Raw genomic sequence first — 57,671 nt, forward strand, 5'->3', positions numbered from 1 at the left:
ATCAGCAACTCAGTTTCAGCTAAGTTGCGGTTAGCGACATCAGTGCCAATCACAATGTCATCTTGATTTGTGTAGCGTTGTAGTAACACCTGAAATCCTGCTAGCAAGGTCATAAATAAGGTGACACCCTGCTGGCGTGAGAGGGTTTGCAGTGCTAAGGAATTTTGAGGAGGAATTACAAAAGTTTGAGAAGCACCCCGGCGGGTTTTAATGTCTGTGCGGGGACGATCTGATAATTGCATTACAGGGAGGTTATTCCCCAATTGTTGCTTCCAGTAGGCGAGTTGAGTTTCTAGTACTTCTCCTTGTAACCACTGTCTTTGCCACACAGCAAAGTCTGCATATTGGATGGGTAATTCTGGAAGTAGAGAAGGTTTGTTACAAGAAAAGGCTTCGTACAGTAATGCTAACTCCCGAATGAATATACCCATTGACCAGCCATCTGAAACAATATGGTGGATTGTGAACAATACTATATGGTCTTGTTCACCGACGCATAGGACAGTGCATCGCATTAATGGAGCTTGGGCTAGATCAAAAGTGTGTTGGGCTGACTCGATAATGAGTTGTTGAATTTTAACTTCCCGTTCTACCTCTGGTAAGTCGCGCAGGTCTAACACTGGCAATGTCACAGTTTGGGTTGAGATGTTAGCGCCGCTTTCGGTGGGAATCGCCTGAAATGGTTGTCCATCTACCATATAAAAAGTAGTATTTAGGACTTCGTGACGACGGACAATTTCATTCAAACTCTGTTCTAGCAAAGGCACATTCAAAGAACCTATGAACCGCACAGCGACAGGTATGTTGTACATAAAGCTGTCTGGTTGGAGTTGCTCTAATAACCATAATCTTTGTTGGGCAAACGACAGGGGTAAATGACCATCTCTGGCAACGCGCTGAATGGGCGGAATTTCTCTGACTATTTCTGCTTTCATTGCCTTGTGAATTTCTGCGGCTAATCGAGCTATCGTTGGTGACTCAAATAAACCACGTAGAGGTAAATCGACCTCAAAAGCTTTCTTCACACGAGAAATAACTCTGGTTGCTAATAGTGAATGCCCGCCTAACTCAAAGAAATTGTCATAGATACTAAGGATTTCCACACCCAGAACTTCTTGCCAAATCCCGGCTAATACCTCTTCAACTGGATTGCGAGGTGCGATCGCACTTCCTTCGAGATGGGGTCTGGCTGGATCAAACGCAGGCAAGGCACGGCGGTCTATTTTGCCATTAGGTGTTAAGGGCAGTGCTTCCAAAATCACAAAGGCTCTTGGTATCATATAACTTGGTAGTTTCTTCTCTAAAAAGCGGCTTAGTTCACTAATTGCCACTACCCGATCGCACTGAAGAACTACATAAGCTACCAAACGGCGATCGCTGGGTTCATCGCCCTGAATCACAACTACACTTGTCTGCACCTCTGGATGTTGGTTCAGTAAGGCTTCAATTTCTCCGAGTTCGATACGGAAGCCCCGAACTTTCACCTGATGATCGATCCGTCCCAAAAACTCTATGGTTCCGTCGGCTCGGTAGCGAACCAAGTCCCCAGTTTTGTAAAGGCGATACTTCTTTGAGAATTGGTCTTCTTTCACTCTGCTTTGAAAGGGGTGCGAGATGAACTTCTCAGCTGTGAGTTCTGGTCTGTGAAGATAACCACGAGCTAATCCAGCACCACCAATATGCAATTCACCCGAAATTCCCACAGGAACTAGTTTCTGCCCTGGATCTAAAATATAGAATTGTGTGTTGGCAATGGGGCGACCGATAGAGACGATGCCATCTTGTCGCTCCATTTGCTCGTCTACCTTGTGAATCGCTGACCAAATGGTGGTTTCTGTTGGCCCGTATAAGTTCCACACTTGGCAACCTCCTTTGAGCAACTGATCGGCAAGACTGCGATCGAGGGCTTCACCGCCACAAAGAATTTTTAGCCTACTACTACCTTGCCACCCAGCAGCTAGCAGCAGCCTCCAGGTAGCTGGCGTAGCTTGCATGACTGTAGCACCAGAAGAAACTAGCTGTTCTGATAACTGCGTAGCATCAGTTGCCACTTGACGGCTGACTATTACCAAACGAGCGCCAGTAATTAATGGCAGATATAGTTCTAGTGCGGCAATATCAAAGGATAATGTGGTGACAGAGAGCAGGATATCTTGCTGAGTCAGCCCAGGATTCAGGCGCATCGTACTTAAGAAGTTAACGACAGCACTGTGGGTAATCTGCACTCCTTTTGGTTGACCAGTAGAACCGGAGGTGTAAATCACATAAGCCAAGTTGTCAGCAGTGGCGTTGTGAATGGGATTGTCAGCAATAACTTTGGGAATTTTCTCCAGACATACTACCTGAGCTTGATGTTGTGGCAACGCCGCTAGTAAATTTTGTTGAGTTAGCAGTACTGAGACTTGGGCATCTTCTAGCATGAATGCGAGGCGTTCCGCAGGATAGGCTGGATCGATTGGTAAATATGCACCACCCGCTTTTAGGATGCCCAATAGTCCAATAATCATTTCTAGCGATCGCTCCACACAAATTCCCACTAGGGTTTCTTTTCCTACACCCAATGTTTGTAAATGGTGTGCTAGCTGATTTGCGCGGGTATTTAGCTCTTGATAGGTAAGTTGTTGATCTGCAAAAACTACTGCAATCGCATTCGGTGTTCGCTCTACCTGCGCCTCAAACAACTGATGAATACAAACTTTCGGATAATCAGCTTGCAAGTCATTCCAATCTACTAGTAGTTGCTGTTGTTCTGCCTGGGTCAAAATTGGTAAATCTGATAGCTGCTGGTCTGGATTGGCGACAATTCCTTCTAGCAAGGTTTGAAAATGTCCTTGCATCCTAGCGATCGCAGCTGAGTCAAATAAATCGGTGTTGTACTCGAACACCCCGATTAATCCTTGTGCAGTGTCAGTCAGCGACAAAGTTAAATCAAATTTGGCTATTTCAGTGTCTACTTCCACCGGAGTCAGACTCAATCCTGAAAGCTTCAGTGTTTCCATTGGAGCATTCTGCAACACGAACATCACTTGAAATAGCGGCGTATGTCCCAGGTTGCGGTCTGGTTGTAACTCTGCAACTAGCTGCTCAAAGGGTAAATCTTGGTGAGTATAAGCATCCAGTGTTACTTCTCGAATTCGCCGCAGCAATTCTCTAAAACTCGGATTCCCTGATAAGTCGGTACGCAAAACCAGGGTATTGACAAAAAAGCCGATTAGTCGTTCTATCTCACTGCGGTTGCGATTAGCGATCGGAGAACCGACGAGGATATCAGTTTGACTTGTATAACGATACAGCAAGGTTTTGAATGCTGCAAGCATTGTCATGAATAGAGTGACTGCTTCCCGTTGCGAAATTGACTTGAGCGCCTGGGAGAGAGTTTGAGGAATAAACCACGACTGCTTTTTGCCTCTAAAGGTTTGAATAGCTGGGCGCTGGCGATCGCTTGGGAGTTGCAGCACTGGTAAATTTCCACCTAACTGCTGTTTCCAATAAGCCATCTGGGAGGAACGTACCTCTGTTTGCAACCACTGTCGCTGCCATAAGGTAAAGTCTGCGTATTGGATAGGCAGATTGGGCAATAGTAAAAGCGTGCTAGTAGAGAATGATTCATAAAGTGCAGCCACTTCCCGAATCAGCACCCCTGCTGACCAAGCATCAGCAACAATGTGGTGGATGGTGAACAGCAAAATATGCTCATCCTCTGCCAATTGCAACAAGGTGGTTTGTAGCAATGGACTTTGAGTTAAGTCAAAAGAATGCCGTGCGTGCAAATTAGTCAGCCGTCGTGTCTCCGCCTCTCGTTCCTCTAGAGATAACTTCTGAAGATCCACCACTGGTAAGGTGATGTTGAGTGCTGGCGCAATAACTTGCACTGGTTCGCCATTGACGTTGACAAAACTAGTTCGCAAAGCTTCATGGCGTTGCACAATTTCTTGAAAACTCTGCTCTAAAATTGGGACATTGAGTGAGCCTTTAAGTAAAATCGCACTGGAGATGTTGTAAAAAGGATTGCTCGGATCTAATTGGTCAAGGAACCACAATCTTTGCTGGGCAAAAGATAAAGGCAATGCTTCATTCCGAGGAACGCGCTCAATTGGTGGAATTTCTAATTTCTCACCGCTCCTCATTGTCGTTTCAATCAGTTCCGCAAGTCCGGCGATCGTAGGTTTCTCAAACAAACTACGTAACCGCATCTCTACTTGGAAGGCTTCGCGCACTTGGGAAACAACTTGTGTAGCTAATAACGAGTGCCCTCCCAATTCAAAAAAGTTATTGTGGATGCCCACACGCTCAATACCAAGCAGCCCAATCCAAATTCCCGCTAGTACTTCTTCAACTGGCGTGCGAGGAGTTACCAAACTGGTTTCTAATTCAGGGCGCACGGGGTTAAGTTCTAGCAACGCCTGACGGTCTACCTTGCCGTTGGGAGTTAGTGGTAATGCTTTGAGGATAATAAAGGTTGAAGGTAGCATATACTCAGGCAACCTGTCCCGAATATAGCCGCGCAGTTCATTGGTCGAGCAAGGGGATTCTTCGGAAGGTACAACAAAAGCTGCCAGATATTTTTGCCCAGATTCTGATTCTCTTACTAAAACTACAACCTCTCGCACATGAGGATACTGATTTAATACAGCTTCAATTTCACCCAGTTCGATACGGAAACCCCGAATTTTAACTTGGTTGTCGATACGGCCAAGAAATTCAATCGTGCCGTTTGGCAGATAACGACCTAAGTCACCAGTTTTGTAAAGTCGCGCTCCCGGTATGTCGCTGTAAGGATGGGGAATAAATTTCAAAGCTGTTTGATCGGGCTGATTGAGATAGCATCGAGCAAGACCCGCACCACCAATGTAGATTTCGCCCTTGACTCCTAGGGGAGCTAGTTTGTAGTTTTCTTCTAAAATATATACTTGGGTGTTAGCAATTGAGCGACCAAGGGGGACTGTTGCTGCTAAATGACGCTCGACTTGCTCAGGCACAATCTCTAGGGTACATACACCGACACAAGCTTCTGTCGGCCCGTAGTGATTGAAGATTAGGCAATCTGGGGTATAGTGCTGAATCTGCTCGATTAAATGCCAATTAGCAACTTCACCACCCAGGATCAATCGCTGACGGGGCAAGATTGACTTAGCCGAGGAAGATGCCAAAAGCGAGGCTAGGTGAGAGGGGACAATCTTAAGACAATCGATTGGATGTTTGCCACAGTATTCTGCTAAGGCAGCTGAATCTGTAGCACGCTGATATGATATCAAATGCAGACATCCTCCTGTACAAAGAGCAGGAAAGATAACGGTGTTACCCAAGTCGGCAGCCAAGGTGGAAACAGTGGCGAAGTTGATACCGGCTGGCAGGTTTAACCTATCTATAATGGCATTGACGTAATTAAGAAGTTGTTGATGTGCGATCGCAACTCCCTTCGGTTTACCTGTAGAACCAGAGGTGAACAGTACATAGACTAAATTCTCAGGTGTCACTTCACTGCTGGGATTCTCATCTTTGTTTTGAGCAATAACTTCCCAGTCTGTATCTAAACAGATTACCTTGGCTGCATCTGTTGGCAAAATATCTAGCCAACGCTGTTGTGTCAAAATGATATCTACTTGAACGCCTTGCAAGCGTAAGTTCAGACTTCCCTGTGGCAAAGTTGGATCTAGCGGTAAGTATGCGCCACCAGCTTTGAGGATTCCTAATAATCCAATCATCATTTCTAGCGTTCGCTCTGTGCAAAGTCCCACCACAACTTCCGCCTTAACTCCTTGTTGTTGCAAGTAGTGAGCTAGTTGATTGACTTTGCTGTTCAACTGTGCATAAGTCAGTTGTTGGTCTTCAAAGACAATGGCAATGTTATCAGGTGTTTTTTGCGCTTGTTCTTCAAACAGTTGGTGAATACATTTAGTTTGTGGATAATCGCGCTGATTATTATTCACCTCGTATAGCAGTTGGTGTCTCTCAATTTGGCTGAGAACCTCTAACTCGCTGATTGTCGCATCTGGATTAGCGATCGCACTAGCCAATAAAGTCTGAAATTGCTCTATCAAACGTTTAATGTCTTCTGCCTGGAATACGCTAGAGTCGTAGTGCAATTCTGCTGTTAATGTGTCATCTTGGCGCAGGCAAGAAAGTTTTAATGTGAACCGTTCAATACAGGTATACTGTTGATAAATTGTAAACGATACATCAGCAGCTAGATACTTATCTGGCTGTTCTGCAAATTCAAAACAAAGTGGAAAGAAACGTAAGTTATTTTGTATTAATCCTGCTATTTGTTCCCAGTTAAAATAATCTTGGATTTTATCTAACTGCTGAATTGATTTTTTATTGCTGTATACAATATCTTTAATTTTAGATGTTGCTTCTATATTAATAGTTAACGGTAAATATTTAGAAAATAGTCCAACAACTGTCTCTATCTCTTGATATTTTCTTCCGGCAAAAGCCATGCCTATTGTCAGATTTTCTTGTTTAGTTAAGCGCCAATTTAAAATCTGCCAGCAAGCCAATAAAAACTCAAATATTGAAGTATTATTATATTGATTTAGAATATCGATTTGTTTTATTAATTCAGGAGCGATCGCAAAACTTTGCGTTTGTGGTTTAAATACTAATTCGTCAGCAGATTGTTTTTCAAAAGGAAGTTTTAACCCTTGTAAATCCAAGGCGATATTTTGTTTTTCCCAATAGTCTCTACCAGCTTCTGTCTCTGCTCCTTCCAACAATTCATTTTGCCATTCCGCTAGGTCTGCATATTGTAATGCTTCATTCTCTATTTCTTCACCTTTTAACCAAGCTGCATAAGACTGACTAATTTCTTGCACCAAAATTTCTAGTGTAGTAATATCTGCACAAAGCCCTGGTAAGCTTACAATTAATACATATTTGGATGCCGATAAAGTCACTAAAGATAGCTGCAAAGGAGAAGCTTGTACAATATCAAAAGGCTGTTGACTGATTTTATGAAATAATTCTGTCAGCGAGTTTTCTTGCTCTTGAGGTGTCAAACTGCTCAAATCATAAGTGTTATCCCAATTTATCTTCTGCTTACCAATTACCTGCAATGGGATAGTCATTCCAGGTAGAGAGCGAAAGTTTGTACGGAGAATTTCGTGGCGATTGACAACTATTTCTAAGACTAATTTTAAAATATTGACATCTAAATCTCCCTCAATCAAAACAGCACACTGAGAACGATAAGGGAGGTTATCAATTTCTTGCAATTGCCACAGATGTTTTTGCTGGGGTGAGAGTCGAAAACCTTGCATTTCCTCTAGCATTATGATTCTCCGTACTTGCCACTAAATATATTAATTACTGTATTGTTCTGCCATTCCCACTGCAATCTTTCGCGCACCCACAAATGGCATCCGTCCATGCGCTGTAAGCATATTATCGAGCATTAAAATATCTCCAGCTTGCCAGGGAAAAATAACCATTTCTTGTTGGTAAGCAGAGCGAATTTCATCTAGTACAGCAGGTTCAATTGCTGAACCATCACCGTAATAAGTATTGTGGGGCAAATCTGATTCTGGGAACTCTGCTAATAATGGTTCGCGTATACTTGGTTCCAAAGTTGAGATATGAAAGAAGGCAGCGTGATTAAACCACACTAGTTCATTTGTGTGCGGGTGTGTAGCAACCGCTTGACGAACTTGACGGGTTCTCAAACGATTACCCTCTTTCCACTCGAACTCAATGCCATTGCTGCGACAAAATGCTTCTACCTCAGATGGATTGGTTGTTTGAAAAACTGTTTGCCAAGGTAAGCCAAAGCCGTCGCCAAAGTTACGCACATACATAACTCCTTTTTGACTGAAGCGATCGCAAATCTTACCATCAATCCGTTGCAACAATTTGCGAGTGTCGGCAATTGGTGTTTCTCCTCCTTGTTGTGCAGGCTGAATACAAAAAAAGAAAATCTTTAGAGGCCAGGTTTTGGCGTAAGAAAGTTCACTGTGCAGAAAAATACTTGAGTTAGCAGGATAGTCAGTTGAAGTATAAATATTACCTTGGATTGGGCTGCGTGGTGAAGAGCGATCGCGATATTCCAGTAACTCTCCAGTCACGTTTTTGATAAACTGCTCAAACTCCAAATAGTTCTTCACCTGAAAATTCCGAAACAGAATTCCGCCATGCTTAAACAGATGATTTGTAATCAACTCCCGATTACTCATCGCCCAAGCAACTAAATTCACTGCATCTACAGTGGGTTGGATAAGCAAAGGAAGCGAATTTCCTGCCACTAAAGGTACTGCTTTAATCAATTCGGCTGGCGAAACATTGATACCTTGCCGTTTTGTTATTCGTAACTCATTGAGACTAAGTTTTGGGGACTCTGGAATTTTCATAATTTTGCTCCACGAATTCCCTTCAGCTTTTAATAGTGGTAAAAGTCAAACTCATTTCATCTGCTTTCTGGTCGATTTCTGGAAATTCTAGCCCCAGATCATCCAATGAATTGACACCCAGAGTTTCCAAAACGAATGGTTGCAATGTGTTGTTTTCAATAAAATTGCTACCTTCACTATTGTCGCCTTTATACACAATTACTAAATTATGGTAAAAGTGCAAAGAAACAATATTTTTATCAAAATAAGATGGAGTATAGCCGGGATTTAAAAATTCTTCATAATTCAATCCATCAACTAATTTTTTGAACATATTCATCACAGTTTTTGGGTCGTTCAAGTCAAGACTTCCACCCACGTTTACCCAATTTTGCATCATCACACTTTCTTGAGCAAAGTCTGACCACTTTTGTCCAAGACTTGGCCAGTAAGAATGATGAATATTTTCCGCAGCATAAATCCCACCTTCGTTGAGTACAGGGAAAAATTTGTAGAAGGCTTTAATATGATGTTCATTAGCCGAACTGCCATCTTCAATGATGATATCTAATGCTCCTGTTTCATTGAAAACATCTTTCATAAAAGATTCATCATTTTGATCGCCGTGAAATATTTTAATTCGGTCTTCTTCTAAATACCTTTTATCGACAATATCAATACCGTAGATCATACTATTTGGAAAATAAGTTTTAAAAGTTTTTAAAGCCTCACCTCCAATTGTGTGATCTTCGTAACCCCCTACACCAATTGCCAAAATCTTGAGTTTTTTCCATTTTAGGGGAGCAAAATGACTTTGGTAGCGATGAGCAAACCGCAGTCTAGGCCATTCTTCATGGGCATAAAGAGCCGCTACTTTACTTAAATCATTTGGCTGTAAAAATGCCCTAAATTGACGCGGAAAACTTTTTAATGATTGGATTAAGTTCATTGATGCTACTCCAATGTATTTTTATCTTCTATTAATTAATGACTTTACGCTTGGTTAACTTCAGCTTTTCTAATGAGGTAAATTCTAGCTCTTTCTCTTTAATTTGCTGTTGTTCTCTGTCAGAGGTAACGATAATTTCGGCTAACTCATTCAGTCTGATATCTGGCTGTTCAACAACATTGCGTAGCAGAATTTCAAAATGAATAATCATTCGCCCAATAGTCTTGTCATCAAACAAGTCTGTTTTATACTCTAATGAGCCGTTAAATCCTTCTGTACTTTCCCAAATACTGAATTTCAAATCAAATTTAGATGTACCACTATCAACCTCTAGGGGATGCAGAGTTAGCTCTGGAAATTCTATAGATGGAATGGGAGCATTTTGCAGAATAAACATCACTTGAAACAATGGGTTGTGGCTTAAATCCCGCTCTGGTTGTAATTCTTCCACTAACTTTTCAAAGGGCAATTCTTGATGAGCGTAAGCACCCAAAGCCACTTCGCGTACCCGCCCTAATAAAGTCCGAAAACTCGGATTACCTGATAGATTTGTACGTAGCACCAGGGTATTAATAAAAAACCCTATTATCCCCTGAGTTTCTGCTCTAGTGCGACCTGCAACCGGCGAACCAACTAAGATTTCTTGCTGGTTTGTATAACAGTACAACAACGTCTTAAATACTGCTATGAGTGTCATAAACTGAGTGACACCCTCTCGCTGATTTAATTCTTTTACTGCCTCACTTAGAGCTTTGGGAAATGCTAGAAATTGCTTTTTACCCGCGAAGGTTTGTATTGCTGGTCGGGGTCTATCTGTAGTCAGTTGCAGTACTGATAGATTACCGCTTAACTGCTGTTTCCAGTAATCAAGTTGGGTATGAAGAATCTCTCCTTGTAGCCATTTTCTCTGCCAATCAGCAAAATCTGCATACTGGATGGGAAGTTTAGGAAGTAGAGAGGGTAAGTCATGAGAAATAGCTTGGTAAATCTCTGCTAGTTCTTGAATCAGAATACCAATAGACCAACCATCTGCAATAATGTGGTGCATGGTCAAGAGCAATATATGCTCCTCTGGTTTCAAATACAAAAGTTGAACTCGCAGCAGTGGCGACTGTGATAAATCAAAGGGTTTTTGAGCGAACTCTGTGGCGAAGCGCAAAACCTCAGCCACAGTTGCTTCTGGTAATTCCAAAACTGGTAGTGTCAACTTCACACTTGGGGTAATCACCTGAACTGGTCGCCCTTTCACAGATACAAAGCTAGTTCGCAAGGCTTCGTGACGCTGTACGACTTCGTTAAGACTTTGTTCTAATGTCGCCTGATGAAGTTTCCCAGTTAAACGTATTGCAATGGGAACGTTGTAGAAGGGGTTATTAGGTTCTAACTGGTTAAGAAACCACAAGCGCTCTTGGGACAGACACAGGGGTAGTTCTTGATTGCGAGAAATCGGTTGTAGCAGTGGTTCTGAAGATTTTGTAATTGTTAATTGAGAAAGGATTTGCATTGCTAGCAGAACGACACTAGCATCTTGGAAAAAATCTTCAACGGATATTGCTACCTCAAAATCTACCTGAATTCGATTTTTTAGATCGAAAACTATTAAGGAATCGATTCCCAAGCTATTTAGTGGTTGTTCTGGTTTCACTTGGGAAACTTCAACTTTTAATATCTGAGCAATTTGTTTTTGTAAGTAAGATATCAGCAATGGTAGGCGGGTTTCTGGCGCTGTTGCCATAATTGCTTCACGGCTCAGATTTGTCTTGTTCTCAAGGTCATCTGCACTATCCAGGATACTCTGGCTGATAACTTTCAGTTTATTTGCCAAAAAATTGGCTTTTGTGGCACGGCGTTGAATTTTGCCGCTAGAAGTTTTGGGAATACTACCTGCTTTGATTAGTACTACTGCATATACTTGCACCTCATGTACTTCTGCAACAGCCTGACGAATTGCGGCAGTAACTTCTTCAAAATTTGGTTTGGCACGAAACTCCAATTCCTGCACCACTACCAGCCGTTCTTCATGAGCAACTTCCACTGCAAAAGCTGCACAGCTACCTAAACGCAATGATGGATGGCTGCATTCTGTAGTTAGTTCGATATCTTGTGGATAAAGATTACGACCTCTGATGATAATTAAATCTTTGGCTCTACCTGTAATGAAGAGTTCTCCATTGTGCAAAAAGCCTAAGTCACCAGTACGTAAAAATGGCCCTAATGTTGTGCTAACTCCTGTGCCTTGGAGGTAGGCGTGAAATATTTGCTCCGTCTCTTGTTGCCGATGCCAATAACCTTGCCCAACACTAGGGCCTGATACCCAAATTTCTCCAACTTCGTCAGGTTGACAAGGGGTAAGAGTCTCTGGATTGGCGATCGCAATTTGTTGTTGTGGTAAAGTTTGTCCACAACTGACAAAACTTTGAATATCTTCACTATCAGTATTTGCTTCAACAACCCGGTTTCTGGAAAGTGCCGATTTGACAACTGTTATGCAAGGAGGTACAGCTTTCTTTACCCCCCCAGAAATCATCAGGGTTGCTTCCGCCATCCCGTAACATGGGTAAAATGCTTCCCGGCGAAAGCCACACTCTGCAAAAGCCTCTGCAAACCGTTCTAAAGTATCCTGCCGAATGGGTTCAGCACCATTAAATGCAACACTCCAACTACTTAAATCAAGGGTTTCTTTTTGCTCAGGGGTAATCTTTTGAATGCACAATTCATAAGCAAAGTTAGGGGCTCCGCTAGTTGTACCTTTGTAGTAAGAAATTGCCTGTAACCAACGATAAGGTCGTTGTAAAAAAGCTGTTGGGGACATCAAGATGCAAGGAAATCCACCATACAGAGGTTGCAAAATGCCACCAATCAATCCCATATCATGGTAAACAGGCAGCCAAGAAACAAATTTACTACTAGGAGAATGTTCCATAATTTGGTAAGTCATGGCGGCATTGTGGAGCAAATTGCCGTGACTAAGCATGACTCCCTTTGGTATCCCTGTAGAACCCGATGTATATTGCAGAAAAGCTAGGGTATCTGGATTGATTTGAGTTTGTTGCCAAGCATCTTCTAAACCTGGCGCTATATCATCTGTAGTCAACCACTGGAGACTTTCTAGGTTTGCTGCTTGTGCAAATATGGATTGTAATGTCGGGAGCATCGCTGTTGTAGTTAGAGCAATGCTAGGTTGTGCATCTTTAGTAATAGCGCTTATTCTGGGTGTTTTGCGTTGGTTGAGAGGTGGATAAGCCGGAACTGCAACAACTCCAGCGTATAGACAACCAAAAAAAGCAGTTAAGTAATCTAGTCCAGGTGGATAAAGTAATAAGGCTCGTTCCCCATTTAAATTTAAAGCTTGGAGTTGAGATGCGATCGCACAAGAGCGCTTCACCAGTTGTTGATAAGTCAGTGTTGATTCTTGAGTTTCTCCATCTTCAAGGAAGGTGAAAGCAATTGTATCTGGCTGTGTCAAGCTTCTTTGATGCAGAAGATCAACAATTGTGAAGTTAGGGTCAATTCCTTTAAAGTCCTTGATTTGTATAGCCATTTGACTTTCCACAACTAGATGCACTCTTGCTTAAATACTGCTGCGATACATTCAACTTTTATCCTGCCAAAATGAGAACGCAAATATCGATCGCATTCCACAGGTAAGTTTTCATCCCACAATTCCGACTTTCTACTAGCTAAGGCTTTTTACCTCTTTTAGGAGAGCCTAAACAAAGGAGTCCTTAGCGAAATACTAGACGCTATTGCAAATTTCAACTCAATAAAGTTTTAAGGTTTTTATTGAGAGCAATTTTCAAGTACTCTGCTTACTTTAGAGGAGAGTATCGCTTTATGCAACTAGCTATTGATAGGTAATTCTTATTGATTTGTGTAAATAGATTATATTTTTATAACCTGATCTTCCGTAGATTAAGCTGATTTTCTGTCAGCGATCGCAGCAAGTTAGAGCAATGCTTAATCAGTCAGAATACAGACCATCACAGGGACAAGGTACTACTGATAGGTGTCAATTTAACATTAAAAAAGCGGTTATAAACCCCTTTTGTACGAGGCATTACTAACGTCCGTGGGTTTAAAAACCTTGATTTGGCTTTAGAGGTTGTTTGAAAAGTAGTTGGCTGTAATTTTAGGCACTCATTGATCCCCCCTAACCCCCCTTAAAAAGGGTGGAACCGGAGTCAAAGTCCCCCTTTTTAAGGGGAGCCACTGCGGTCTTGGGGTCTCCCCAAGTGGAGCATGTGGCGTGGATTTAGGGGGATCTAAACGTTTTGTTACCAAGAAGAGGACTTTTCAAACATCCTTTTAGTCGTTGGGAAATTGATAGAGAGTCTAACCCATCAGCCCTGATCAATCTTATTTTCTTTAATTTAAGTGCGTTTAAACGCATTTGAGCTATAGGTAATCAATTTATTGCATTCCATTCAGATGAAATTCGGTGTATTCTTTGTTTGCAAAATTAGTATAATTTTATACTGTTTTTATTTGGTAAAAATATTTTAAAGCCTTCCAAATATTGATTAGGACAACATTTTCTTTAGTAACACTTATCTTGCACTTGTATTATTTTAACTATATCTATTCCAGCTATTAGCTGTCTTTTAGCTTTATAAGCTAGAAAATCTTGATAAAGACTGTCAAATATCTTGCGATATATTGTCACTTTACTTTGTGGCTAAAATAGTTTAATTTCAGATTTGAAATGAAAAACTTTTCTATTAAGTTCTAAGGCTACTAGTAGACCGTGAGGATCTGGATTGGAATGAAACTGAAAAAATTGCTTCCCTACCTGTTATTGACAAGCTCTTTGACTGTATCGATCGCAACTGCTGCTAGAAGTGAAGAAGTAGGGATAGGTGTATCAGAGCATCTCAAGTCAACTCCAACAGATGCTAATTCCAATCAACCATTTACTGGGGAACCAATCAGAGAGATTCAACGAATAAGTGAGTTAGTACATCCTGGCAAGAGTGCAGAGATACTTCGACAACCACCACAACTCAGCCAAGGGAGTACCACGGAAATTGTCCCAGTGAGTGCAGTTAAGGCTAATCCCACCACTCAGGGAGTGGAAGTGATTTTACAAACTGCCCTTGGTGAAAAATTACAACTGGTGAATCGCAGTTCGGGCAATAATTTTATCGCTGATATTCCCAACGCACAATTACGTTTACCTTCAGGTGATACATTCACATTTCGCTCGGAGCGGCCAATTGCAGGTATTACTGAGATAACGGTCGCAAACTTTGATGCCAATACTATCCGAGTCACGGTGATTGGTGAAGCGAGTGTACCGACTGTAGAGTTGTTTGACAGTCCTGACGAGGGTTTGATTTTGAGTGTGGCTAGTGCTACGTCTTCCACATCCCAAGGACAACAAACACAAACACCACAAAAGCCTGAAGCAAATCAGTCAGAAACAGAAACTCCGCCAAGTCAACCTTCTGCGGCGAGTGATGAACCGATTGAACTAGTAGTGACGGGCGATCCTGATGGATATCGTGTACCTGAAACATCAACTGCAACCAGAACCGACACCCCACTGCGCGATATTCCTCAGTCCATTCAAGTTGTACCCAAACAAGTAATTGAGGAGCAGGGAATCACTCGGATTTCAGATGCAGCCCGTAACGTGTCTGGTGTATCGGTGGGAACAGGCTATAGTGGCGCTGTAGATGACTTAACGATTCGGGGATTTCTCAACTCAAACATCCTGAGAAATGGCTTCAAAACTCAAAATGCTTTTATCTATGGCGCAAATGTCGAACAGGTTGAAGTTCTAAAAGGCCCAGCTTCAGTGCTGTATGGTCAATTTGAACCAGGTGGTATTGTTAATTACGTCACAAAACAACCGTTAAATGAACCCTACTACGCAGGCGAATTTACAGTAGGAAGTTACAGTTTTTATCGTTCGTCCATTGATATTTCTGGGCCCCTGACTCCAGAGAAAAATCTTTTATATCGTCTCAATATTGCCTATGAAAACTCTGGTAGTTTTCGTGATTTTGTCAATGGGGATGTTTTCTCTATCTCTCCCATTGTCAGCTACAAGATTGATGATGCCACAAACATCTCTCTAGAATACGAATACACAAAGGTCAATAGAGTATTTGATCGTGGTTTTTTACCTAACAGTGTTTTTCTTGACCTCCCTATCAGCCGGAATTTAGGCGAACCAAGCGACTCGATTAATATTGAAAATAACCGCTTTGCTTTAACCCTAGACCATCGATTTAATGAAAACTTGCGTCTGCGGAGTAATTTATCTGGTCAATTTATTGAGACAAATGATACCCACATTAATCCTAATGAGTTAGTTGGCGATACCTTATCGCGAGACTACTCTACAGGTCTTTCTCCTGGTGAAAGTAACGATTTATCGCTGCAAACCGATTTGATTAGTGAATTCAAAACTGGATCAATTCAGCATCAGCTACTTTTTGGTGTGGAATTCAGTAGAAGCATTAGTAATTATTCACTCGATCAAGCAAGTATTTCATCACTAAATATCTTCGCTCCTGTCTATGGATATGAAATTCCATCCCGTGAAAGTTTTACCTATGCAGTAAAGTCCGATTCAACCACAAATACAGCAGCAATTTATTTACAAGACCAAGTAACATTGCTACCAAATTTGAAATTGCTAGTCGGCGGCAGATATGATTTTGTTGATTACAATAATAAATTCATTCCTGACACAGTTAATGGTAGCGAGCCAGAAGAATCTAATTTTTATGATACAGCCTTTTCACCGCGTGTCGGATTAGTTTATCAGCCAATAGAACCAATCTCGCTGTATGTCAGTTATAGCCGTTCCTTTGTACCCAATAATTTTAGGTCGAATGGAGAAGCGCTGGAGCCTTCGCGGGGTACTCAGTATGAAGTCGGGATTAAAGCCGATCTCAGCCCTCAGATATCGCTGACGTTAGCAGCTTATGATATTACAAAGACTAATATACCAACAGTTGATCCTGATAATCCTGATGTATTCTTCGCAGTCGGAGAGGTAAAAAGTCGCGGAATAGAACTGGATGTCGCAGGAGAAATTAAACCCGGTTGGAAGATAATAGCTTCTGGTTTTTTAAATGATGCCTATGTCAGCGAAGATAACGATCCTTCTTTGAAAGGTTCGCGGTTGGTAAATGCACCCTATCATGGCGCTAGTCTATGGACAACTTATGAAATCCAGAGTGGTGATTTGCAAGGGTTCGGTTTTGGTGCAGGGTTATTTTTTATAGGCGATCGCATTACTAACCAAAGCGATCCGTTTACTCTTCCTTCCTATGTTAGAACCGATGCGACTATCTTCTACAAACGTAATGATTGGGGAGCCGCACTCAATTTCAAAAATCTGTTTGATGTGAAATACTACGAAACCAACGGCTTTTATGTATTCCCACAAGCACCTTTCACAGTTCAGGGCACAATTTCATTCAGTTTTTAAATTCTCTTTAAACCTCCTTTTAGTAAGGCGAGGGAGAAGGAATCAGTTTTCTTCCCCTTTATCAGGAGGAATGAGAAGGGAATGGCACTAAGAAAAGGTGAAACCTCGTCAGGACAGGGTGTGGGAGGTGTGGGAGGTGTGGGAGGACGTGGAAGAAGTCTTACCCCCCACACTCCCCACACTCAAAAAGCAAGTTATATCAGGGCTTTGCGATTAACTTAGTGCCATTCGAATGAGAAGGGTAATCAATGTATGTAAAGGGTATCTGCAATGAAATCCAAAACATTCCGTAACTGGGCATTTACTCTACACCGCTACCTCGGTTTAGCTATGGGATTTGTGCTGATTATAATTGGCTTGACAGGTAGTTTATTAGTCTTTCAGAAGGAAATTAACCACTTTTTAGTAGCCCAACAGTTTGGACATATCTCTCCCCAAGAAGCGCCACTGCCTCTAGAGTCAGTCGTAAATACTGTGAAAGCGGAATATGATTCATCCCGAAAGGACTTAAAACTCAATAAAGTTTATATCCCTTCAGAGCCAAATGAACCAATTATGTTTGCCTTCGTTGCTCCTGATGACAAAGGGATAGATGTTATTGTCAATCCTTATACTGGTGCAATCATGGGTGAGCGATCGGACAGAACATTGATTCTTCTGCTGTATGAACTCCATTATAATCTGATGGCTGGAGACATTGGGATGACCATCGTGGGAGTTATAGCATTCCTGTTGCTCGTTCTGAGTATTACGGGTGTCATTCTCTGGCCTGGATGGCGCAGGCTGATTGCAGGATTCAAGATCAAGTGGAATGCTCATCCAAAGCGGCTGAACTTCGACATTCATAAAGTAGTAGGCATTATTACAGTGGTGTTCCTGACGCTGACTGCCTTTACTGGCTTCTGCTGGAATTTCTACGACTTCACCGAACCCATCATCTATGCAGTAACATTTACCAAAAAGCAACCAGAACCGGTTTCTGTGCCCAAACCTGGTCAATTACCGTTGCGACTTACAGAACAACTAAAAATTGCTGATGCTGCCTTGCCAGGTGCTATGGTCAAGAGTATTTCCTTCCCTAGTCAACCTGAAGATAGCTTGACAATTAGCTTTAAACTACCCCAGGAAAATGCAGAACGTGGTCAGAGTAATGTTTATCTTGACCAGTACACGGGTAAAGTTTTGCGAGTTGATAATGCTTTAAAAATGCCATTGGGCGATCGCATCCTCAACTCTTTTATTCCCCTACACTATGGTACCTTTGGTGGTTTATCCACGCGCATTCTCTACGTATTTGTCGGATTATCACCCTTAATTTTATTTATAAGTGGCTTTGTCATGTACCAACATCGCTACCGAGAAAAATCTGTCCGCCACAATCAGGTAATAGAGCTATCAAAGAACCATCAAGATTAATTGAAGGTTAATTTGCCAACCGCCACAAACCTATAATTTAAGACTCATACAAGTGCGTATATTCATCATTATTTGGCTTGGTCAAACCGTTTCTATTATTGGTAGTGGGATGACTGGCTTCGCATTCACTATCTGGATATGGGAACTAACGCATCAGGTTACAGCAATAGCGTTGTTTGGGTTGTTTGCACAATTGCCACAAGTATTGATGGCTCCTATCGCTGGGTTTATTGTAGATCGTTGGAACCGTAAATATCTGATGATAGTTGGGGATACAGTCAGTGGTGTTGTCGCGATCGCTGTCTTACTACTTTATTCAACTACACATCTGCAATTATGGCATTTATACTTAGCTGTCGCTATCCAAGGTATTTTTGAGGTAGTTCAAGAACTGGCTTACTCAACATCCATATCTACAATGATGCCCAAGCAGCACTACAGTCGTGTTAGCAGTCTGAGATTTTTAGCTGATTACGGTTCTAGTATTATCGCACCAACACTAGCAGGCATTCTCTACTCAGTTATTGGGCTTGTTGGGATATTAATTATCGATATTGTGAGTTTTGTATTCGCTGTCACCACAGTTTTAGGAGTACATATCCCACAACCTAGTATGACAACAAGAAACAATCAAAGTTTCACTAATTGGAAGCAGGAGATTTACTTTGGTTGGCATTACATTGCTGTACGTCCAAGTTTGCTTGCCATGCTAGTGTTAGCATTTGTATTTACATTTGCCTATGACTTTGGACTCTCAATCTATTCACCGATGGTTCTAGCGCTGACTGGCAATGATGCTAAGGTGTTAGGTACTTTAGCCTCAGCAGCAGGAATTGGTGGAATAGTTGGGGTATTGCTCATCAATAGCTGGGGTGGTTTCAAGCGTCGTATAGATGGGGTGCTACTTGGTATAATCGGTGTTGGTTTGGGCAAAATTATCTTTGGTCTAGCTAAGACACCATTGATTTGGATTCCAGCTCAATTCTGTTCATCTCTAAATTTTCCCATACTTGGCAGTTCCTGTGATGCTATCTGGCTAACCAAGGTTAATCCTCAGATACAAGGACGTGTTTTTGCGACTCTAAAGGTTGTAACGTTGATTGCTTCAACGGTTGCTTATTTGATAGCTGGGCCACTAGCCGACTATATTTTTGAACCTGCAATGATGCCAGATGGTAGCCTTGCACCCATATTAGGCTGGATATTCGGCACGGGAAAAGGTTCAGGTATGGCAGTTTTGTACTTCATCTCTTCGCTAGGGATGTTACTTATTGGCTTAAGTGGATATGCTTTCCGCACTTTGCGTAACGTAGAAACTATACTGCCCGATCATGATGCTAATACAGCACTGCGGAAATAGTGACAGCAAATGTCAATCCAATACTTCTCGCTTTGTGCATTTTTAATTCGGAATCGGATTTTGGGTAAAGGGTAAGGGTTAAAAGTTTTTTCTTTCCCCTTCCCCCCGCCCCTTATCCCCAGAGGGGACCTCACCTTCCCCTTTTCCCCTTAACCGAGAAGTATTGAATGTCAACCCCTGTGCTTAGTTTCATTTCAAGCGTGGTGAATCTGGTTTTATAAGTAGCTAGTCGTTAAAGTAAATTTATTTAGGCATCTGGGAATACTAAATGTAAAAGTCTTAAAGATAAAGTCCAGCATGATTAGCACCAAACTCAGTATTCCTGGATATCAAGTTAACGAACAACTTTATGATAGTGCCAGAACTCTTATTTATCGTGGTTTCCAGGAAACTGACTCCTTACCTGTAATCATCAAACTGCTGAAAAATCCTTATCCTAGCTTTAGCGAACTCGTACAATTTCGTAATCAGTACACCATTACCAAAAATCTCAACTATCCCGGAATCATTCAAACTTACAGCTTGGAAGCATATCAGAATGGTTATATATTAGTGATGGAAGACTTTGGGGGAATTTCCCTGAAGGATTATTTCGTTAACGATAATATTGTATCCTTAAAGGAATTTTTAAAAATTGCAATATCTCTGTGTGATGTCTTAGATATACTTTCCCGCCATCGAATTATTCATAAAGATATAAAACCAGCCAATATATTAATTAATCCTGAAACTAAGCAAGTAAAGCTCATTGACTTTAGTATTGCCTCTTTATTATCACGAGAAACCCAAACGCTAATCAGTCCGAATGTATTAGAAGGGACGCTGGCTTATATTTCCCCAGAACAAACAGGAAGAATGAATCAGGGGATTGACTACCGAACCGACTTTTATTCTTTGGGTGTAACCTTCTATGAATTAATTACAGGTGAATTACCTTTTCAATCAAATGATCTGATGGAATTGGTACATTGTCACATTGCTAAATCAGCACCATTAGTAGATGAAATTGACCCACAAATTCCGTCTGTTCTTTCAGAGATTGTTAGCAAATTGATGGAAAAAAATGCGTCATCTCGCTATCAAAGTATATTGGGTCTGAAATTTGATTTAGAAAATTGTTTAATTCAACTTCAAAAAACTGGTGAAGTTAAGAGTTTCCCAATTGCACAAAGAGATGTGTGCGATCGCTTTATTATCCCCGATAAACTCTATGGACGAGAAACTGAAATAGCCACCTTAATCGAAGCATTTGAAAGAGTAAGCAAAGGTGCAACTGAAATAATGTTGGTTACTGGTTTTTCAGGAATCGGAAAAACTGCGGTTATTAACGAAATTCATAAACCGATTGTGCGCCAACACGGTTATTTTATCAAAGGGAAATTTGACCAATTTCAACGGAATATTCCCTTGAGTGCTTTTGTGCAAGCATTTCGAGATTTAATCTGGCAATTATTAACTCTAAACAACGCTCAAATCCAGCAATGGAAAAACCAGATATTAGAAGCTGTTGGGGAGAATGGACAGGTAATTATTGAAGTCATCCCGGAATTATCAAAAATTATTGGTGAACAACCACCCGCACCAGAATTATCAGGAACTGCGGCCAGAAATAGATTTAATTTATTATTCCAAAAATTTACGCAAGTCTTTACTATTGTTGAACATCCATTAGTAATATTCTTAGATGATTTGCAATGGGCAGATTCAGCATCCCTGAACTTAATGCAATTATTGATTGCTGATACAGGTCATCTATTGTTAATTGGTGCATATCGTGATAACGAGGTCAATCCAGCACATCCATTAATATTGACTTTGAGCGAGATTCAAAAAACGCAAGCACCGATTCATACAATTACTTTAACACCACTAAGTCAAGGGCAATTGAATCAGTTAGTCGCTGATACACTGAAATGTACAGAAAATGTAGCATCACCTCTTTCACAATCGATCTATCAAAAAACTCAAGGTAATCCGTTTTTCACAACACAGTTTATCAAAGTATTGCATCAAGAGGAATTCATTAAATTTGACCTTGATTCGGGTTGTTGGAAATATGAAATTACACAAGTAAATCAGCAAGCAGTTACAGATGATGTTGTAGAATTCATGGTGTGTCAATTACGTAAGCTTCCTGAATCAACTCAACAACTCTTACAGTTAGCTGCGTGTATTGGGAATCAGTTTGATTTAGTAACTTTGGCAATAGTTTCAGAAAAATCAAAAACAGAAACAGCAGCTATTTTATGGAAAGCTTTGCAAGAAGGATTAATTTTACCTACTAGTGCTAATTATAGTTTTCATCAAGATTTATTTTTAGAAAATAACGGTCATATAACAAATAATATAGACACACAAACGGTTGAAGATAGCTTAGAAGAAAAGACAGTCACATACAAATTCTTGCACGATCGCATTCAACAAGCTGCTTCTTTTTTGATTCCCAAAGAACAGAAAGAGTTGACCCATCTCCAAATTGGGCAATTAATTTTAAAAAATACATCATTAGCCCAGCAGTCAGAGAATATTTTTGAGATTGTCGGTCATTTAAATTATGGAATTCCACTCATTAACCAGCCAAGTAAACGTCAAGAATTAGCTAAACTAAATCTCAAGGCAGGTCACAAAGCCAAAGAAGCGATTGCTTATGGTGCAGCTCTACAATATTTCAATCAAGGAATTCAGTTATTAATTAGTGATGGCTGGGAAAATGCTCATGATTTAACGCGAGATTTATATCACGCTGCTGCCGAAGTTGCGTTTATCAGTAATGAATTTGAGCAGATGGAATCGCTAATTGAAGTAGTGATACAACGAGCGAAAAATTTTTTAGATAAAGTAAAAGTTTATGAAATTAAGCTCCAGTATTATCAAGTACAAGGGCAGATGATTAAAGCGATTGATATTGGGTGTCAAACTCTCCGACAGCTTGGAATACCCTTATTTGAATCTGTTACTACTTCAGATATTCATCAAGCTATAGAAAACACTTTATCAACACTGGGAGAGCGCCAAATAGAAAGCTTAATTGAGCTACCTTTGATGACTGATCCTCAAGCTTTAGTTGCCCTGAAAATTATGATCAGCCTCACTCCCTCTGTCCATCAGGCTGCTCCCCACCTATTTCCAATTATTGCCTGTGAACAAGTTAACTTATCACTTAAATACGGCAATATAGCACTTTCAGCACCAGGATATGCTGATTTTGGCATTGTTTTAAATGCGGTATTAAATCAACTAGAAAAAGGCTATAAGTTTGGGCAGTTAGCTTTAAAAATTGTAGAGAAGTTTGATGCAAAATCTCTGAAAAGTATGACTAGTTTCAAAGTAGCTGCATTTAATCAGTTCAACAAGCTACCTGTCCGAGATACCATCAATTTATTAAAAGAATCTTATACTTTAGGATTAGAAGTTGGAGATTCTGTACACATGATCGTCTCAACTTTTTTCCGACTTTTTTATACCTATTTAATGAGTGTAGAAGATTTAAAAACTTTACTAGAACAAATCAAAATTTTCGAGTCTAGCTTTGCAACTGGTGAATCTTTTTTGATGCGATTTAGTATTCTTAAAAGGACAATTGAATTTATAACTGAATATAGCCATTATTCAGATTTATTAATTGATAAATACTGGGATGAAGGAAAAATCTTACCTGCTCTACTTAAGGAAAATGATGAGTTTACACTCCATGAATTTTATCTAATTAAGTTAATTATTAGCTACTTGTTTGATGATCCTCTAGCGGCAGTTAGCAATGGAGACAAAGGAGAGCGTTACCTTAAAGGTGGTGCAGGAATGCTATCTGTGTCTGTTTTCCATTACTACGACTCATTGGCTCGTCTATCTGTCTATTCTAAAGCTAAATCTTCTGAACAAGCAAAATTGCTCTTGAAGGTTGACGAAAATCAAAAACACCTAAAAGTTCGAGCAATAATTGCACCGATGAATTTTCAGCATAAATTTGATTTAGTAGAGGCAGAGCGTCATTGGGTCTTAGGTCAACGATTTGAGGCAATTGACTTATACGATCGCGCGATCGCTGGAGCCAAAAAAAATGAGTACATTCAGCAAGAAGCTCTGGCTAACGAACTAGCAGCTAAATTTTACCTTGATTGGGGCAAAGAAAAAGTAGCTCAAGCATATATGCAAGAAGCTTACTACTGCTACGCCCGATGGGGAGCAAAAGCTAAAACCGATGATTTAGAAAAACGCTATCCTGAATTACTTCAACCCATCCTACATCAACACCAACTTAGCTTTAATTCCCTAGAAACAATTGCTAGTATTGCCCCCAGTTCGATATCTTTATCCGGTCAAACTTCCATTATTAGTAGCACAAATATTTCCGATGCCTTAGACTTTATGTCTATTCTGAAAGCGGCTCAAGCTATTTCTAGTAGCATTGAATTGGATGAAATTATTGCTAGCCTGACGAAAATTATTCTCGAAAACTCTGGTGCCCATAAATTTGCCTTAATTCTTTCTGAAAATGGAAACTTAAAAGTCAAGGCAATTACTTTTATTAATCACCAAAACAGTTTTTTAACTCCAATACAAACTATTCTCAAGTCACAAGCAGTAGATACTTGTGAAGATATCCCTAGAAAGATTATCAATTATGTCAAAAATACTCAACAAACCATTGTCATAGATAATTGCCAAACAGAGATAGCCGGGTTACTTGGAGAATATCTGCTCGAATTTCAACCCCAGAGTGTATTTTGTACGCCGATTATTAATCAAGGACACTTAGTAGGCATTCTCTATTTAGAAAATAAACTAGTGGCAGGGGTATTTACTAGCGATCGCATTAAAGTTATCCAAATGTTATCTGTGCAAGCTGCCATTTCTCTAGAAAATGCTCGTCTTTATCAAGAATCTCAAGAAAAAGCTCAACAGATTCAACAATCTCTCCAGCAGCAAAAAACCTTATTTAATGTTGTAAACCAAATCCGAGAGTCTTTAGATTTAGATGCAATTTTTGGTGCAGTAACTCAAAATCTTCGCTCAATTCTTAATGTCTCGCGCGTCGGAATTTATCAATTTCATCTTGGAGTAAATTATGAATATGGCGAATTTATTGCCGAAGATGTCCTACCGCAATTTCCTTCTGGTTTAGCTGTAAAAATTCAAGACCATTGTTTTGGAGACAACTATGCAACTCTGTACAAACAGGGACGCTTTTGTGCAATGTCGGATATTGAAACCGCAGAAGTTTTAGATTGTCATCGGGCAATTTTGCAACAGTTTAATATTAGAGCATCATTGGTTGTACCAATTATGCAAGATGATGAACTTTGGGGCTTACTCTGTATTCATCAATGCGAATACCCACATCAGTGGCAACCTTCTGAGATTGAATTTGCCCAACAAATTGCTGCACAAATGGGAGTTGCGCTCCAACAAACCGATCTCCTGCTGGAAACTCGCCAACAAGCAACCCAATTAGAAGAAACACTCCAATATCTTAAAGAAACTCAACTTCAATTAGTACAAAATGAAAAAATGTCTGCGTTGGGAAATCTCGTAGCGGGAGTAGCTCATGAAATGAATAATCCTCTTGGTTTTATTTCTGCTAGCCTTGAGCAAAGTAAACCTGTATTTGTAGATATTTTTAAACATCTGAAATTATATCAAGAAAGTTTGCCAAATCCAAAAGCGGAAATTATTGAACATGCCGAAAAAATCGACTTGGAATATAGTTTAGAAGATTTACCCAAGATGATTGATTCAATGATGATAGCCTGTGACAGGCTGAAAAATATCAGTACCAGTCTCTGCACTTTCTCTCGTGCCGATCAAGACTACAAAGTACCTTTCCATATCCACCAAGGCATTGATAGTACCATTCTTATTCTCAAACATCGTTTGAAGGCAAATGAACAACGTCCCGCCATTGAAGTTATCACAAACTTTGATAATTTACCTCAAGTAGAATGTTTCCCTGGTCAATTGAATCAGGTATTTATGAACATTATAGCGAATGCTATTGATGCCTTGGATGAATCAAATACAGATCGAAGTTTTAGGGAGATTAAAGCCAATCCGAATCGGATTATAATTACCACCTTATTGAAAGACAAACAGATTGAGGTGAAGATTGCTGATAATGGTCAAGGCATGAGTGAATCAGTCAAGCAAAAAGTATTTGACCACTTGTTTACTACAAAAGGTGTTGGTAAAGGAACAGGATTAGGATTAGCGATCGCTCAATCCATTGTTATAGAAAAACATGGCGGAACTTTGAATGTGAATTCTACTCCAGGCGTTGGAACAGAATTTGTGATTACCTTACCGATTCTGGCTTAGACTTAAAGTTAACTTGGTCGAAAACAGGAATTAACAGAGGAAGAACGAGCAGTCATTAGCGGAGGGTATTTTTACAAGTGCGATCGCTCACATTTAACTTTCTTAAACTTCTGATCAGATTTCAGTTTCCTACTGTTAAGGAAATTAATTGCAACCAATTAGCTCAATTACTGTTGAATTCTGCAAAGCCACGGCCATTACTGCTAGATGCACGAAGTCAAACAGAATATGGGGTAAGCCATATCGAAACAGCAGTGTGTATAGATCATCTAACACCTGACTTAGCAGAACTTTCAACAGTTTCAAAAGATAGACTAATTGTTATCTACTGTTCTGTTGGCTACCGGAGCGCCAAATTAGCGCAACAGCTTGATCAAGCCGGGATGAAGTGCGTTTATAACTTAAGCGGTGGGATTTTTCAGTGGGCAAATGAAGGAAGGCTTATTTTTAAAGACGAGCATCAGACACAACTTGTACATCCTTATAATGCAATATGGGGAAAACTGCTAAAAGCTACAAACCATGCTCAGGAGTGGTAAATTTTAAGTAAATACATTTGTTTGTCCTAGCATCAAATTCCTAATAAAACTACTCTTGCTGCATGTCTCAAGTTTCGATTGTCATTCCGACTTTAAACGAAGCAGTTAGCTTAAGGCGTACATTGCGCCAACTGACTTTACTTAATCCCCCTGCAAAGGAAGTGATAGTGGTAGATGGTGGCAGCGAAGATGAGACAGTGGCAGTTGCAAAACAATGCTTTGGGTTATTCGATCAGTCGCTATGTCTACAAGTTATCTCATCTGAGCAGCGTGGGCGTTCTATTCAGATGAATTACGGTGCATCGGCTGCAACTGGAGATATTCTTTGCTTTCTTCATGCAGACACTTGGGTGCCGGATGACCTAATCACTGTAATAGAGCAAACCTTAGCAGAGCCAACCATTGCTTGTGGTGGGTTTATTTCTCTGATGAGTGGATCTCAAACCACTCGCTGGGGTGTCTCTCTACATAATTATCTAAAAACCTATTACGCACCACTGTTATTTAAACCGTACCTGTTTTTTCGAGGATTACGTCTTTTGTTTGGAGATCAGGTAATGTTTTGTCGTAGTGCTGACTTTTGGGATTGCGATGGATTTGATCAGGCATTGCCGATTATGGAGGATGGAGATTTATGCCTGAAATTGGTTAAAAAAGGGCGTATTTATCAGGTAAACCGGATTGTGCAATCTTCAGATCGACGCGTCGCAAAATGGGGTAGCTTTAAAGCAACTGCAATTTACCTTTATATCGGTTTTTTGTGGGGGATTGGCGTTGATGCAAATTATCTCAAACAATTTTATCAAGATATTCGCTGATTCAGGCTCCAGTCATAGTAGAGGTAGGAAATCGGCGTTGAGGCTTGCAAAGGCAAATCTGTTTCTAGGTAAGAGCGGATATATTCTGGAATGGAAGATGTAACTTTGAGAAAGTCTTGACGATACCATTTAAAGATTTTGCTACAGTAGAGCGTTTTACTATCTGAGTCATAATGGACTTTTTCAGGATTATTAATGAAGCGACGAGCGTCTTCATCTAACTGCTGAGTAACTTGGTCAGGAAAATAAGCTCCAGCACGCAGTAATGGGCAACCAACCGAAGCGCAGACAATTGCAAAATGAATTCGCGGCTCCTGTAATTTCTCCCGCAGAATAGAGTTCTCTATTTGGGCTAGACTGTAACGTTCGCCAAATATATAATAGACCTCTTGCAAAAAAGTTTTGTGGTATGATTGAGGGCTGACTAAATCCAAGAGAAATTTAGGCTTCTTTTTGAACTTCATAATTATAAATCCCAGCAATTAAATGACAGCGCAATCCAAAACGTTTCCTACGATTGCGGTAGCGCTGACTTAAAATCCGAAAAACTTTTAAACGCCGATTAACATGTTCAATCACTACTCGGCGACTCGCTAAAGCGCGGTTGGATTGCTTTTGTTCCTTGGTTAACTTACCTCCTTTAGGTTTCTTCTGAGGTAAGTGACTATTAGTGTGTAATTTAGAAATTCCTTGGTAGCCACTGTCTTCTAAGCTTTCGGTTTCGGAGTGAAAACGAACCTTACTCTCTACAAATAGTTTGTAGTCATGTTTGCGGCCAGAACCGTTTACAATACAACGAATTTCTTGGGTTGTTAGGTCAATTATCAATTGAGATTTGAGAGTATGCCGTTTTTGTTTACCACTATAAAAGCGTTTTTGCCCGTGTTTCGGACGTTCAATTTGACTCTCTGTTACATCCATCACAGCTGTTTTCGGTTTCTGTGATGAGATCAACAAGGACTTTTTTCCTCCTAAACGGAATTTTCCAGAACTGATTAATGTGCTTTCAACCCAATGTACTATCCGGCAAACCGTTGATTCTGATACTTGCCAGTCACTAGCAATGTGGAAGTAAGTCCGATATTCTCTCCAATACTGTAGGCAAACTAAAGCTTGGTCTTCCAAGCCTAGCTTGTTCGGATAACCTCGTGTTTGCTTAAAACTGGTTGTATGTTCTAATACCTTAACCATCTCATCGAAAGTACGTCGTTGTACCCCGACCAAACGTTTGAACTGCCGATTCGATAACTTTTTTGTTTGCTCGTATCGCATAAGTAGTATTGATTCAAGCGACAAAACTTTACATCATACCATAAAATATTTTTGCAAGAGGTCTAATAACTACGACGTTGGAAAAACCACAAAAAAGCCAGCCAGTTCGGAATGCCTAAGATTCGCGGACGAATTGACTCAAGTGGGTACATCTCCAAAATTGCCGAAATAGTGAACGCATTGTAAAGGTTGATCCACAATGCCAATTGCTCAAAAGTGCTGCAATTAGATGGAAAATCCAGATTTGTTTGACTGGACAACCAATCTCCTAGCGCTTGAGGTTGCTCTGTTTTCCAAGCAAAATAGTCTACACGACCCTGTTGATCAACATACTGACGCAATAACCTATCCCAAGGTTCAAAATCAATCATTATCGCTGTGTTTAGGAACTTCCAGTAAAAAAACATCCTATCCCTACTACAAATATACAAATTTATTACACGGTGGCGTTGAAAATTGAGAATTGGTTTAATAATTTAGCCTCTAAAGTGCTAAATCTGAAACAGAAAAACATGGTAGAGCCTGTTAGAAACCTATTATGTTTACTTTTATATTCAAGTAGGGCAAAGTATGATTGCTTTGAGATATTTTGCATTCTTTGTACTACTATTAGCTGGACTATTATCAGCAATTAAGCAAATGAGTCTTGCTTTGGATGAAGGAAATCTTGAGCAGTTCACTCTTTGGACAGGTATTGCCTCTATCATTGCAGGTTTACCAATTATATTGTGGTAAATCTTAGGTAAGCAGATAATTTTCAACTAGGCATATTTATACTTTATAAATACGTTTGATGATGGAAAAAAACCAAGAATCGGGCAATAATTTACGTAGCATAAGCAAAATCGGCGCAGGTTGACCAACGGGATAGCGCATTTTATAACTACGATCAATGGCTGCTTTAAATATTGCCTGAGCAACTAATTCTGGCGGCTCTCCTTTTCTTCCCGCTTCTTGGGATACCCTTTGTGCAGTATCTACTAATGGTTGATACATGGGCAAATCATCACGCACGATCGCTCGATTATTTTCATAAAATTCAGTTTTAATCACACCTGGTTCAACAATTTTAATTTTGATATTGAATGGTTCTAATTCATAGTGCAAAGCTTCACTAAACCCTTCTACCGCCCATTTTGAACTGTGATAAATGCTATACAAGGGGAAAGTAATTCTTCCTCCCATACTGGCAATTTGAATAATAGTGCCACCGCTTTGTTGACGCAGATGGGGAATAATCGCTTGTGTGATTCGCATCAACCCAAAGACGTTGGTATTGAATTGTTTGGCGATTATTTCATCAGTCATGGCTTCAAATACACCATCTACACCATAACCAGCATTATTTACTAAAACATCAATTTGACCAAAATCTTGGATGGCAGAAGCGATCGCAGTTTGAATACTGTTATTATCTGTAACATCTAAAAAATATACTTTGATGTTAGGAAATTCACGGAAATTCTGGTCTTGGCTGGGGTTTCGCATCGTGGCTGCAACGTTCCAGCCTTGTTGCGCGAAGTATATGGCGGTGAATTTCCCAATTCCACTGGATGTTCCGGTGATGAAAACTGTTTTGGACATGGATATTAAGGGGTTGAGTGGGATGTAGAGAGGCACAACTTCGCCTCTCTACATACATGATTTTTTAAACTCGGAGGGTTTACGCATACTGCAAGCAGAATCCACAGGGTAGGTACGCGGAGGGTTTGTGGCAATCCTCCAAAATTCACCAACAGATATTTCTCAGAAACCCTGTAAAATATGGATTTTGAATTTTGGATTGGTATTAGAGACTTCCAAATTAAAAAACATTCAAAAATCTCATACAACAATCCTCTCTCTTCTTCATCTCTCTGTGCCCTCTGCGCCTCTGTGGTTCGTCTTCTTGGATAATTTATTTCTTGGAAATCCCTTAGACGCTGTTTTGTTTGATGATATCGCGGTATAAGTTAGCGGCTGGGGTTAGTTGGCGTTTTAGTTCTGGGTCTGTATCTAGGTCAATGTGATATAGTCCAAAATCGCTATCTGGGCCAAATTTCAGACCCCATTCGCGGTTGGAGGTGATGCACCAGGAGACATAACCGATGACGTTTATCCCGTCTTGACGGGCGCGTTGCACTTGTTGGAGATGCTGGCGAATGTAGTCTTCACGCTTGACGACTTTATCGGCTACTTCTACACAGCCATTCTCGATAATCATAATCTCTTTATCGGGGAATAACTGGGCGTGGAATTTGAGCATATCGTAGAGAACACCAGACCAAACTGGCGCATTACCAAAACGTCCAAAAGCAGCATCCATTAATTGTTGAATGCGGTTGAGGCGGAGATTGCTAATCCCCCAGTAATAGTCAAAACCAACAAAATCTTGTTGACCTACACATTCTTGAGGACAGAGGAATGTGGGTAATTTCCCAGCCATACCTAAGTGCCACCAGTTACTTGTCAGTGATGTGGAAAGTACGCTGAAAATCTTGAAAATTGGGTCAAAAATGCGGGTGAGCGATCGCAGTACGGGTAAGCGTTGTTGGGTGGAAACGGCGACAAATTTCACTTTGCTGGGATCGCCAAAGATTTGCTTGGCGATTAAACGCGCTAAATCAATCTCTAAGCCGCTAAATTCTCCGGTTTTGGGGTCGCGGTAGCTAAAACCAGGCACGTTTTCTTTGACTGCGACAACTAAATAACCACGGTCTTGAATACGTCGCAGTGGTGTACCGGGTTGAGGCTGTCCGATAGTTGGACTAGAAGATCCGCCTGTGGTGATGTCAGCTAGGGTTGAACGTCTACCGATTTTCGGTACAGGTGGGACGGGTTGATTGGGGAAGTAATGACTATAGCTAGCTTGCCAAGCACCAGATTCTTTAAACTGTCGCACTACTGTATCTACAATATTCAATAGTGCGCGATCGCCTTTAACTACAGCTGCACCATAGTTCTCTACTGTCAGCCCTTCACCATTTTTACCCACCAGTCGATATTGCCCTGGTTGTTGTGTCATCAGACCCAAGAGAATTGTGTCATCTGCAAGAATGGCACTAACTTGCTCATAATCCAAGGCTTGCAAGGCATCAGCGTAATCTTCTACTACTTTGACTTCAACTGTGGGTAACAGGTATTCTATGGTAGATTCCGCCGTCGAACTTTTGACAACTGCTACTGTTTTCTGAGCCAGATTTTTTGGTTGCTGAATGGGACTGCTAGCTTTGACTAAGAGAAATTGCCCCGCCTGATAATAAGTTTCCGAAAACGCTACTTGCTGTTGTCGCTCGGCGGTAATAGTCAAATTAGCAATGACAACATCAACTTTTCCCTTTTCCAACAAACTGCGCTCAGTAAAACGTTTACCCTGAGAAATCATATCTTCGGGACGACGCAGATTAGTGACATTGCGATCCACCAATTTCTGCAACCATAGAGGCAAACCCAATAACATGGGGTTTGCTCCCACTTGAGCATCTGGGTTGTACTGTTTGAGGATATTTCTGGCGCGTGTATGGGAGACAAACAAATTCCGCATGAGTTTCTGTACAGAGGTCATTTGATCGGCAATAGTCGCACCGCGCTCTAAACCTGGGGGCATAAAATAGGCTCTTTCCCACCAAGGTTTGATGTAACCGTAAATTAATTGACTAGGTTCGTTAAAGCTAATCCAATAACGTGCCAAATGACCCAAACGCTTGGCGACTTCTGTGGCGTAGTTAGCAAAAATAGCTGGAAATTCTGGCGCAGTTAATCCCCCCCGTGCTTCTACATGGATGGGATGGGTGAAGTGATGCAGAGTTACAATTGGTTCTAAACCATGCGATCTGATAGTTTCAATTACTTGGCGATAATGTTCAAAAGCTTCTTCACTGAACTTACCGGGTTCAGGTTCTACCCGTGACCAAGCGATCGAAAACCGGAAAGACTTGCAACCAAGGGACTGAGCTAAGGCGATATCTTCAGCGTAGCGATGCCAAAAGTCAGTAGCTCGACCCCTGACCGTAATCCCGCGACGACGTTCCCATACATCTCGAATATCTTCAAACTGGGAATCGTAAGCTTCACACTGATGGTCAGCAGTTGCAACACCGAATAAGAATGATGAGGGTAAAGGCGTAAGGCGATCACTCATGTTAATTTCTCCTGAAAAGTTGTGAAAGAAGGCAGAAGGCAAGACAATACTGGGGAGTGTGGGGAGAGGGGGGAGTGTGGGGAGTGTGGGGAGTGTGGGGAGTGTGGGGAGTGTGGGGAGTGTGGGGGTAAGACTTCTTCCCCGTCCTCCCACACCTCCCACACCTCCCACACCCTGCCCTGACCAGGTTTCAGCTTTTCTTAGTGCCATTCCCCTACACCCTTAAACCTTTATACTCCACTCAGCAGAGGTTTAATTTGGAATTTACGGTTGGTAAGTTTCCCAAATATTGCCCCAGAAAAAACTACCAAACTCTGCCAATAATGTAGTTTTCTCTGTCAGTGACTTGGCGTTAGTGATTCGCCACCCGGAAACGCACTTGGTTACGTCACCCACATCTAGAGTTAAAATTCCTGCACCGATAACCAGACTGTTTTTATCTATACCTTGAAGTAGGTAAGTATAGATAGTTCTCATGTCTTGCCACAAATCAAATCCCGGATCGTTATGCAGTTCTTTCTTGCCTACTAAGTAGTAATCTTGATTACCATGTTCAAAAGCAAGTTCATAAGTAATGTATTTATATCCGGGATTCTGGTCATGAGCAAACAGGTTAAACACGCCACTTTTGAGGGGAATGTGTTCGCCAAAATCTGTAAAACTAATATTACCAGCAATACTAGCAGTGTAAGTGGTATCACTCAAAAAACGTTTTAAGTCACAAATGTTAATTGTCAGTTGCAATGAGAGTCGGGAATTGTGCGCTTTGCCTTTTGCTGCACCCTGGATTGGGTCAGTCTCATTTAAAACAAATCCACCCGCCATCCTTTCGCGGAAAGTCATTCCTGGCAAATTGTTGTGCATTCGGGTCACGTCTGGCTGGAAGGGCAATCCTGCGGGTGACATGGTTTGCAAATATTGTTTAGCATCGGCGTAACCCATATCAACCAAAGTTGCACCATCAATGTTTCCCAAGTAGTAATCAGGATCAAGAGGTAAAGGATAAGCGGGTTTGATGAGGTGGAGTTTGATCGGTTGGGTATGTCCGTAGACTGTCTCCCCTTGCAAAATTCTCTGGTTGATTTCATTGATGCGATCGCACTCTTCAAAAAATGCCCCGTTCGCACTCAGTTCCATCATGTGGACATATTGATTAAAAATTCCCGTTTGATATTCGCTACTATTGCCAATGCACCACAATACCCAAAGTTCATCTGCACCCCGGCGCACCGCTTCCATGAGATTAACATCTTTAATCCACACGGAATCCATGTAGAGATAATCACCTTTCTGTACAGGTGGCATAAAGATGGGGAGAGAAATCCCCGCAACCAATAAATCTAAATCTAGGCGATCGTGGGGAATGACTTCATTCGTTTTGTGGGTAAAGTTGCAAACATTAAATGTACCTTGCATTCCCTCCGAGGCATTGATTTTGCTGATATCAATTCCCAAGTGGGGGAAAACGCGATCAATAATGCCGTCTGCATCTCCCATAGACAACAAATCCCAGGCTTTGAGGTATTTTTCTAGAGGGATAAAAGAGACAAAATCTTTAACATTCAAAGTCCGCCAGCGATCGCACATCTCAATCGGCGATAGTCCAGATAGCAGCATTGCTAAATTCATCGTACCGCCGGAAGTACCATCCGCATGATTAAAACACAGTCCTGATTCGAGTAAGGCGCGGATAGCTCCAGCTTGGTAAGCTACACGCATTCCACCACCAGCTAAAATCAAGGAACGTTTATTCCCTGAGTATGTTGATTCAGGAGTGCCGTAAGGTTTATGCGGTTGGTTGCTCATAAGTGTATCCTGGTGTGAAAGTACGCAAGCGAAACAAGTACCAGAAAATCAATACTCCTGATAACAGGTCAAAACCAGTAAGTAGCAGTGCGAATGGGGAAAAAATTAGCTTGATAACAGCCAAACAAACGGCTATTGAAGCACCAAATTTTTGTAATCCTGCCCAAATTAATACAATAGGTTGGGGTTGTGGGCTGATTAATGCTTGTAACAGTGCGCCGCTAAATAGCAGCATAAACATACCGATGATGGCAAAAAAATGCTGGCTAGTCGGGGTTACTTCTGCTGAGACAATGTAGAGTACCAAACTAGGCAAAACCATTTGCAACAATCCACTCACAATGGTGAAAATGGCAATGCCAATTAATGATAAGTGGAGTATTTTACCGTTATTGATCATATTTTTGATTGATTTTGAATTGGTACTACATACGAATGGCACTAAGTTAATCGCAAAGCCCTGATATAACTTGCTTTTTGAGTGTGGGGAGTGGGGGAAGTGTGGGGAGTGTGGGGGGTAAGACTTCTTCCCCATCCTCCCACGCCTCCCACACCTCCCACACCATGCCCTGACGAGGTTTCAGCTTTTCTTAGTGCCATTCGGTACTACATACATCTCGGCTTGATCATCCTTGGGCAATGCCTTTGGCGCTGGTAGCCATTCTTGACCCAAACCTAAATTAACTACACTTTCTAAACCTTCTGGTTGTTGTGTAGGGGGTGTGTCATAGCCAAGAAACCAACTCTCCAAATGGTCATCTAGCATCCCTGTGATTTCCGGGAAAAAGCCTGTAAATATAGGTTCGGGGCTAATTTCTAGGTGTTTTAGTGATTGGATACGCGGATGATCGCCTATGGTAAGTTTGGCTGAACTCGGTTTGAACAGCGAAAATCCCAATTTCCCTTGAAAGTAAATCACGGATTTCATCAACATCCCGCGAAATGCACAGTAGTTTGCTGCACCCATTTTCAGGGGAAACCAAGCTTTGGCGGGTTTGGCAACTTCAATTTTCATCACTAGTTGCCCATCTAAATCATATTGACTGCTGACGGTGCGATCGCCAATCACAAAGTCCAAGTTAGCTTGATGTTTGGGCATTCCCCAAATTCCTTTACCCCCTTTGACAGAAATTTCGGTACTAACAGGTAAATCAAGTACATACTGCCCAGTGCCGTACTGTTGCATCAATAAAGCAGGTAGTAATGGCGGGGCTGGTTTCGCGCCATGAGTGCAGGCGATCGCAATACTAAATTCGATGTATTTACCAATGTCAGTAATCTGATAATTAATCACCGTGATCACTAACAACCCCTGATTATTCCATAGCCGCAGAGGATGTACTTCCTTTGCTAGGATCAATTCTTTAGCGCGATCAGCGTTAATCGTAAATACCGCCATCAATGCTGGTGTATGTTCAGAATTAACGGGTAACTGAAAAGGTATGCCATCAACTAGGGAATAAAGTCCTGTTTGTTGTTTTAAACGTTGAGGTATCATATTTTTTCACACATAATTAAATTTATTGGTGGAGAGAAGGTAACACAGGTCTAGAGAATTCAATCTGCACTTTTCACAGAGTCTTTTCTAATTCTGTAAGTATTAAAGGGAATACATCTTGGGCTGCATTCTTACCCATAAATATGTCTAAATGACTGTAGTTATCCAGAACGTGTAAAGCATGGTAATTAGGACGCAAAGAGTCAAAATATTTAAAAGTTTCTATCTGACTTTGTGGCAGAAAGCAACGATTAAGTTGCCCAGCAAAAAATGCAATCCGGGCATCGGTTTTTGGTAGTTGGGCAATAAAATCTTTTGGTAAATCGGGGAAGTTATCAACAGAAATTAGATGTCCATGATTGATGCACTGAGACATTTGTGCGAAAAAACTGAGCGGCACATAGGCGAATTCCTGCTTCAGCCATTCGTGGGTGGCTTCGTTGAGGTTGGCGTGTTCCCACAATGCCGGGAAGCCAGTCCCATAAGTAAAGCTAACTTGTTTACAGACTGAATTATTACATTCGTGATGCGTAAGACCCACGAACAGAGAGATGATTTTTGCAGCTAAACTTGGTGAATCTATTTGCCATTGTGGGTTTAAATGATCGGTGAGAAAATTGACTGCTGGTACTGCAAAATTGATTTTGAAAGATGACCATGAAGGTACAATTGGATGCAGTGAAACGGCATTGCTGATAATAGTTTTGACTTGTGGGACTAAGCCAGCCACCACAGACATCATGAAACTAGTAGATCCCTGACAATGGATGATAGCTTTGATTTCTTCATAACCCGTCTCTTCGACAATTGTTTTCACCGCTTGTGGATGGTCATTCACTGCGGCTCGGTCAAGTGTCCAATGATTAGGATTTAGGTCAATACTGGCACGCCAGTTTTCTAACCATACGTCATAACCATGAGCAACTAAGTAATCAACTATATTAGTATCCACAGGAGCGCGAAAGATATTTGCTCTGACTCCTGCACCATGCGCTAGTAATACAGGCGATTTAGTAGGAGGCTTTTCACCTCTAACGTTAATTAAGTTGCATTCAAAGCCATCTTTGCTAGTAAAAGGTACTATTCTTTCTTGTAAAGATTGAGTATATGTTGTGGTGTTCATTTTGATAGATTTGTTAATAGATTAGGGCATTGGGAATTACCTCCTTCCCTCTGCCTCATAGCTCCAAATACGGTTCGGATAAGCATTTTTCACTTTCCTTGTGGTCTGGGTAAAGGGTAAGGGGTAAAGGGGAAAGGATGTATTCAAAACCTTTTCCCTTTCCCCTGTACCCTTTCCCCTTTAACCGAACCGTATTGTCATACCTTCTGTCTCCTAAAGTTAAATGTAGACTTCCGCTAAAGTGCCGGCAAAGAAACGACTGAATCTATCTATTGCTTGTAGGCGTTCCCCAATAGTATCTGCATTGGTAACTTTCATAGTGGTCATTTGTTTGATGAAGTCCATCGGCTGAATTTTGAGAATGCCTTGACCAACAATGGGATCATTCTCACTGTCGCCCTTATAAACGGTGATGAATAGTGTGGTGGTGTCAGACCAAACATCGAATCCTGGGTCATCATGAATTTGCTTGAAGCCTTTCAAGTAATAACGTTGTCCTGATTGCGTCATCATGTGTAAGCGATAACGCATTTGTCTGGTGTTTTGTTGGCCTTGTTGAACAACAAACAAATTAAAATCGCTATTGGTGACGGTTAGGGCTTCTGGTGATAGAACGGGGGCTTTAACTACACCAACTATTTTCCCTAGGTGTTCGGGGTCGTTGAGTAGTTTGTCTAAGTCATCGGCAATTACTGTAACGGTGAACTCTAGAGGCGAGTTGTCTTGTTTGCCTTGCCAGAATGCAGGCTGATAGTTGTCGTCTTTGACTGCGGTAGAAAAGTAGCCGCGCATGGTCTCGGTGAATTGAATGCCGACTGTGGTAGAACGGGTAGTGTCACCGTTGACTATGGACGGGGTAGTCAAATCATAATTAATCGTCCAACCCCGGTCTTTAGCAATGAGGGTACAGCAGCGTTCTGCTAGAGCAGAGATTGTCAGTAGTGGATTTACACCTAATGTCCGAGGAACTATTGAACCATCGGCTACATATAAGTTTTCGTAGACGTTTGTTCCTTGGTTGCTAGCAAATACTTGTCCCTTATGGTTGACAACACCGTGTTCAGCATCTTCCGCTAAGATACAGCCTCCTAGTGGATGGACTGTAACTAAGTCATGACCAAAGGCATCAGACCAAATGGGATTAGGAATTTGTGTACCGCCTAGGGGTTCGGTGGCTTCTGTGAGACGATTATTGACTCGTTGAAAAATGGGTTGGCTTCCTACATCTTGCCATTTAATGCGGAGACGGTCATTTTCTAAGTACATTTGTCCGGCTGCATCATCATGGGTCATGACTAAGTAGGTTTGGGTGTTGCGGACTGCACCAGTGTAAGCACCACGAGTCAAACTCTCAACTTCGCGGATTTTTTCTTCGATGCGATCGCCGAAACCAGAGTCGGTGTCTTTACCTAAAATTTTGGCAGCCGCCGCAAGGGTTTGGGGTAATATAGCAGCTAGACCTCCAGGAATTGAGCCTTCTTCAATAACTAGTCCGTTATCTAATTGGGGCTGTTCTCGCATATCTATGATACCGGTAATACATGGCCCTACTGGTTCTTGGGTATTCTCCGGGCGATCGCCAAAACCAATACCGTTAATTACTTGCTCGGTGTTATAGCCAAAAGCTAGGACATCACCATTCCCTGTAAAATTATGTCCCAATTTCTCAGATACAGCTAAACCAGCAGCTTGAGAACGCAGCAAAATTTCTGTAGATCCCAATGTCCCAGCCGCCAGAATTACAATATCAGCACTGACGAACATTGTGGGAGCATTAAAGTTTTCTTGCCCCGTGTTTAATAATTGGTAATGGACTAGCCAGCGATTCCCCTGACGTTCAACTCGTCGCACGGAAACTTGTGTATAGATTTCTGCACCGTGGTTTTTTGCATCTGGGAGGTAATTCATCAACACGGTGTTTTTGGCTTTATTATTACAGCCAGAAACACAATCACCGCAGAGATTACATTTGTTTTGTTCTACACCGACATGATTCACCCCATCTTTAAATGTCACATTGATGGGGGGACGATAGAACTTTTCATTCAAATATTTAGACGATTTTTCTAAAGCTTGTAATTTTGGCAGAGGAGGAAAATTTTCGGGGTAGGGAGTAGGTTTGAGCATTTCCTCTGCACGACAATAACCTGCGGCTAATAAAGTCCCAACATCATCACGCAATTCCTTTGGCCAGCGTGAATCTGCAAATACACGCGGTTCAGCTTGTAATGACACATTGGCGTTAACTAAAGATGTTCCACCTAGTCCACAACCAATAAATACATTAATGTCTTTATTCACATGGAAGTCATACAAAGCTGTGTGCGAACCTAGATGATGTTGTGGCAAATCTATCTGCATTTGTGCCAATGCTTTGCTTTGAGTCTTGGGATATTCACCAGGTTGGAATTCTTTCCCTCGCTCTAAAATACACACTTGCTGTCCGGCTCGTGCTAAACGCGATGCGGCAATACTACCACCATAACCAGAACCAATAACTACAACTGTATAGTAATTTTTTAAGTTTTCAATCGGGCTGGATAAACGAGTCATTATATTCATCCTTAAAAATTATGGACATGAAAATATATACTCATCTAGATTACAAATGGAGGCAAAAGCTAATCTAATGAGAATTTCTGATGATGCAGTCGGATTTTTAACTACTAGTATTGCAATTCAAAAGCAATCAAAGCTTTTCCAGAAAATTCAATAAAAATGGTATCGATAATAATTTGTTGTCGTGTACAAATTGCACTCAAACCTAATTCCTAAACCCTTCACTAAAAGGTAAGGGTAGTAAGAATTAACCCCTCTATCTCTGTGGAGGAGAGGTTTAGGGAGGGATTATACGAATAAGTTATGTGTGGCTTTAATCAAAACTAAAGCCTGATTAATTTGGATTAGACAACCAATTTAGTTATACGATTCAGTTATCGGAGCTAACTCGGTGTTATATGCAGGTTAACAAGAAAGTTAACATTCTTTTACTTAAATTAACCAAGCTAATGATTAAATTAACTCTGAAATTTATACATACTTATAGTATGTACAATTTCAGTCACAGCGTAGCATTGCAGACAATTTTTGGCAATGTTCAATTCGATTTTGTTCACGGGTTACTTTAATAGGACTTATGCAAAACTACACACGGTAGGGGCAATTCATAAATTGCCCCTATCTGAGAATCAGGGTCAAGAGGACTTTTCAAACATCCTCTTATAGCAGTTCTCAGCCTTTGTGAGGTACAAGAACCCCAACCCCCTCACCGCGTAAGCGGTACAGGGTGGATTAATTGTGCGGAGAGAAAATTTGTAATCCCCGTAACCTCGTCAGCCTGCTAACAGGGGAACTGGATTTATGAACGCAAGAATGAGGGTTTTAATTTTTCTCTCTAGACAATTAATCCACCCTGCCTCACCGCGTAAGCGGTAAGGGGGCTATCTATATCAGGCTATCAACGACAACATTAATTTGGTTGATAAATATTTCTACCTCAGAACTTAGGCCAGGGTGCTAGTCGGACAAAACGCATAGTTTTTGAAGAGGCTATGCCAGCACCCACGCTTGCCCCTAAATTGGGGGTTTTCCTTAGCTATAATTTGGCAGACTTCACCAGTTTGGTAGACATTTGATACTTTCGTTCGCTCCATTATTCACTGCACTACATCTTTAACGATTCTACCAGTCGACAAATGCTGTGATGAAGTTACAGAGGTGTTCCAGAAGGCTCTTGCACTATATTGTTAACAGTTTTTGGTTCTACAAAAGCTTCTCGACCTGTAATCAATCTAGAGCGACGATTACGAGTGATATAATTCCACGCCCACTGAAATACTACTAGTAATTTAGTGTCAAACTCGATTAAGAAGTAGATGTGAACTAATAGCCAAAATGCCCAAGCAATGAAACCTGTGAGTTTGATTAAGCTTAAATCTACAACAGCTAAATTTTGCCCAATCATCGCCAAACTACCCACATCGTTGTAATGAAATTGTGGCAAAGTCTTACCTTTAAGCCGTCGTTGAATTAGTTTACCTACGTACTCTCCTTGTTGTTTAGCTACAGGTGCAACACCAGGTAAAGGTTTAGCATCTTGATGGGAGAAGTTGGCTAAATCTCCAATTACGAAAATGTTGTCATAACCCTCGATAGACAAGTCAGGTTCTACAATTACACGCCCAGAGTAATCGCGCTCTACACCTGTAGTTTCTGCTAAGACTTTCCCCATTGGGGAACCTTGAACACCTGCTGCCCACAATATAGTTTTTGAGGCAATTTCTGTAAATTCATTGTCTTGCTTGAAAGTAACAATATCACCTTCAATATTTGTCACTCTGGTGTGAGTGTGCAGTTCTACACCCAACTTTTGCAAAGATACTGCTGCTGATGCCGATAACTCTGGCACCATGTGTGGGAGGATGCGAGGGCCCCCTTGTAATAGTAAAATTTTCGTTTCTGAAGTGTCGATGCTGCGGAAATCTTCTTTAAGAGTTTTGTATGCCAATTCTGCGATCGCACCTGCTAACTCTACACCAGTCGGGCCACCACCCACAATCACAAAACTCAACCAAGCGCGACGTTTTTCGGGATCAGTTTCTTTTTCTGCTGCTTCAAATGCGCCAAATATCCGGCGACGCATTTCTATCGCATCTTCCACAGTTTTCAAGCCAGGAGCAACTTCTTCCCAATGATCCTTACCAAAATAGGAATGGTTAGCACCTGTGGCAACAATTAATGTGTCATAAGGTACTACTTCATCACCCAAAATAACTTGTTGCGCTTTTGGATCAATATCATGTACTTCTCCCAACAACACCTTTGTATTCTTGCTTTTGCTGAATACAGATCGCAATGGTGCGGAAATATCAGAAGGTGATAGCGTACCTGTGGCAACTTGATATAAAAGCGGCTGAAATAGGTGAAAGTTTCGTTTATCAATGAGAGTAACATTTACATTCGCTGCATTCAGACCCTTTGCTGCATACAGTCCACCAAAGCCACCACCAACAATGACAACCCGATGTGGTGCATTCTTTTCAAGTGAGACTTCCATACGAGATATTTCCTTGTGTTAAGAACTTGTAACTATTCTTAACAAAGATGTAACAGCATTATGATAGTGGTTGCTGTTTATTTAGAACAATTGAAAAAATACTAAAAGTATCCAAAGTTAGTATTCACTACTTTTATTGGACTGCTTCTCTAGATATCCCTCTTGTATCACTTTTCTCAGATAAAAAGATGAAGTTCTTGCTACACAAGAGTTTCGTGATAAAGCGATGATGATATTTATCATACTAGAAAATAAAGCCACAAACCCAACCCTAGTCTAAGGTTTAAACATTGCTTTTGATTCTTGTGTTCGGAGAGTGACCGAAGAGGAGTGTGGGGAGTGTGGGGGGTAAGACTTCTTCCCCATCCTCCCACACTTCCCACACCTCCCACACCCCTTGGATTTCTCACTTGTGAGAAATCCAGGCTAATGCCCAATTCCCAATTCCCAATCAATATCCCGCTTTCTTGTCTACGACATTCCGCAAGGGTTGACCGGTTTGATAGCGTTTAAGATTGTCGATAAACAGTTGTGCTATGCGCTCTCTCAGTCGTGGTGATAGGGCTGAACAATGGGGGGTGATAAAGGCGTTCGGCAACGACCACAAAGGACTTTCCGGTGGCAGAGGTTCTGTAGCCACTGTATCTAATCCAGCACCTGCAATCCATCCCTCACTTAGTGCGGTGAATAATGCTGTTTCATCAACGATCGCACCACGAGCAATATTAATTAAGTAAGCAGACTGACGCATAGAGCGCAAGGCGGCTTCATCGATCAAGCCTTTCGTTTCTGGGGTTAGTGGCGTGGCAATTACTACATAGTCGGCTGCGGGTAGGAGCGATCGCCATTCATCAGCACCAACAATCTTGTCAAAATTCGGTAAGGGTTCGGGATGGCGGCGGCTCCCCCAAACTTTAACACCAAAGGCTTTAGCGCGAGATGCGATCGCTTGACCTATATTCCCAGTGCCGAGAATTAATAAAGTCGCGTCTGCTAACTCTTCGAGAAACACTCCTCTCACCCAGGTGTGTTCATCCTGCAAAGTTTGCAATTTTCGCAGATTCTTGGCGTGATAGAGCATGAATGCCAGTACAAATTCCGAAATTGGAATCGCGTGAACCCCTGCGCCATTAGTGAGCATAATATCCTTTTGCAAAAAATTTGGCGTAAGGATGTGATTCACGCCAGCACTCGGTGACTGTTGCCAACGCAGCCTAGGCGCTGCTGTCAGTACTTTGTCAAGGGTAGAAGTTTTCAAGTAAAATCCGTTGACATAAACTTCTGCATCACTGACATCACCATCAAGATTACCTTCACTATCCACCTCCACAACATCTATATCAGGCGGTAGATAAGGCTCAATATCAGCAATGAGATGATCGGGTAAAATCAATTTCACCATTTGCTACTCCCTAATTCCATTTTGGATTTTGGATTGTGTAACCCAATCGGCAACACCTCTTCATTTTTAATTTTTAATTTTTAATTTTTAATTCTTTAGTATCCTGCTTCTTTATCTACTACATTTCGTAATGGTTGACCAGCTTGGTAACGCTTCAGATTGTCGATAAATAGTGCTATTGAACGCTGTTTGCTTTTTGGTGAATGGCCTGAAGTATGAGGTGTGATAAAGATATTAGGAAGTGACCACAAAGGACTTTCGGGTGGTAACGGTTCTGAATTAACTGTGTCTAATGCTGCACCTGCAATCCAACCTTCTGTGAGTGCTTTTATTAAAGCCGATTCATCGATTACGCCACCACGAGCAATATTAATTAGGTAGGCATGTTTTGGGAGCGATCGCAATACAGATTCATCAATAAATTCTTTGGTTTCTGGAGTTAGAGGTGTTGCAATAACTACATAATCAACTCCTGGCAGGAGCGATCGCCATTCATCAGCACCCACTACTTTATCAAAATTTGGTAGCTCTTGGGGATGACGACGACTGCCAATAATTCTTAAGCCGAAGGGTTTAGCACGGGCGGCGATTTCTTGACCAATACCACCAGCGCCGATAATTAGTAAGGTAGCATCTGTCAATTCTTGGATGGCAAAGCCTCTTTTCCAGTAACGTTCCGCTTGTAGAGCATATAATTCTTGCAGGTGTTTGGCATGAGCTAGGATATAAGCGATCGCAAATTCTGCGATCGGAATTCCATGCACCCCAGCCCCATTGGTGAGGATAATATCTCTTTCCAAATAAGTTGGTGTCAGGATGTGATTCACGCCTGCATTTGGTGCATGATGCCAACGTAGTGCAGGTGCTGCTGCTATTATTTTATGTAGCGTCGGGCTTCTGGTTAAAAACCAACTAAAATAAACTTCAGCATCAGTAGCATCCCCATCTAAATTTCCTTCAACATCTACTGTGACAACCTCTGTATCAGGCGGTAGATGAGGCTCAATGTCAGCAACGAGATCGAGCGGTAAGATCAGTTTCATGGTAGATCACCTCTTTTCTATTTACAGAAATATCTCTATAAATTGCTTCTGGTTTACTAATAAATAAAAGCACTATTTACTAAATGATTTGTGGCAATATCTCTTTATTCTCTCTGTGTTCTCTGCGTCTCTGCGGTTTGCTTTGAAGGAGAATTCAGAATCAAGCGCTTTTTCGGTCAGAATACCTAATAGAATTCTAACTCTTGACTCCTTTTTCGATAAAAAATTATTTTTCGCAAATTAGATAACTATATTAATAACATTGATTCTCGAAGTAGCCTATTTTTACCACAGCTACCTCAAGCATTACATTAATCAACTAACGAAAGCTAAATCTCAACTACTCAACTGCAACAATTGGTTATTTGACTGAGTACTTTCATTGCTCATTACTCGCTGAAGAACTGCTTCTCTGATATTGATAAACACTTCGCTACTTCTATCTCGCGGACGTGAAAGTTTTACAGGTAAATCGAGAGAAATACGTCCTTCATCAATCACTATCACTCGGTCTGCCAACGCCACAGCTTCTTCTACATCGTGAGTCACCAAAAATGCAGTAAATCTCCGCTCTTGCCATAAGTTCTCTATCAAACCCTGCATCTCTTGACGAGTTAGAGCATCTAATGCTCCTAAAGGTTCATCTAACAATAACAAACGGGGCTGGCTAACTAATGCCCTTGCCAATGACACCCGTTGCCGTTGTCCACCAGATAAGACATAAGGCCACTCATCAGCCCGATCTTTGAGTCCGACTTTATCGAGTGCCCACAAAGCTTTTTCACGCCAATTGCCTTCCAAGCCTAACCCCACATTCTGAACAACGCGCTTCCACGGCAGTAAGCGGGGGTCTTGAAACATCACTGTTACAGAGCGGCTGAGTCTACGCAGTGGTTCTCCATCCAGTAGTATTCCGCCTGAAGTTGCTTTATCTAATCCTGACACCAGACGCAATAAGGTACTTTTACCACAACCACTACGTCCGACGATAGCGACAAATTCACCTGCTTCAACTTCTAAGTTTAGCGAGTTTAAAACAGTTTTATTACCGAAAGATTTCGTCAAATCCAAAATACTTAGTTGCGTACCTTGTACATTATAACTCACTTGCAAAACCTCATTTTTTCAGAACGATTGGGATTGAATTATTTGGTGAAATATTGAATTTGAAAACTACACCCAAAATCAAGAGTTTTTAAGATTTGACCTTGGTGATTTTGCCATTTATGACCTTTGATAGTTAGGATTCCAAGCCAAGAATTTGGTTTCTAACCCTCTGGCAACAGCATCTGCTAATTTACCCAGCAGTGCATAGATAACAATACTCAAAACCACAACATCAGTTTGCATAAATTCACGGGCATTCATTGCCATATAACCCAGTCCAGAATCCGCTGCGATCGTTTCTGCCACAATTAATGTCAGCCACATAATCCCCAAAGAAAAACGGACACCGACGAGAATTGAAGATAAGGCTCCTGGAAAAATAATTTGCCACAGAAGTTGTGGTGTTTTCAATCCATAGACTTTCCCCATTTCAATCAACCCAGGATCTACACTGCGAATGCCATGAAATGTATTAAGATATAACGGGAAAAATACCCCCATAGACACTAAAAATAATCTAGCTTGATCGCCAATACCAAACCAGAGAATTACCAGGGGAATTAATGCCAAATTAGGTATAGTACGGAGCATTTGCAAAGAACTATCCAATAACTTTTCTGCTATACGGGAAAAGCCATTGAGCAATCCCAAACCGAACCCAATACTGCCACCAACTATAAAACCAGATATCGCCCGTCCAGCACTAATTCCTATATGTTGAAAAAGTTCTCCGGTGGAGGCTAGTCTAATGGCTGTAGCGATTACGCCACTTGGGGCTGGTAAAATTCTGGTTGAAAGTAAACCAGTTCTGGAAGCAAATTCCCAAAGTACTAGCACTAGAACGGGTACAATCCAGGGAACTATTTTATCGATTTGCGGGTTTTCTAACACCTCGCTCAGGGATATATTATTGTTTCTTTTGGTGTGTTTAAGGGTAATAGTCATGGGATTTTAGATTTCCGCAAAGATGAATCTAGAAGCTTCGTCAACATAATTCGTAATTAAAGAGCAAATTACGAATTACAAATTATTTATGAAGCGCTCGTTAGTTGTTTAGCAAATTTTTCACTGCTAACTATTTCGCTAACAGTACTCAAGACTGGTGGCGTTAGCGGTGCAGTTTCCCTCTGCAAAGGTAAACGTGGAAATAATAATTCAGCTGTACGATATGCCTCTTCTAAATGGGGATATCCAGAGAACACAAAGGTTTCTATGCCCAAATCTTGATATTCCAGCATCCTAGCGGCAACAGTATCGGGATCTCCAACTAGGGCTGTACCAGCACCACCCCGCACTAATCCAATTCCTGTCCACAGGTTGGGGCTAATCTCTAGGGTTTCTCGACTACCACTATGTAGTTGACTCATCCGTCGCTGTCCTTCAGAATCAGAACTAGCTAGGTGTTGTTGAGCTTTTGCGATCGCATCCTCATCAACATACTTAATCAGCTCATTGGCAGCATCCCAAGCCGCAGACTCGGTTTCTCGCACAATTACATGCAAGCGAATCCCAAAGCGGACTGTTCTACCTTGTTCAGCCGCCAGTCGTTTAACCTCAGCAATCTTTTGAGCAACTTGCTGTGGAGGTTCGCCCCAAGTTAGATAAACATCTATATGTTTAGCAGCAACGCGCTTTGCAGCCGCAGATGAGCCACCAAACCACAATGGTGGATAGGGTTTTTGGACTGGTGGGAATAGGAGTTTACCACCTTTGATATCCAGGTAGTTTCCTTTAAAATCGACTGTTTCCCCACTGACGATACCCCGCCAAACGGTAAGAAATTCATCGGTTAAATCATAGCGATCGTCATGATTAAGATGCAAGCCATCCCCAGCGAGTTGCACCGGATCTCCACCTGTCACCACATTAATTAACAATCTTCCTTTAGAAATCCGATCAAATGTTGCTGCCATCCGTGCAGCAGCACCAGGAGAAGTAATTCCTGGACGAATTGCCACGAGAAATTTCATCTGCTTGGTGACAGATATAAAAGCGGCGGCAGTTATCCAAGCATCTTCACAAGAACTCCCTGTGGGTAACAATGCACCCGTGTAGCCTAAATTATCCACAGCTTGAGCAATTTGCTGCAAATAATCAGGTGTGGCAACACGAGAGCCAATATCTGTGCCTAAATAGCGTCCGTCATGAGATCCAGTAGGAATAAACCAGAGAATTTCCATATCTATCAGGGTATGAGAACTTAATATACGATTATCCGATCGAATTGCCGTATTTTATAGTCAAAATTTTACCCGATATTATCTAAAAATCAAGCTTAATTTAACCATTAGTAAAAAAGGGCTGCCTAAATAACGAACTCCTTAGTGGGTAATTTTGACACTTTTGTAGTCAGAATTGCTGTGTTGGAAAATACAACTTTTAATCGAGTAAGGCAAAAAGGAGGGAATAGGGAAGAGGGAATAGGGAAGAGGGAAGAGGGAATAGGGAATAGGCAGGAGGAATCCCCATAAATATAGGGATAGGGGATTTTTACCGAGTGACTATCTGCGGCGATCGCCTACGGCACGCTACGCGATCGCAGTTGCTTGGGTTGAGTTGACCTAACCAATAATTTTGATATATTTTCTCTTCATGAATAAATACTGGGTCTTGCATTGTAACAAGCTCTATGCAAAGATAATTTTACGCAAAATCCGGTAAATCTATCGACTTATCGTTTTATCTGCTTTTCTTAACAATTGAGATTGTGAAATCTAGCTGCTTACTAATTAGTGTATTCAGCTAATGTTAATTGTCAATCAATACCTTGAATTAAATTCAAGATTTAGTCGATGCCAGTAGCCGTGGATGAATTTTGTTGCCTTATCTCACCAGTCGCACTCCAATATCAAACCGAATTTTGAATTTTGTTTTGAGAATTTTCTATGATTTTTGGAGTCTACACTGAATTGCCTAGTAATGCTTACGATATTTATCGGGGATTTGCACTTTTCTTACTAGGGGAACCTTTGCTAACTCATTAACTAATGGTTTAGCACAAATATTTCATCAATAATTTCTGCTAGTTTTTCTGTCAAAGCTAGAGCTAATTTATTCGTTTTTCAGGTTGAGGAGTTCAAGAGTAATGTCGAATTTTCGCTCTAAATATAGATACATAATGTTCACGTTCTTATTGCTAGATATTCTAGCCATTCTGGTTTTTTATCCAGTAAAAAGTCACGCTGAACTCCCTAAATCTGATGTATCTACTGCTGAAGCAGAAGTGAACAAAGCTCCAGAAGCAATTGTCAATCAAACACTAGAAACTTCAACGATAGAGACAGAAGGCAAAGGGCCAGGAGAGGTCGCATCCCCTCCTGCTTCCTGTGCGCTATCCTGCGTCCTACCTTCTTTTTCAATTCCACCGCTAACTAGTAAAAAGGCTACCAGCCCAGAACGAGTCACACCTGTCTCGCAATTGTTGGAAATTGCACCACCGACTAATAAAAAAGCTACAAATAATGCAGCAGGACAAGTAACATCCGTCTCGCAATTGTCAGATGTTTTGCCCACAGATTGGGCATTTCAAGCATTACAGTCTTTGGTGGAGCGCTACGGTGTAATTGCTGGATATACAGATGACACATTTAAAGGGAATCGTGCCCTAACACGGTATGAATTTGCTGCTGGGTTGAATGCTGCTTTAGATCGCCTCAATGAATTAATAGCGACTTCAACGGCAGATTTGGTCAAACGAGAAGACTTGGATGCCATCAAAAAACTACAAGAACAATTTTCTCCAGAACTTGCTCAATTTCGGGGACGCTTAGATAACTTGGAAACGCGGACTGCGAAATTAGAGGCAAATCAGTTTACAACCACAACTAAACTTATAGGTCGAGCGCAGATTGTTCTTGGCTCGGTTCTGGCTGGCAATAATGTCGTTACCAAAAGACCTGCACCTCGCAATGCCACACTTCAAGGTTCAACGACTTTACGGTTAAACACTAGTTTTAACGGTAAAGATTCACTAAGCTTATCGCTGTCAGGTGGAAATATTGAATCATTAGGACAAACAAGAGCTGGATTATTAGGAACTTTTGAGGGGAGAACTGCTGATAACTCCAGTATTACCTTTGCACGTAATACTATTCTTCTCGGTGGTGTACGGTATCGTTTTTTACCTAATCCAGATACTCAAGTTAACATTTATGCTCTGTCTGATGGAGCTAGTGAGATAGGTCTTTCTGGCCCTATCAATCCATATTTTGAATCGTCTTCTGCAACCGGCGCTAATGGGATTTCACGATTTTCACGGCGGTCTTTAGTCTATAACTATGGAGATAGCGGGCCCGGAATTGCCATACTCCAAAAATTAGGCAAACAGGTTCAAGTGGGGATAGCGTACAGCGCACCAAACGGTGGTAATCCCACAACTAATAATGGCTTATTTACAGGCAGGTATTTAGCTTTAGCACAGATAATCTACTACTCCTCTAATCGAAATTTTCGGGTGGCGGCAACTTACGTCAATACTTATAGTCCAGCGAATACCCAAGGTCTAAGCGGAACAAACTTCGGCCCAGCAGTCGGTAGTAACCTGGTAAACAGCACCGTAGCTGGAGCGGGAACTGTAGCCAATCTTTATGGACTACAGGCGTTCTATCAAGTTAATTCCAAGTTGGCAATTAATGGGTGGATAAGTTATGGAGCGCACCGCTATTTAGGGCGCGGTGATGGTAGTGCAATGGATTGGGCTGTAGGACTAGCATTCCCCGATCTTTTTAGTGAGGGTGCTTTAGGGGGGATTTTAGTTGGTATGGAGCCGAAACTCACCAGGCTCAGTCAGGGTGTAAATTTGGGAGCAGGTGCAGGACAAGCAGACAAAGATACCTCCCTGCACGTTGAGGCATTTTACCAATATAAAATCGGAGATAATATTGAGGTGACACCGGGTTTAATCTGGATTACTGCACCGGACTCTGATGCCAGCAATCCTGATAGTTTATTTGCTTGGGTTCGTACTGTCTTTAGGTTTTAATCGGGAAAACTTAGGTTTTCTAATGTAGAACTTTGACCGAAGAGGCAGGGGGCAAGGGAGGCAGGGGAGGTGTGGGAGGTGTGGGAGGTGTGGGAGGATGGGGAAGAAATCTGGCTCCCCACAGTCCCCACAGTCCCCACACTCAAAAGCCAGTTAAATCATGGGTTTGCGCTTATCTTAGTGCCATTCTCCTCTGCCCCCTTTCCTCTTTGTTGACACTCCCCAGACTGAACAAATATCGCTACACTGGCATATCCTTAATAATGGATTGTCAAAAACTTAACTGTTCTCAAGATTCTTCCGGCTGTGAAAAACATCTTGAGGACATTTCGTTTTTGACTCGTTTATGCGAGTTAATTAAAAGGGATATTTGCGAAACATGGGTTATGTTACAAAAAAAGTAGGAGTAGAGTTCTAGTGTGGAACTTGAAAACTGGCATTTTACTACTTACGCTGAGTTGCATAATTGCAACTGGTATAGGAGTATATCTGATTGGCGGTATTGAACCAGCACAAATTCAGGCTTTGCTGAAAGCTTCTGGTATCTGGGCACCGATTATTTATGTTGCTTTGTATGTTGTAGCAACTATGTTAGTTCTGCCCTCAACAGTGTTGAATTTGACTGGAGGTGCAATTTTTGGCCCTTGGCTGGGTACTTTCTGGACTAGTTTTGGAGCAATTATTGCGGCAATTATTGCTTTCGTTTTTACTCGTACTATTGGACGGAAAACAGTTGCAAAACGACTAGCAGGACGCTGGCAAGCTATGGATGCGGAGGTACGGCGTGGAGGGCTTTTTTATATGTTTGCCATCCGACTAGTACCAATCATGCCTTATGGCTTAGTAAACTTTGTTGCTGGACTGACTTCGATTAGCTTTAAAGATTATGTTATGGGCACAACACTTGGTACTGTTCCTAGTGTCTTACCTTTTGTACTACTAGGTAGTTCTGGTTTGAAAGCAGTCAAAACAGGTGATTTTTTGCCGCTAGTACTAGCTTTGGGCTTAACTGGAATACTAGTAGCAGGGTCTACTTGGTATCGCCATCGTCGGACTTTTCCTAAAAAAGCTGTAGAAAGCCTTAAAGAATCTGACTCTTCAGATGACATCAACCCGGAGAATAAATAAACTATAACAATCTGACTTGAATCTTGCTAAGTATACTGAGAACTAAACCATTTATCATGAGAAGCAGTCTGTCAGCTTGGCTGTTTCAAAATTAAACGGAATTCCTAGATGCTACCAAAGTATTCATTGATTGTTCCAATTTATAACGAAGAAGAAATTATACCCGAACTATACCGCAGACTAAGTGCAGTAATGAATCGGCTAGATGGTCTTGTCGAATTAATTTTAATCAATGATGGTAGCCGCGATCGCTCCTTACAATTAATACGAGAACTCCATCAAAAAGATCCACGCATTTGCTACTTGAGCTTTGCTCGTAACTTTGGTCATCAAATTGCAGTTACTGCCGGTCTTAATTTTGTTCGAGGTCAAGTTATTATCATCCTTGATGCTGACTTACAAGATCCGCCAGAACTAATCCCAGACATGATTGAAAAATGGCGACAGGGCTATCAGGTCGTCTACGCTCAACGCACTCAACGCCTCAAGGAAGGATGGTTTAAGCGTTTTACTGCCTACTTTTTTTATCGTCTCCTCAAGAAGCTTGCAGATGTAGATATTCCTACTGATACTGGTGATTTTTGTTTAATGGATCGGCAAATTGTAGATATTCTCAATTCTATGCCAGAACGTACCCGCTACATTCGTGGTTTGCGTTCTTGGGTTGGCTTTCAGCAAACAGCAATTCGGTTCGAGCGCGATCCCCGCTTTGCTGGGGAAGTTAAATACACTTTCAGCAAATCTTTGGCCCTTGCTATTAATGGTTTAGTATCCTTTTCAATAGTTCCACTGCGGTTATCAACCTACTTAGGCTTATTAGCGGCGGCGGCGGCCATCTTCATGGCTTTATTAATCTTGTATTGGCGGCTTTTTCTTCCCCATTCGCCTTTAACTGGGTTCACGATTATTTTGATGGCAATTTTCTTTCTCGGATCTGTGCAGTTAGTTAGTGTTGGCATTTTAGGCGAATATATAGGGCGCATCTATGAAGAAGTTAAAGCTAGACCCCTTTATACTTTGGCAGAGGTAGGTGGCTTCTATTCTAAATCGCCCAATTCAACACATCATAATACTGACAAACTAGTTGAGGCTCCCCACCTTAAAAGAAATGAGGATTCTTAAGATATTTCTACCGATCGCGGCCTTGCTACCCTCCGTTGTACAGCATTCATTATTAATTTTGTTAGCGGATAGCTAGGGTTTAGCCCGTCCTGACACCTGAATTCTGTTTTGATAAATTTACATTTGAATTTGTTAAAATGCTTGCTTTTTATCTCAAACTGTGAAAAGCTTTGTTATATAAATAAACTACGGTTCGCCGATCAAGTTAAAGGATTTTCTATTCTGGCTAAATGAGCCATAAATAGAGGCTACTGAGAAGTCCTCAAGTAAATGGGCAAACAGATTTCTGAATATTTTGCAGCATCGATGGGGTGAAGACTTGATGCTTAAGACTTTATCGATGGGGGGAAATTGTAAATGCTGAAGACGTTAACAACCGATTTTGAACTTGACTTAGAAGCAGATGTGCTTGTGATTGGAGGTGGCCCGGCTGGAACTTGGGCGGCTTGGAGTGCTGCATCAAGTGGAGCAAAAGTTGTCCTGGTAGACAAAGGATATTGTGGTACGACTGGATGCGCTGCTGCATCTGGAAATGGTGTGTGGTATGTGCCACCTGACCCAGAAGCACGAGAAACTGCAAAGGCGAGTCGAGAATCGTTGGGTGGATTTTTGTCCGATCGCAATTGGATGGATCGAGTACTGGATCAGACTTATGCAAACGTCAATCAGTTAGCAGAGTGGGGTTATCCCTTTCCTACCGACGATGAAGGCAAACCCTATCGGCGATCGCTGCAAGGGCCTGAGTATATGCGGCTGATGCGGCGGCAAATTCAACGTGCTGGAGTCAAGATTTTAGACAACAGCCCCGCCTTAGAACTACTGGTAGATGACGATGGTGCTGTTGCTGGTGCAACAGGTGTGAATCGTCAAACTGGTGAGAAATGGATAGTGCGATCGCAGTCCACAATTATCGCAACAGGTGGCTGTGCATTTCTCAGTAAAGCGTTAGGATGCAACGTCCTGACGGGGGATGGTTATCTGATGGCTGCTGAAGCTGGTGCTGAGATGTCGGGTATGGAATTTTCTAATGCTTATGGCATCTCCCCCGCTTTTTCTTCAGTTACCAAAACCCTGTTTTATAATTGGGCAACTTTCACCTACGAAGACGGTAGTGTGATTCCGGGTGCAAGTTCTCATAGACGATCGGTAATTGCCCAGACATTACTGCAACAGCCAGTTTACGCCATCATAGACAAAGCGGCGGAATCGATGCGGCCATCTATGCGTTTAGCACAGCCCAACTTCTTTTTACCCTTTGACCGTGCAGGTATCGATCCATTTACCCAACGTTTTCCTGTCACTCTGCGCCTAGAGGGAACTGTGCGCGGTACGGGAGGAATTCGGATTGTCGATGAGAGTTGTGCTAGTTCTGTGCGGGGACTCTATGCGGCTGGAGATGCGGCTACACGCGAACTGATTTGTGGCGGATTTACTGGCGGTGGTAGTCACAACGCAGCTTGGGCAATATCTTCTGGCTATTGGTCAGGGAAATCGGCTGCTGAATACAGCAGTTCCGGCTGTTATGAGGTACAGTAGCAGCAATTAGCAAACCAGTTTCTTAAATGTTGAGGATTTATTAAGTCGAGTGCAACTGATATTAGTTTATCAACCATTTCTGTTGTAGTTGGAGCAAAACTGCGTAAAAAAGATTTAAGTTGTGACCACCATAATTCAATTGGATTAAAATCGGGAGAATATGGGGATAAACAAATAACTGAAGCGCCGACAGCTTCAATCATTGGCACAATTGAATCGATTTTATGTGCGGATAAATTATCCATAACTACCACTGCTCCTGACCATAACTCTGGCACTAGAAACTTCTCAATAAATAATTCAAAAGCTTCGCCATCCATTGAATTATTCATTGTCATTAATGCAACTACTTTTTTAATACTAATTGCTCCAATTACTGTAACTTTTGATCCCCGATAGAAGGGGTTAAGAGAGTAAGCTCTTGTTCCCATTTGTGAACGGGCATGAGTCCTTGTTAAACCAAGTAAAACGCCAGTTTCGTCCAAAAATACTAAATTTTCTGGCTCTATATGTTTGACCTTTTCCCAAAAATCTAATCTTAAATTCAGGACTTTCTCCGTGCCTGCTTGGGTACTCCGCTTTGTTTTTTTTTCCGATTTAATCCTAATTTCTGTAACGCCCGACACATTGCACTACGACCTACCCAATTACCAGTCTTATCTGCGAATAATTCACACAACTCTATCAATGTTGCATCAGGATGTGATTCAACTAATTCTCTCAACTCTATGTCAGCATTTGTTAGATGACTAAATTGTGGCTTTCCTCGTGGCTTGCATTGTAAATTTCCTTCAACTTTTTGTTGTTTTACAAGCTTTTGGACTAAACTCTTTGAGACGGAAAATATATTAGCTACTTTTCTGATTGAGATGTTTTTCTGAAGATGTGCCGCAACTATTTTTTCTCGAAAATCGACAGAGTATGACTTCATTTAAAAATATTTATATTTTAATCTAGTGTACCTTATAACAGACGGAAGTGCTGTATACCCGCAGCTTGGGAGAACATAAAACTCAACGCCATGTTAAGGGTGTTGGAGAGGTAGGATTACAGAGTGGGAGCGTAGCTTGCCGCCGAAGGCATCGCTCCTTAGCAACTGATGAAATTATTCAAGCAGTCCAAGCTGAAGTATTCCCTTACGAAAAGAACTATTTCCGTACAGAACAAGGCTTAACCGAGTCTTTGAGTAAGCTAAATCATCTTTGGCAAGAACTCCGCAGTAGCCAGGTAACATCAGATAAAGAGCTAATCCGGGCGCGAGAAGCTACGGCAATGGTAGCCACAGCGCGATGGATGTACAGCAGTGCCATTGAACGTAAAGAAACTCGTGGGATGCACAAACATCAAGACTATCCAGAACTTGATGCTAACCAGCAACATCACGTGATTAGCGGCGGATTAGATCAGGTTTGGGTGAAGAGTCAGCCGCTAAGTACAGAAAAGCCTTTATCTAAAATAGGAGCAGCAGTGTGATTGAGTTGGTCAGCGAATCGCGGTGCATAAAATGTAATATCTGCGTGAATATTTGTCCAACCAACGTATTTGACCGTGTACCTGATGCGCCGCCAACCATTGCTCGACAGAGTGACTGCCAAACCTGTTATATGTGCGAATTGTATTGTCCAGTTGATGCTCTTTATGTAGCACCAGAAAGCGATGTGACGGCTTCAGTCAACGAAGCAGAATTGGCAGAAGTTGGGCTACTGGGTAGTTACCGGGAAAACATCGGCTGGGGGCATAAACGTACTTCAACAGCAAAAGCGGATCAAACATTCCAAATTTTGAAGCAGATGAAGTAGTGCGGCGGAGAAAAAAGTCATGCTGGCATTAAAAAAGGCAGGAAGCAAGAAGCAGGAAGCAGAACGTAGTCCTATAAAAATTAGGTATTTTGAGTCTAGTGACTGTTTTCAAACTCGAAGATCCCCCCTAACCCCCCTTAAAAAGGGGGGAAAAGAAATTCTTAAAGCCCTTCTTTTTAAAGAGGGAAAAGAAATTCTTAAAGCCCCCCTTTTTAAGGGGGGTTGGGGGGATCTTCAAAGACGAGATTGCTTAACGAGAGGTTTGGAAACACGCCCTAGATACCTTATGTCTAGTACGAGATTATCAACCTCAGTAGCTTGTGTCCTACTGCTACTAACTACAGCATGTAGCCAAGGTGAAACTAAATCTGCTCAATCCATTGAGGCTGTTAATGTCAATAAAGCTGTCGCTGCATCTAATAATATTTCTACCCTACGAATAGGTTATGTAGGTAGTTCAGAACCTACAGGGGCACTTGGTTGGGCAAAGAAAAAAGGAATTTTAAATCGTGAGTTGCAAAAAGCAGGATTTAAAAACATTACTTTTGCAAGGTTTCCTAACGGGCCGGATCTAAATGAGGCGCTTGTCGCCGGACAATTAGATGTTGGTTCTTTAGGGGATACACCAGCCATAGTTTTGAAAGCTAGGGGTCAGGAAACCCGACTGTTGCGGATCAGTCAATTTAATACAACCGCCTGGTTAGTAGCGAAAAAGAATGGGCCGCGATCGCTTGCTGAACTTAAGGGTGAAAAAATAGCTACCCAAAAAGGCTCTTATATGCACCGATACCTGCTGGGTCTGTTAGCTGAAGCTAAAATTGCCAAGGATGTAAAAGTTGTTCACTTGATGACTACTGAGGCAAAAGCGGCTTTAGAACGTGGTGATATAGCAGCTTATGCAACCTCTAGCGATCTGGGGCCTTTTCTGAAATCACAAGGGTTTCCAGTGATTGATTCTTCTGCGAATCATAAGGGTCTTTCAGGGACATCATTAGTTGTAGCAACTGAAAGTTTTCTGGCAAAACAGCCTGATTTCCCACAGAAATTTAATGCAATTCTCACAGAAGCAGCTAAGGATTTAAAAGCTAATTCTGAAGAATATTATCAGTATCATGCTCAAACTACTAAATATCCCATCGATATTATAAAAGTATCGTTCCCACTCAGACAGGTATCAGAAGAACCATTACCAGCCGAGGGAGTGAAACTTTTAGAGGGAACAAAGAAATTTTTAGTCTCGCAGGGTTTAGCAAAGTCGGACTTTAAATTAACAGACTGGGTTGCTGAAGAAAAATAGGAAATGGGGAGTGGGGAGTGGGGGAGATGACGAAGATGAGGAGATAGAAATCAGTGACTTTTCTGAGCAAGAAAAACAAATTTCTGTAATTAAGTCTTTTAAAAGAGCAACTTCCAAGTTCAAAGGTGCAACTTCCAAGTTCAAAGGTGCAACTCCCAGGTTCAAAGGTGCAACTCCCAGGTTCAAAGGTGCAACTTCCAAGTTCAAAGGTGCAACTCC

The 57,671-nt window shown here is 41.5% G+C and carries 39 protein-coding genes and 1 pseudogene (2 of these 40 running past the window's edge); 15 read left to right on the forward strand and 25 right to left on the reverse strand.

The features are described from left to right. The 4 genes in view from FD724_RS16445 to FD724_RS16460 are tightly spaced (at most 31 nt apart) and all read right to left on the reverse strand, a layout consistent with a single transcriptional unit that may run on beyond the window. A protein-coding gene (locus tag FD724_RS16445; RefSeq protein WP_179073367.1) for a non-ribosomal peptide synthetase crosses the window boundary here: on the reverse strand, positions 1 to 7,274 show its 5' portion. The gene continues 1,516 nt to the left of window position 1, outside the view; the window shows 7,274 of its 8,790 coding nt (coding positions 1-7,274); the start codon lies at positions 7,272 to 7,274; its stop codon lies beyond the left edge, outside the window. 30 nt (positions 7,275 to 7,304) lie between these two features. Then, the gene (locus tag FD724_RS16450) at positions 7,305 to 8,345 is read right to left on the reverse strand and encodes a TauD/TfdA family dioxygenase (protein WP_179073368.1); all 1,041 of its coding nucleotides are present in this window, start codon (positions 8,343 to 8,345) and stop codon (positions 7,305 to 7,307) included. Positions 8,346 to 8,367: 22 nt separating this feature from the next. Beyond that, complete coding sequence (locus FD724_RS16455; protein WP_179073369.1) at positions 8,368 to 9,273, reverse strand: class I SAM-dependent methyltransferase; 906 nt, start codon at positions 9,271 to 9,273, stop codon at positions 8,368 to 8,370. Between the two features lie 31 nt (positions 9,274 to 9,304). Beyond that, entirely contained in the window at positions 9,305 to 12,814 is a 3,510-nt protein-coding gene (locus FD724_RS16460) for a condensation domain-containing protein (RefSeq protein ID WP_179073370.1), read from the reverse strand. Between the two features lie 1,221 nt (positions 12,815 to 14,035). Between FD724_RS16460 and FD724_RS16465 the strand changes: the two genes are divergently transcribed. The 7 genes from FD724_RS16465 to FD724_RS16495 all read left to right on the forward strand — a co-directional run bounded on the left by FD724_RS16465 (position 14,036) and on the right by FD724_RS16495 (position 27,162). Then, the gene (locus FD724_RS16465) at positions 14,036 to 16,717 is read left to right on the forward strand and encodes a TonB-dependent siderophore receptor (RefSeq protein ID WP_179073371.1); all 2,682 of its coding nucleotides are present in this window, start codon (positions 14,036 to 14,038) and stop codon (positions 16,715 to 16,717) included. Positions 16,718 to 16,798: 81 nt separating this feature from the next. Continuing rightward, positions 16,799 to 16,939 (forward strand): hypothetical protein, encoded by a 141-nt coding sequence (locus FD724_RS16470; RefSeq protein WP_179073372.1) that lies wholly within the window; start codon positions 16,799 to 16,801, stop codon positions 16,937 to 16,939. A 48-nt stretch (positions 16,940 to 16,987) separates the two neighbouring features. Further along, positions 16,988 to 18,133 carry a PepSY domain-containing protein gene (locus tag FD724_RS16475; RefSeq protein ID WP_179073373.1) on the forward strand — a complete coding sequence of 382 codons (1,146 nt, stop codon included), beginning with the start codon at positions 16,988 to 16,990 and terminating at the stop codon, positions 18,131 to 18,133. Positions 18,134 to 18,185: 52 nt separating this feature from the next. Next, positions 18,186 to 19,493, forward strand: coding sequence for an MFS transporter (locus FD724_RS16480; protein WP_179073374.1), 1,308 nt, complete (start codon positions 18,186 to 18,188; stop codon positions 19,491 to 19,493). Between the two features lie 297 nt (positions 19,494 to 19,790). Continuing rightward, entirely contained in the window at positions 19,791 to 25,805 is a 6,015-nt protein-coding gene (locus tag FD724_RS16485; protein WP_179073375.1) for an AAA family ATPase, read from the forward strand. A gap of 77 nt (positions 25,806 to 25,882) precedes the next feature. Next, positions 25,883 to 26,344 carry a rhodanese-like domain-containing protein gene (locus FD724_RS16490; protein WP_179073376.1) on the forward strand — a complete coding sequence of 154 codons (462 nt, stop codon included), beginning with the start codon at positions 25,883 to 25,885 and terminating at the stop codon, positions 26,342 to 26,344. A gap of 62 nt (positions 26,345 to 26,406) precedes the next feature. Further along, the gene (locus FD724_RS16495) at positions 26,407 to 27,162 is read left to right on the forward strand and encodes a TIGR04283 family arsenosugar biosynthesis glycosyltransferase (protein ID WP_179073377.1); all 756 of its coding nucleotides are present in this window, start codon (positions 26,407 to 26,409) and stop codon (positions 27,160 to 27,162) included. Here FD724_RS16495 and FD724_RS16500 read toward each other — a convergent pair. The 3 genes from FD724_RS16500 to FD724_RS16510 form a co-directional block, all read right to left on the reverse strand. Beyond that, positions 27,147 to 27,626: a DUF547 domain-containing protein gene (locus FD724_RS16500; RefSeq protein ID WP_179073378.1), complete on the reverse strand. Its 480-nt coding sequence runs from the start codon at positions 27,624 to 27,626 to the stop codon at positions 27,147 to 27,149. The genes FD724_RS16495 and FD724_RS16500 overlap by 16 nt on opposite strands. Next, positions 27,604 to 28,434, reverse strand: coding sequence for an IS5 family transposase (locus FD724_RS16505; protein ID WP_179072523.1), 831 nt, complete (start codon positions 28,432 to 28,434; stop codon positions 27,604 to 27,606). The genes FD724_RS16500 and FD724_RS16505 overlap by 23 nt, the downstream gene beginning before the upstream one ends. A gap of 62 nt (positions 28,435 to 28,496) precedes the next feature. Then, complete coding sequence (locus FD724_RS16510) at positions 28,497 to 28,805, reverse strand: DUF547 domain-containing protein (RefSeq protein WP_179073379.1); 309 nt, start codon at positions 28,803 to 28,805, stop codon at positions 28,497 to 28,499. A 199-nt stretch (positions 28,806 to 29,004) separates the two neighbouring features. Here FD724_RS16510 and FD724_RS16515 point away from each other — a divergent pair, with 199 nt between their 5' ends. Next, entirely contained in the window at positions 29,005 to 29,169 is a 165-nt protein-coding gene (locus FD724_RS16515) for a hypothetical protein (RefSeq protein WP_175586448.1), read from the forward strand. A gap of 36 nt (positions 29,170 to 29,205) precedes the next feature. Here the strand turns inward: FD724_RS16515 and FD724_RS16520 are convergent, their stop codons facing one another. The 15 genes from FD724_RS16520 to FD724_RS40945 all read right to left on the reverse strand — a co-directional run bounded on the left by FD724_RS16520 (position 29,206) and on the right by FD724_RS40945 (position 48,205). Next, entirely contained in the window at positions 29,206 to 30,054 is an 849-nt protein-coding gene (locus FD724_RS16520) for an SDR family oxidoreductase (protein WP_256874289.1), read from the reverse strand. Between the two features lie 295 nt (positions 30,055 to 30,349). Continuing rightward, the gene (locus FD724_RS16525; protein ID WP_256874290.1) at positions 30,350 to 32,764 is read right to left on the reverse strand and encodes a family 1 glycosylhydrolase; all 2,415 of its coding nucleotides are present in this window, start codon (positions 32,762 to 32,764) and stop codon (positions 30,350 to 30,352) included. A gap of 54 nt (positions 32,765 to 32,818) precedes the next feature. Further along, a complete protein-coding gene (locus FD724_RS16530) occupies positions 32,819 to 34,360 on the reverse strand; it encodes a patatin-like phospholipase family protein (RefSeq protein WP_179073380.1) in 1,542 nt (513 codons plus the stop codon). Then, positions 34,341 to 34,760, reverse strand: a complete 420-nt coding sequence (locus FD724_RS16535; RefSeq protein ID WP_179073381.1) for a patatin — start codon at positions 34,758 to 34,760, stop codon at positions 34,341 to 34,343. Before FD724_RS16535 ends, FD724_RS16530 begins: the two co-directional genes overlap by 20 nt. Positions 34,761 to 34,801: 41 nt before the next feature. Next, positions 34,802 to 34,960, reverse strand: coding sequence for a hypothetical protein (locus FD724_RS16540; protein WP_159402514.1), 159 nt, complete (start codon positions 34,958 to 34,960; stop codon positions 34,802 to 34,804). Then, positions 34,941 to 35,858 carry an acetoacetate decarboxylase family protein gene (locus FD724_RS16545; protein WP_179073382.1) on the reverse strand — a complete coding sequence of 306 codons (918 nt, stop codon included), beginning with the start codon at positions 35,856 to 35,858 and terminating at the stop codon, positions 34,941 to 34,943. Before FD724_RS16545 ends, FD724_RS16540 begins: the two co-directional genes overlap by 20 nt. 73 nt (positions 35,859 to 35,931) lie before the next feature. Continuing rightward, positions 35,932 to 36,981, reverse strand: a complete 1,050-nt coding sequence (locus FD724_RS16550; RefSeq protein ID WP_179073383.1) for an esterase — start codon at positions 36,979 to 36,981, stop codon at positions 35,932 to 35,934. A gap of 219 nt (positions 36,982 to 37,200) precedes the next feature. After that, a complete protein-coding gene (locus tag FD724_RS16555; protein WP_179073384.1) occupies positions 37,201 to 39,534 on the reverse strand; it encodes a GMC family oxidoreductase N-terminal domain-containing protein in 2,334 nt (777 codons plus the stop codon). Positions 39,535 to 40,690: 1,156 nt separating this feature from the next. After that, positions 40,691 to 42,037: an NAD(P)/FAD-dependent oxidoreductase gene (locus FD724_RS16560; protein ID WP_114081401.1), complete on the reverse strand. Its 1,347-nt coding sequence runs from the start codon at positions 42,035 to 42,037 to the stop codon at positions 40,691 to 40,693. A gap of 451 nt (positions 42,038 to 42,488) precedes the next feature. Next, positions 42,489 to 43,439 (reverse strand): D-2-hydroxyacid dehydrogenase, encoded by a 951-nt coding sequence (locus FD724_RS16565; protein ID WP_179073385.1) that lies wholly within the window; start codon positions 43,437 to 43,439, stop codon positions 42,489 to 42,491. 95 nt (positions 43,440 to 43,534) lie between these two features. Beyond that, positions 43,535 to 44,482, reverse strand: coding sequence for a D-2-hydroxyacid dehydrogenase (locus tag FD724_RS16570; protein WP_179073386.1), 948 nt, complete (start codon positions 44,480 to 44,482; stop codon positions 43,535 to 43,537). A gap of 336 nt (positions 44,483 to 44,818) precedes the next feature. Continuing rightward, positions 44,819 to 45,589: an ATP-binding cassette domain-containing protein gene (locus FD724_RS16575; protein ID WP_114081404.1), complete on the reverse strand. Its 771-nt coding sequence runs from the start codon at positions 45,587 to 45,589 to the stop codon at positions 44,819 to 44,821. A gap of 117 nt (positions 45,590 to 45,706) precedes the next feature. Next, the gene (ssuC, locus tag FD724_RS16580) at positions 45,707 to 46,534 is read right to left on the reverse strand and encodes an aliphatic sulfonate ABC transporter permease SsuC (protein ID WP_114081405.1); all 828 of its coding nucleotides are present in this window, start codon (positions 46,532 to 46,534) and stop codon (positions 45,707 to 45,709) included. An 86-nt stretch (positions 46,535 to 46,620) separates the two neighbouring features. Beyond that, on the reverse strand, positions 46,621 to 47,769 hold the full coding sequence (ssuD, locus tag FD724_RS16585; protein WP_179073387.1) for an FMNH2-dependent alkanesulfonate monooxygenase: 1,149 nt from the start codon (positions 47,767 to 47,769) through the stop codon (positions 46,621 to 46,623). A gap of 310 nt (positions 47,770 to 48,079) precedes the next feature. Then, on the reverse strand, positions 48,080 to 48,205 hold the full coding sequence (locus FD724_RS40945) for a hypothetical protein (RefSeq protein ID WP_256874291.1): 126 nt from the start codon (positions 48,203 to 48,205) through the stop codon (positions 48,080 to 48,082). A 469-nt stretch (positions 48,206 to 48,674) separates the two neighbouring features. Here FD724_RS40945 and FD724_RS16590 point away from each other — a divergent pair, with 469 nt between their 5' ends. From FD724_RS16590 to FD724_RS16605, 4 genes and pseudogenes are all read left to right on the forward strand, one after another. Continuing rightward, the gene (locus FD724_RS16590; protein ID WP_179073388.1) at positions 48,675 to 50,570 is read left to right on the forward strand and encodes an iron uptake porin; all 1,896 of its coding nucleotides are present in this window, start codon (positions 48,675 to 48,677) and stop codon (positions 50,568 to 50,570) included. A gap of 417 nt (positions 50,571 to 50,987) precedes the next feature. Continuing rightward, positions 50,988 to 51,698, forward strand: a complete 711-nt coding sequence (locus FD724_RS16595) for a TVP38/TMEM64 family protein (protein WP_114081408.1) — start codon at positions 50,988 to 50,990, stop codon at positions 51,696 to 51,698. A 108-nt stretch (positions 51,699 to 51,806) separates the two neighbouring features. After that, on the forward strand, positions 51,807 to 52,820 hold the full coding sequence (locus tag FD724_RS16600; protein ID WP_114081409.1) for a glycosyltransferase family 2 protein: 1,014 nt from the start codon (positions 51,807 to 51,809) through the stop codon (positions 52,818 to 52,820). Between the two features lie 357 nt (positions 52,821 to 53,177). After that, positions 53,178 to 54,329, forward strand: a pseudogene (locus FD724_RS16605) (FAD-dependent oxidoreductase); the annotation flags it as partial. An 11-nt stretch (positions 54,330 to 54,340) separates the two neighbouring features. Here the strand turns inward: FD724_RS16605 and FD724_RS16610 are convergent. Together FD724_RS16610 and FD724_RS16615 are read right to left on the reverse strand one after the other, a co-directional pair. Next, on the reverse strand, positions 54,341 to 54,982 hold the full coding sequence (locus FD724_RS16610; protein ID WP_179072486.1) for an IS630 family transposase: 642 nt from the start codon (positions 54,980 to 54,982) through the stop codon (positions 54,341 to 54,343). Then, a complete protein-coding gene (locus FD724_RS16615; protein WP_179072485.1) occupies positions 54,901 to 55,287 on the reverse strand; it encodes an IS630 transposase-related protein in 387 nt (128 codons plus the stop codon). The genes FD724_RS16610 and FD724_RS16615 overlap by 82 nt, the downstream gene beginning before the upstream one ends. Before the next feature lie 47 nt (positions 55,288 to 55,334). Between FD724_RS16615 and FD724_RS16620 the strand changes: the two genes are divergently transcribed. From FD724_RS16620 to FD724_RS16630, 3 genes are all read left to right on the forward strand, one after another. Beyond that, on the forward strand, positions 55,335 to 55,829 hold the full coding sequence (locus FD724_RS16620; protein WP_306297065.1) for a hypothetical protein: 495 nt from the start codon (positions 55,335 to 55,337) through the stop codon (positions 55,827 to 55,829). Further along, on the forward strand, positions 55,826 to 56,155 hold the full coding sequence (locus tag FD724_RS16625; protein ID WP_179073389.1) for a ferredoxin family protein: 330 nt from the start codon (positions 55,826 to 55,828) through the stop codon (positions 56,153 to 56,155). Before FD724_RS16620 ends, FD724_RS16625 begins: the two co-directional genes overlap by 4 nt. Positions 56,156 to 56,441: 286 nt before the next feature. Next, a complete protein-coding gene (locus FD724_RS16630) occupies positions 56,442 to 57,452 on the forward strand; it encodes an ABC transporter substrate-binding protein (RefSeq protein WP_179073390.1) in 1,011 nt (336 codons plus the stop codon). On the opposite strand, the gene FD724_RS16635 is transcribed toward FD724_RS16630, so the two are convergent. After that, positions 57,423 to 57,671 carry the 3' portion of a hypothetical protein gene (locus FD724_RS16635; protein WP_179073391.1) on the reverse strand. It continues 150 nt past the right edge of the window, so the window shows 249 of its 399 coding nt (coding positions 151-399); its start codon lies beyond the right edge, outside the window — the gene reads right to left on this strand; it ends in the stop codon at positions 57,423 to 57,425. The two genes, FD724_RS16630 and FD724_RS16635, sit on opposite strands and share 30 nt — an antisense overlap.

Origin of the sequence: Nostoc sp. C057 (assembly GCF_013393925.1) — a bacterium.
Classification (GTDB): domain Bacteria; phylum Cyanobacteriota; class Cyanobacteriia; order Cyanobacteriales; family Nostocaceae; genus Nostoc; species Nostoc muscorum_A.

Excerpts from the sequence above, each read along its gene's own strand:
- FD724_RS16450 (WP_179073368.1), bottom strand. The coding sequence starts at position 8,345 with ATGAAAATTCCAGAGTCCCCAAAACTTAGTCTCAATGAGTTACGAATA.
- FD724_RS16455 (WP_179073369.1), bottom strand. The coding sequence starts at position 9,273 with ATGAACTTAATCCAATCATTAAAAAGTTTTCCGCGTCAATTTAGGGCA.
- FD724_RS16460 (WP_179073370.1), bottom strand. The coding sequence starts at position 12,814 with ATGGCTATACAAATCAAGGACTTTAAAGGAATTGACCCTAACTTCACA.
- FD724_RS16465 (WP_179073371.1), top strand. The coding sequence starts at position 14,036 with ATGAAACTGAAAAAATTGCTTCCCTACCTGTTATTGACAAGCTCTTTG.
- FD724_RS16470 (WP_179073372.1), top strand. The coding sequence starts at position 16,799 with ATGGCACTAAGAAAAGGTGAAACCTCGTCAGGACAGGGTGTGGGAGGT.
- FD724_RS16475 (WP_179073373.1), top strand. The coding sequence starts at position 16,988 with ATGAAATCCAAAACATTCCGTAACTGGGCATTTACTCTACACCGCTAC.
- FD724_RS16485 (WP_179073375.1), top strand. The coding sequence starts at position 19,791 with ATGATTAGCACCAAACTCAGTATTCCTGGATATCAAGTTAACGAACAA.
- FD724_RS16495 (WP_179073377.1), top strand. The coding sequence starts at position 26,407 with ATGTCTCAAGTTTCGATTGTCATTCCGACTTTAAACGAAGCAGTTAGC.
- FD724_RS16500 (WP_179073378.1), bottom strand. The coding sequence starts at position 27,626 with ATGAAGTTCAAAAAGAAGCCTAAATTTCTCTTGGATTTAGTCAGCCCT.
- FD724_RS16505 (WP_179072523.1), bottom strand. The coding sequence starts at position 28,434 with ATGCGATACGAGCAAACAAAAAAGTTATCGAATCGGCAGTTCAAACGT.
- FD724_RS16510 (WP_179073379.1), bottom strand. The coding sequence starts at position 28,805 with ATGATTGATTTTGAACCTTGGGATAGGTTATTGCGTCAGTATGTTGAT.
- FD724_RS16515 (WP_175586448.1), top strand. The coding sequence starts at position 29,005 with ATGATTGCTTTGAGATATTTTGCATTCTTTGTACTACTATTAGCTGGA.
- FD724_RS16525 (WP_256874290.1), bottom strand. The coding sequence starts at position 32,764 with ATGGCACTAAGAAAAGCTGAAACCTGGTCAGGGCAGGGTGTGGGAGGT.
- FD724_RS16530 (WP_179073380.1), bottom strand. The coding sequence starts at position 34,360 with ATGAGCAACCAACCGCATAAACCTTACGGCACTCCTGAATCAACATAC.
- FD724_RS16535 (WP_179073381.1), bottom strand. The coding sequence starts at position 34,760 with ATGATCAATAACGGTAAAATACTCCACTTATCATTAATTGGCATTGCC.
- FD724_RS16540 (WP_159402514.1), bottom strand. The coding sequence starts at position 34,960 with ATGGCACTAAGAAAAGCTGAAACCTCGTCAGGGCATGGTGTGGGAGGT.
- FD724_RS16545 (WP_179073382.1), bottom strand. The coding sequence starts at position 35,858 with ATGATACCTCAACGTTTAAAACAACAAACAGGACTTTATTCCCTAGTT.
- FD724_RS16550 (WP_179073383.1), bottom strand. The coding sequence starts at position 36,981 with ATGAACACCACAACATATACTCAATCTTTACAAGAAAGAATAGTACCT.
- FD724_RS16555 (WP_179073384.1), bottom strand. The coding sequence starts at position 39,534 with ATGACTCGTTTATCCAGCCCGATTGAAAACTTAAAAAATTACTATACA.
- FD724_RS16560 (WP_114081401.1), bottom strand. The coding sequence starts at position 42,037 with ATGGAAGTCTCACTTGAAAAGAATGCACCACATCGGGTTGTCATTGTT.
- FD724_RS16565 (WP_179073385.1), bottom strand. The coding sequence starts at position 43,439 with ATGGTGAAATTGATTTTACCCGATCATCTCATTGCTGATATTGAGCCT.
- FD724_RS16570 (WP_179073386.1), bottom strand. The coding sequence starts at position 44,482 with ATGAAACTGATCTTACCGCTCGATCTCGTTGCTGACATTGAGCCTCAT.
- ssuC (WP_114081405.1), bottom strand. The coding sequence starts at position 46,534 with ATGACTATTACCCTTAAACACACCAAAAGAAACAATAATATATCCCTG.
- ssuD (WP_179073387.1), bottom strand. The coding sequence starts at position 47,769 with ATGGAAATTCTCTGGTTTATTCCTACTGGATCTCATGACGGACGCTAT.
- FD724_RS40945 (WP_256874291.1), bottom strand. The coding sequence starts at position 48,205 with ATGCAAGACCCAGTATTTATTCATGAAGAGAAAATATATCAAAATTAT.
- FD724_RS16590 (WP_179073388.1), top strand. The coding sequence starts at position 48,675 with ATGTCGAATTTTCGCTCTAAATATAGATACATAATGTTCACGTTCTTA.
- FD724_RS16600 (WP_114081409.1), top strand. The coding sequence starts at position 51,807 with ATGCTACCAAAGTATTCATTGATTGTTCCAATTTATAACGAAGAAGAA.
- FD724_RS16615 (WP_179072485.1), bottom strand. The coding sequence starts at position 55,287 with ATGAAGTCATACTCTGTCGATTTTCGAGAAAAAATAGTTGCGGCACAT.
- FD724_RS16630 (WP_179073390.1), top strand. The coding sequence starts at position 56,442 with ATGTCTAGTACGAGATTATCAACCTCAGTAGCTTGTGTCCTACTGCTA.